The sequence below is a fragment of the Angelakisella massiliensis genome (assembly GCF_900104675.1).
Classification (GTDB): domain Bacteria; phylum Bacillota; class Clostridia; order Oscillospirales; family Ruminococcaceae; genus Angelakisella; species Angelakisella massiliensis.
Window position 1 is genome coordinate 922487 of the sequence record NZ_LT629945.1, and the last position, 55577, is coordinate 978063.

Consider the following 55577-nt stretch of genomic DNA (forward strand, 5'->3'; position numbering starts at 1 on the left):
GAAGCCACCTGCTTTTTGGCCTCCTCAGCCTCCTCCTTCTGACCCTTGGCCATCAGGCCGCCGATCTGCTTGCTGATGGTGTTGCGCTGGCTGCGGAGATACTCGCAGCGGGTGCGGACCTGGCGGCACTCCTCATCCAGCTCCACTACCTCATCCACCAGATGCAGCTTTTCATCCTGGAATTTCTTTTTGATGTTCTCCTTGACCAAATCAGGATTGGCGCGCAGGAATTTGATATCCAGCATTTTGTGTTCCTCCTTATAAACTCAGACGCCTTTCAGACAGACGGCGGACAAAAGAAAAAGCCCCCATCCCACAAACATGGGACGGAAGGTCTCCGCGGTGCCACCCAGATTGCCGGTTTCCCGGCCCCTTTTGAGCGCGATAGAGGGCGCTACCCTTCCGGCTCCTCGCCGGCGGCTCCAAAAGCGGAACAGACCGTCCTTCTCACCGGTTCGCACCATCCACCGGCTCTCTGGGGAGAAAAAATCGGCCATAACTTTCTTCACAGCCACTGTCTGCTTTATTTTCTGGCGTCAGTCAATCCGGAGCGGGACAGTTACGCCCATTCCGGCATTTTCTTTAGTATATACGATTCCCCGGCATTTTACAAGGGGCGGGGGAGATTTTTAGAAAACAGGTACGGAAGAATTACAGGTTCGGTACAGTCGGAACGGTTGCTTTTATCTCCCCACTCGATTCTCTGGGAAAACCGCTTCAAGTCGTTCCTCGGCTTCGGTGCAAGGGCAAAATGTCTTTTGGAATATGGAGGGAAAGTATTTGGACCCGGCACAGCCGGGGAGGCATACTTTTTGTGGTATCGTCAGTCTGTATCCCTCATGCCGGGCGGGCACTTCCTTTGTAATGAAACAAAGGAAGCAAAATTCACCAGCGTTCCGCTGGACCGTGCCGCGCAAAGGCGCTGCGGCTGCTTTTGCTTCCCCGCCCGGTACGCTCGGAAAATCGCTTCAAGTCGCCCCTCCGCTCCGTGAAGCGATTTTTGCCGCCCGACACACGGGGGCGGCATTCCCTCGCTCCGACCCACGGCGGGAAGTACAGATACCGCCGCCTTGCTAATACCGGAATTCCGCTGCCGCCTTCGCGGCGGAACCGGTATTCCGTTGCGCGGATAAGGTAGAATTCAAATCCGCCCCAGGTGGATGGGGCTTGAGACGAAAGTAAACAAACAGGACCGCTCTCCTGCAAACCGCCGGTTTTGTTCTTTTATAGGCGGCGGATAAACCGCCGCCAGCGGGTCTCCCCCAGCTTTTCAGAAAACTACAGGGTTTGTAAGCTGAAATGAGATGATAAGTCCCTTTTCCTGCAAACCGTCGCTTCCACTCTCTTTAGGGGCGGCGCAGCTAAGCTGCGCCGCCTTTGAGCCGCACATTTGCGGTACTATCCAAAATTTCCTCTTAAATTTTAATAGCCTTCGCCCGAAAAAAGTTGCTAGCGACCAGACGGCGTCAATAAGGCGCGCTTGTTACCCTAAAGGGCACAGGCAAAGCCATAGCCGAAGCAAGCGGGACCTTTTGGGGAAGAGGCGGGGCAAGGGAGCGGGTGAGGAATGCCCAATTCCTTAATTGGGCGTTCCGAGAGTAGCGGACTTTGCCCCGCCGAGAGCAGCGAGTGGATTGTCTGGCTTTACCCAGACAACCGGCGAGCGGGCGGCGTTATCTATGTTGGGATAGATACAGAAACCATCCCTCCAGCCCGTTCCCCTTAACACTAAAAGGTACCTGCCAAACAGTGGCAGGTACCTTCTTTGACTAACTAGATCGCTATAGCCTCAATAATGGGTTTCCAAAGGGACAAGTCCCTTTGGCCGCATCTCCTTAAACGTATCCCCGCATCCTCAGCCGCACTTGGAATAACCGCAGCTGCGGCAGGAGACACAACCTCCCTCATGCTCCATGGGGGCGCCGCATTCAGGGCAGAATTTCGCGTATTTCAGATCTGCGGCGGTATAGTTTTCCACGCCTTTGCCTCCGTTGGGACGGGGCGCGGAGACAGGGGCAGTCTCAGTGGGCTGCACCTTGGGAGAGTGGGCCAGGCCGGAGATTCCCTTTTCGGTGAGGGACTGGCCATTCTCCTGCATTTCCTTAATATAGTTGTCCACCTTCTTGACCACCTGGGCGATGGCGTCAGGGCAGGAGGTGCACTTCATACCCTGCTGACGGATGGTGGAGGGGCAGCGAATACCCTTGAGCTGATCCAGAATCTCCTTGGTGGAGATGCCGGAGCGGAGGGCGATGGACACCAGACGGGCGGTAGCTTCGCTCTGGGAGGGGCAGCCGCCGGCCTTACCGGTGGAGGTGAACACCTCGCAGATGCCGTTTTCATCATAGTTGACGGTGACATAGAGGTTACCGCAGCCGATCTTCATCCGCTCGGTGAGGCCATAGGTGATCTCCGGGCGGGGACGGGGAACGATCTCCAGGTTCAGGGTATCCGCCACCTGAGCAGCGGTCTCCTGAGCGGCATCCTTCTGGTCCTTGGTCTCCTTGTTGACGGAACCGATGTTGAGCACCTGGCCCTCCCGGCTGCCGTCACGATAGATGGTAACGCCCTTGCAGCCCTGATGGTAGGCCAGCATGTAAACCTCCCGCACATCCTCCACGGTGGCGTCATGGGTGAAGTTAACGGTCTTGGAAACAGCGTTGTCGGTGTGACGCTGGAAAGCGGCCTGGGTATTGATGTGATAGATGGGGCTGATGTCGTGGGAGCACACAAACACCTTCTTCATATCCTCGGGGATCTCGGGGATATGGGCCAGAGTGCCCTCGGCGGCGATGCGGCGCATCAGCTCCTGGCTGTAGAGGCCGCGGCGGCGCAGCTCCTCCTCCAGAATGGGATTTCCCTCCACCATCTCAGTGCCGTCCATAACGTTGCGGATATAGACATAGCCGAAGACAGGCTCCACGCCGGAGCTGCACCCGGCAATGATGGACAGGGTACCGGTGGGGGCGATGGTGGTAACAGTGGCGTTGCGCAGAGCGGGACCATCCTTATAAATGCTCTCGGCAAAGAGGGGGAAGGGCCCGCGGACCTTGGCCAGCTCCATGGATGCCTCACGGCCCACACGGGTGATGAAGGCCATCAGCTCCTCCGCCAGGGCCACCGCTTCGTCGCTGTTGTAGCCCAGGCCCATCCGCAGCAGCATATCGGCATAGCCCATCACGCCCAGACCAATCTTCCGGGTCTGGCGGGTGGTAAAGGCGATCTGCTCCAGAGGATATTTGTTGACATCGATGACGTTGTCCAGGAAGTGGACAGCATCCCGAATGGTCCGCTCCAGCTTACCATAGTCCAGCTCCCAGCCCTTTTTCCCCTGGCGCAGCATATTGTCCAGATTGATGGAGCCCAGGTTGCAGGATTCATAGGGCAGCAGGGGCTGCTCGCCGCAGGGATTGGTGCTCTCGATCTCTCCCTGGCTGGGAACCACATTGTCCCGGTTGAGGCGGTCCAGGAAGATGATGCCCGGCTCGCCGTTTCTCCAGGCGGCTTCCACAATCTTATTGAACACTTCGGTAGCGTCCAGCTGACCTACAGGCTGCTTGGTCTTGGGGTCGATGAGGTCATACTTCTCCCCCTTCTCCACAGCGGCCATAAACTCCTCGGTAACGCCTACGGAGATGTTGAAATTGGTGATGTCGGCGTTATCCTTTTTGCAGTCGATAAACTGGAGGATATCAGGATGGTCGATGCGCAGGATGCCCATGTTGGCGCCCCGGCGGGTACCGCCCTGCTTGACCGCCTCGGTAGCCATATTGAACACCCGCATAAAGCTGATGGGGCCGCTGGCTACGCCGCCGGTGGTGCGCACCATGCTGCCCTTCTGCCGCAGGCGGGAGAAGGAAAAGCCGGTGCCGCCGCCGGACTTGTGAATGAGAGCGGCCTGCTTGACCGCCTCAAAAATGGCGTCCATGGAATCATCCACCGGCAGCACAAAGCAGGCGGACAGCTGTCCCAGATCCCGCCCGGCATTCATCAGGGTGGGAGAGTTGGGAAGGAACTCCAGATTGGTCATCATTTCATAGAAACGGTTGGACACTTTTGCCACATCGGCGTCGGCATCATAAGCCAAATCCGCCGCGGCGATGGTATCCGCCACCCGGCGGAACATATCCTCCGGACGCTCTGTGGGCAAACCCTGATCGTCTTTTTTCAAATACCGCTTTTCCAGTACGGTGATGGCGTTCTTTCCCAGTTTCATTCTTTGCACCTCTGTTTATTTCTCTATTAACTGAACTTTGTACTTCTTCCGTCTTTCCCCGCCGTCATAGTCTTTATGACAACAGAAAAACCTGTCCCGCAAGACAGGTCACTAGATATAGTGTCTAAAATACGTTTTGCGACACGACATATTGTATCAGCTTTCATTGACCATTGCAAGACAGGTTGCTGCTTTTCTCTATTTTCATCGTTTCCAACCAAAAACAACGACCTGATATGGGCAGAACGCAGAAAACCGCCGGGCATCTCCCATCCATGAAAAGGAAAAGACCCGGCGGCTGTTTTTTTACTGCCGGTCAGGCGCAGAAAGGCTCCACTGCTTTGAGAAAAGCTTCCTGCTGGTCATCCGCCATGGTGGCCTCCAGCTTGATGGGCTGGTTGAGATCCAGGCTGAAAATGCCCATAATGCTCCGTCCATTGACGCAATAACGTCCGGAACGCAGATCCACCGGGAAATCAAAGGCGCACATCGCATTGACAAATTCCTTGACCGCTTCCACGGTGGGAAGCTGTATATTCTTTTCGATCATCATATTGCTGCTCCATTCTGCCGCTCCGCTCCGGCTGAAATCATTTTGACGTCACTTCCGGTCTGCGGGGAATCTGGCCGAAAGGGTCCGGGCGGAGCCGGTAAAGGGTTCGTCCGGGAACTACCATCTAAATATAGCAAGATTCGTTCCTTCCGTCAACAGACGGAACGCCATTTTTTCTCCCCGGAAAACGGGTATATTTTGGCGGGATGGGACAGGGCGTTGTCAAAAAGCCGGGTTTTGTTTATAATGAGGATTGGATTTGTGGTTCTCTGTCTTCATAAGAAAAACAGTGGTATTTCCATTGCCGGAACATTTTTGTTCCAGGTGGGTTTTCTCTGTTTGAAGGCGGGAATGGATCGGTAAAATGGGAGAGGGCGTTTCACTTTTTCAGTTCAAACCCAAAGCCATCCCCAAAAGGCAAAAAGATTCCAACAATACCGGGGCCGCCCCGGGAAAGGATGTTCTGTTATGGTAAGAGTTCGTTTTTTCACCCTTGGCTGCAAGGTCAATCAATATGAAACCCAGGCGCTGGCCTGCCGTTTCGCCGCCGAGGGCTTCCAGGTAGAGCAGGAGGGGGAGGACAGCGATGTGCTCATCATCAACTCCTGCACCGTTACCGCCGAAGGGGACCGGAAAAACCGGCAGCTGCTGCGGAGGCTTCGCCGGGAGCACCCCCAGGCGGTGATCGCCCTCACCGGCTGCTATCCCCAGGCATTTCCCCAGGAAATGGAGGCTCTCACTGAGGCGGATGTCATCACCGGCTCCCGGGACCGGGCCGGTCTGGTGGCGGCTGTGCGGCGGTTTCTGGGGGAAAGAAAACGCATCGTGGCCATTACCCCCCATGCTCCGGGAGAAACCTTTGAGGCAATGCATACCGATGATTTCGGCCGGCGCACCCGGGCCTTCGTGAAAATTGAGGACGGCTGCGAAAATTATTGCGCCTATTGCATTATCCCCACCGCCCGTGGGCCCATTCGTTCCAAGCCTCTGGAGGATCTGAAGGCGGAGCTGGAAGAACTGGCTGCCTCCGGTTATAAGGAAGTGGTGCTGGCGGGGATCAATCTTTCCAGCTATGGCCGGGATCTGGGGTGCCGCCTCATCGACGCCATCCAGCTGGCCTGCCGGGTACCCGGCCTGGAACGGATCCGCCTGGGTTCCCTGGAGCCGGACCTCATCACCCCGGAAGACTTCCGGCTGATGTCCCTGGAGCCCAAGCTCTGTCCTCAGTTTCACCTTTCCCTCCAAAGCGGCTGTGATACCGTTCTGGAGCGGATGGGCCGTCATTATAACACCGCCCAATACCTGGAGGTGTGCCGCACCATTCATCAGCGCTTCCCTCTGGCCGCCCTCACCACCGACCTGATGGTGGGCTTTCCCGGGGAGACTGATGAGGAGTTCCAGCAGTCCCTGGACTTTGCCGCCCAGGTGGGCTTCAGCAAAATCCATGCTTTTTCCTATTCTCCCCGCCCCGGCACCCGAGCCGCCGCTATGCCGGACCAGGTGCCCGGCCAGGTGAAAAAGGCCCGCTCCGCCGCCCTCATCGCTCAGGGGGATGCCTTGCGGAAAAAGTTTCTCCAGAATATGGTGGGGCTTACCCAGCCGGTACTCTTTGAGGACCGGGGCAAGGATGGCCTCCAGATCGGTTATACCCCCAATTATACTCCCGTCATTGTAGCGGAACCTGAGGACCTTCATGGCCAAATTCTTCCCGTCCTCCTCACAGGGCTGGAGGGAGACGGCTGCACCGGTGTCCTCACTCTCTGATCCCCACAGGACCAAAGGCTCTTTTTCCCAAAAATTGAGCCAGAGGATGATGAGGGAGACTTTTTGGGGATGAAAAAGAGTTCTCTTTCCTGGATAGGTGCTGAGGGAAAGCTGGCGCCAGAAGTTACGCCCAAAGGGACTCGTCCCTTTGGAAACCCGCTGTTGAGGCAATCACGATCAAGTTAGTCCGGAAAAGTGCCTGCCGCTGTTTTGATTGGTACTTTTTAGTGTTAGGGGGAACGGATGGAGGGATGGTTTCTGTTCCTGTCCCGGCAGGGGCAGCGCCGCCCGCTCGCCGGTTGTCCGGGTAAAGCCGGACAATCCACTCGCTGCTTTGGTGAGGAACTGGCCGCCCAAGGCGGCCAAAGGGGGCGGCGGATAAACCGCCGCCCCCCACTCGTCCATACCAGGCGGAAGTTGGTACTGGAAGATGCTCTGTTGATTTTTATTTGCTGAGAAAAACTGAATCTGAGCCTCAAACAAAATGGAAGCAGCGCCGGTTTGTTTGAAGCCCTGTGGTGTATTCATCGGGCACGATATTCCCCCAAACCGTGCCGGACTATCTCTGTACATAAAAGGCTTGCCTGATTCCTCTCCAGGACGCAGGCAAGCCTTTGTTTTGAAAAGAAGCTTTGCTTTCCGAAAAATTGGGGGACAGCCTTTTTTCTCAGCAGCGGCGCCCTTTTTACAGCTTCATCTGGCACCAGCGGCCTTTGGCAAAACGGATTCCCACCAGGCTGAAGCGGACAAACTGATCGATAAAGTAGCTGCACCAGGCTCCTACCAAACCGCCTCCGGCAGGATAGCAGAGAAGCCATGCGATCAGGGGCCGGAAAATGCCGATGCTGATCATGGCCACCATAGCGGTGTACCGGGTGTCGCCGCCGCCCCGCAGGCAGCTGGCGAAGATACATTGCGCCGCCTGGAACGGAGTGGTGACAGCAATGATCATCAGCACCTGGGTACCCAAGTGGACGATGACCTCCTCTGTGGAGAAGGCCATAATAATATAGCGGCCAAAGAAAATAAAGGTAGACGCCAGGATCGTGGAAATCACCAGCGAAATACGCTGGCAGGCTTTCCCATAAAGGATGGCCAGATCGGAGCGCTTGCGTCCCAGGGATTGTCCGGAAAGGGAAGCCGCTGCCACACCCAGGCCATCACAGAAGGAAAAGGCCAGGTTCAGCACACTCTGGCAGATGTTGTGGGTTGCCATCTCGGTCGTGCCAAGGGAGGCGATAATTTTAATATAGAGGAAGAATCCGATACGCATAAATACCTGCTCCACGCCGGCGCTGAGGCCCACGCTCACTACCGGAGCCACGGTGCGGCGGTCTATGCGCAGCAGATTATGCAGCTCGATGCGAAGGAAGTGCTCATGCCTGCCCCGGAGGGAATAGAAGGCCATCAGCAATCCCACCACATTGCCAAAAACTGTGGCGATGGCGGCGCCTGCCACCTCCAGCCGGGGAAAACCCAGATTTCCGCCGATAAGGAGATAGTTGAATACGATGTTCACCGCGTTGGCCGTCAAATTGATTTTCATGGAAATACGGGTATTGCCGCAGCCCCGCTGCGCGCCATTGATGCATAGGGTAATGGCCGAACAGGGAATACCGATCATCAGGATCTGAAAATATACGGTAGCGGCCTCGATCATATCTGCCTGCGCTCCCGCAAACAGCAGCAGCGGACGGGCGTACACCGCTCCCAGCACTGACAAAATCACCGAAAGGATCGCGCACAGGCTCAGGGATTGTCCCAACACCTTGTTGGCTCCTTCCCGGTCCTCCTGGCCCCGACGGCGGGCAACGACAGCTGTAACGCCCACATTGAGGGCCATAAAGGTGGCCAGAATGATCATTTTGGGCTGATTGGTGATACCCACCGCGGCAATGGCTGCCGCTCCCAAACTGCTGACCATCATGGTGTCCATCATAGAGACCATTGCCACCAGCACTGTATCGATCACCGCCGGAAGAGCGATTTCTCCAGCATCCCGGTACAGCTCTCTGGTGGACGGCAGTTCTCCCTGGCGCTGATCAGGACGGAGCATCTCATCCGCCGCATACAGCTTTCGTAATCCTGCGCCCATTGCGTTGTTCCTCTCTTTCCCCTTGGCAAATTGTTGCGCCCGCAACTATATAGGCCGGCGGGCCGTCCTTTTCATTATAGCATGGACAGGATTTTTTTACAGCTCTCTTACCTGTTTTTTTCACATTTTTTCATTTTGGATGGGTTTTATGTAATTTCAATATTTTTAAAAAAATATGTTGACATTTATTATGCTTTATGATATAGTATAGACACAGAAAAGAAAGGAACCAATTCAGAAAGGATCGTTTCCAATGTACTAAGCAGTTAAGATCCTGAATTTGCTTGGGGAGAGAAAGGAGTGAGTCCAATGGCTTCAGTTGTTTCACAGAAGAATACGGCTTCCCATTGCACTCATTTCGTAGTATCCGGCGGCAACTGATGAAACTTTCGGTTCCATCCATACAACAGAAATGCGTCCACTGCTATGAAATGCAATGTGAAGCCGGGGTCTTTCTATGAGGAAAGACGAGGTTTCGCTTTTTTTGTCTTGTTCGGCGGAAAAAGAGGAACACAGGTGCCATCTTAAAATAGGTTATCTTTAGGACCCAGATGACGGTAAAAATGGGTGTCATTTCTCGCAAGAGATAAAGACGCAGCCGGATTCAAAGTGGAAACTCTAAAGGCAGGATGGAACTTGTCTGATTCTGGTCGAAATCCCTGAAAAAGGCGGAAAAGGTTCGGAAAAGCAAAGAACCAAATCCTACACCACAGAAAAGATTTTTAGGTCTGGCAAATCCCATGGGTACTGCATCTGTTGGGAACATTCCCGGCGGGTAAACATCCGTTGGGAAAGAAATTTCGGTTTCCTGCAGGAGACTGAAATGAAACATTGCAGGCAGAGAGATCATTTCTATGAATGGCAAAGGAATTATGGGAAATGCGGCACCGCACCACAGATCTTTATACCGCACCTGGAAAAGGGCGGATGAAGAAAGCGCCCAGGGAAGAATATGGTTTGATTGAAGAAAGCGTAGATATATTCTATAAGAAATAGAAGCGAATAAGTTTTGCAATCAGTCAGCGTACCCAGTTCAGCCTGTGGATGCAGGCAGGAAAAGAACAACCACCCAAAACTTGAAAGCCGCTGCTCTTGTCCAGGCAGGAACAGAGGGTAACAAAAGAGAAGGGCGGCGGCTGATCTCCCCCAAAGGAACCAGCGATCTTTCCCGTCTGATACTGGAAAGCGTATAGGCCAGGGGGTATGAAGAAAGCCCCTTGAAAAAGGGAGCTTACTGATCTGTAAACCTGCCGGCGCAGGCAGGAAAAGCGTCTGATTTCTTCTGTAGGAGTTAGTTTTCATTTTAATTCCTGAGTGATCGGTGAATCAAGGTGTAAGACTTTTCCTCCATAAAGGCAGCTGATTCGGTGTAAAGAACAACTGGATCAAACGCAAAAGATTAAATCTGACCAGGGTAAACCGGCAGCTGTTTCTCCCACGGGAGAAAGAGAAGCGCAAAACAAAAAATTTCTTCAAAACAGCTTTAATCCAGTTTCAAACGATAAATAAACCTATTTCTCCCTCTCGGTGAAAACCGGGAGGGAGTTTTTCGCCCAAAATAGTTTTTCTGTACCCCAGGCTGAATGTCTGATTTCTGATCTGGGTATCTGTACACCAAAAGCTCTGTTTCAAATCAAAACACTTTTGTTTGAGGTAATGATATGGCTAAAAAATGGACCTGGGCTATTCTCTCCGCCATCTGGCTGGCAGCGGCAATTCTCAATTATTTTGACAGGCGTTCCGGAATGCTTGTTCTGTTCAACCTGGAAGCCGCCGCCATCTTTCTCCTTCTGACCATTTGTCAATGTATTTGTGACAAGCGGGGAGCCGCCGGAGAAAAAATCATGAAAAAAATATTGATGGCGGTTTTTGTGCTGCTTCTTCTAAGCGCTCTGCTCATCGTCCTCTTATGATTTGAGCCTTTTGTCTTTGCCTCAAACAGGGCTGGGCGGAGGTTTATGCGGAAGATACGGGGGATGCGCCCTTTTGAGGGTACAAACGCCCTCACGACGCCTCCGCTGCGCTACCAACCTTTTGGGGGCGGGGGTGATTTCTATTTTATAAGGGAAAAAGAGAACCCGCCTGTCGCTGTTTTCTGGGGGCTGAGATGGTGTCTCTTTCCTCAGTGGCAGCTGGGCAAAGGTTTGTACCCGGGATGCGGGAGTACGCCCAAAGGGACTCGTCCCTTTGGAATCCCATTGTTGGGGCAATAGCGATCGGGTTAGTCCGGCAAACTGCCTGCCACTGTTTTGGTTTGTACCTTTCAGTGTTAAGGGGAACGGGCTGAAAGGCTGGTTTGTGTATCTGTCCCAGCATAGATAACACCGCCCGCTCGCTTATTGCCCGGGTAAAGCCGGACAAAGACGCTCGCTGCCTGGGTGGGGGAAGGCCGCCTTAGGCGGCCAAAAGCGGCGGCAGATAAACTGCCGCCGCCTCAATTTTCCCAAACTTTATGGGGAACAGAAATTCCCCCTGGAGCTGTCTGTGTCCCTGAGTCCCTTTCTCTTGCTGCTTCCCTAAAAAAGGCACTGCTCTCGCAAAAAGGGCCCACAGGCAGGAGGGGCAATTCTCATCATTTATCACCCTTCTTTTCTGCGCCTGGTTTCTTCTCTATTTATCCAAAAGGATTGATTGCCTTTCGGGGAGTATTCGCTGCCTGTCCTCAGCAGATGGAACGCTCTCACCAGAGGCAGGACTTTTTTCCTTATCATATGCCAAAAGCCCCCGGTGGATCACTCCATCGGGGGGCTTTTTATCAGCAAAGCGTTACGCTTTCATGGTTTGGCTGCAAACTGTTCCTCAGATCAGCTCAATGATAGCCATCTCAGCGGCGTCGCCACGGCGGGGTCCGATCTTGATGATACGGGTGTAACCACCGCCCACTTCCTTATACTTGGGGGCCAGCTCATCGATGACCTTCTTGGCCACGGTCTCTTTGGTGATATAAGCATAAACCTGACGCTTGGCGTGCAGGTCGCCAGCCTTCGCAATGGTGATCATCTTCTCGGCCATAGCGCGAACTTCCTTGGCTCTGGTGACGGTGGTCTCGATCTTCCCATTTTCCATCAGGAAGGTCACCATCGCTCTGAGCATCGCTTTTCTATGGTCAGAGGTTCTGCCCAGCTTTCTGACTCCTGGCATTTATAATCACTCCTTTACCTGTAATTGTAGTTATTCCTCGTCGTCGTTGAGCTTGAAGCCCAGGGCTTCCAGCTTGCCGATTACCTCTTCCAACGACTTCTTTCCAAGATTGCGGACCTTCATCATCTCTTCGGGAGACTTGTTGATCAGGTCGCCCACAGAGTTGACGCCCGCCCGCTTCAGGCAATTAAAGGCACGAACAGAAAGGTCAAGCTCTTCAATGGTCATCTCAAGAACCTTATCCTTACCGGTATCCTCTTTTTTCTCCATGATTTCTGTAGAGCCCACTTCGTCGGACAGTTCCACAAAGTGGTTGAGTTGTCTATTGAGGATCTTGGCCGCAAGGCTGACCGCTTCTTTCGCGGAGATGGTACCGTCGGTCCAAACCTCCAGCGTCAGTTTGTCATAGTCCGTGATCTGTTCGACCCGGGTGTTTTCCACCGAGTAGTTCACCTTTAACACCGGGGTGTAAATACTGTCAACAAAGATCGTGCCCACGGGGGACTTGTCTCCGTCCAGCGCCTTGTTCCGGTCTGCGGAAACATAGCCCTGTCCCTTTTGCAGGGTCAGTTCCATATTCAGCTTGGCGCCCTCCGCCAGGGTTGCGATATGCATCCCGGGGTCCAGCACTTCCACCTCGGAGCTGCCGCTGATGGAGCCGGCGGTGACTTCGCACTCGCCCTCCGCGGAGATCTTGACCCGTACAGGCTCGTCGCAGTACAGCTTCGCCGTCAGCCCCTTGATGTTGAGGATCATCTCGGTGACGTCCTCTTTCACGCCGGGGATGGTGGAGAACTCATGCTGTACGCCGTCGATCTTTACAGACGAAACAGCCACACCAGGAAGCGAGGAGAGCAGCACCCGTCTCAGGCCGTTGCCCAAGGTGATGCCAAAGCCGCGATCCAGAGGCTCAGCCACGAACTTGCCATAGCTGCCGTCGGATTTCAGCTCTGTAGTCTCTATCCTTGGTTCAATGATCTTAACCATAAATATTAACCCTCCTTATGAAGACGAAAAGTCTTTGTACTTCCCTACCGATCTGTTGCCGGATCATCTGATTATTTGCTGTACAGCTCGACGATGAGATGCTCTTCAACATCCAGATCAATGTCTTCGCGGTTGGGCAGCTCCACAACCTTCAGGGTCATCTTGTTGGTATCCACATCCAGCCACTTGGGACGGGGACGGGAAGCGTTGGCTTCCACAACAGCCTTCAGCTTGTCGCTGTCAGTGCTCTTGCTGGTAACCTCGATCACATCGCCGGCCTTGACCAGGATAGAGGGGATGTTGGCCTTGTGACCATTGAGGGTGTAGTGACCATGACGGACCAGCTGTCTGGCTTCCTTTCTGGAAGCGGCAAAACCAGCGCGGTAAACCACGTTGTCCAGTCTGGACTCCAGGATGCGCAGCAGGTTTTCACCAGCCATACCGGGCTGTCTCTCAGCCATCTCAAAGTACTTGAGGAACTGGCCTTCCAGCACGCCGTAGTATCTTCTGGCGGACTGCTTGGCACGCAGCTGAACGCCGTACTCAGAAACTTTCTTTCTGGACTTGCCATGCTGACCGGGAACGGAAGCTCTCCGGGTCAGGGCACACATATCAGAGTAGCATCTGTCGCCCTTGAGGAACAGCTTCTTGCCCTCGCGGCGGCAAAGTCTGCATACTGCACCAGTATATCTAGCCATCGACGAATACCTCCTTTTCGATTATACACGCCGTCTCTTGGGCGGGCGGCAGCCGTTGTGGGGAATGGGGGTAACGTCCTTGATCATGTTGACCTCCAGACCAGCTGCCTGAAGGGCACGGATGGCGGCCTCACGACCGGCGCCAGGGCCCTTGACATAAACTTCCACGGTCTTCAGACCATGCTCCATCGCGGCCTTGGCAGCCACCTCAGCGGCAGTCTGAGCAGCGAAAGGAGTGGACTTTCTGGAACCTCTGAAGCCCAGTCCGCCGGCGCTGGCCCAGCTGAGAGCATTGCCCTGGGTGTCGGTGATGGTGACGATGGTGTTATTGAATGTGGACTGGATATGAGCGGCTCCGCGCTCGATGTTCTTGCGCTCACGGCGCTTGCGAATGACAGCTTTCTTTGCGGGTTGCTTTGCCATCTCAATCCCTCCTTACTTCTTCTTATTGGCGATGGTTCTCGCCGGACCTTTTCTGGTACGGGCGTTGGTCTTGGTCCGCTGTCCTCTGACAGGCAGGCCCTTTCTGTGACGGACGCCTCTGTAGCAGCCGATCTCCACCAGACGCTTGATGTCCAGGGAAACGTTTCTTCTCAGGTCGCCCTCAACGGTGAGGTTGTGGTCAATATAGTCACGGATCTTGCCCTCGTCCTCCTCGGTCAGATCCTTCACGCGGACGTCAGGGTTGACGCCGGTGGCGGCCAGGATGTTCTGGGCGGTCTTGCGGCCAATGCCGAAGATGTAGGTCAGACCGATCTCGATCCGCTTATCTCTGGGCAGGTCCACACCAGCAATACGAGCCATTAATTTGCACCTCCATGAAATAGGTTAGGTTCAGCCCTGACGCTGCTTATGCTTGGGATTGTCGCAAATGACCATGATGCGGCCCTTGCGCTTGATCACCTTGCACTTCTCGCACATAGGCTTAACGGAAGGTCTTACTTTCATTTGAAACTACCTCCTTTGGGGTTTGCCCTTTTCCTTACTTGGAACGCCAGGTGATGCGTCCCTTGGTGAGATCGTAGGGCGAGATCTCCACCGTTACCTTGTCGCCGGGAAGGATGCGGATATAGTTCATCCGCAGCTTGCCGGAAATATGTGCCAGCAGCACATGGCCGTTGGGCAGCTCCACCTGGAACTGCGCGTTAGGCAGCTTCTCCACAACGGTGCCTTCGATTTCAATTACATCCTGCTTTGACATCAGGGCGCTCTCCTTTCTGCCTTTTCGGTTGGCACTGGTTGACTTTCTGCATGATACTCCCGCAGCAGTGTGCGCAGTCTGCGGTCCGAGCTCACAGAGCTCAGGTCGATGACGGTATTGGTGGGACGCAGATGCAGGGGGTTTTTCGCCTTTGGGGCTTGCAGCTTCCGCCGCTTGCCGTCGGCGATGTACACCCTTGCCTGCTCAAGACCCACCACCACATAAAAACTTCCCTGGTCATGTCCCCGTGAGGACCAAACCACCTGTCCCAGCTTGAACATCCCGGGCCTCCTTCAGGGTCTGGTGAGGATCACCGGACCGTTGTCGGTAATGGCCACGGTATGCTCGAAATGGGCGGATGGAAGTCCGCTGTGGGTCACTACTGTCCAGCCGTCGGAGAGCTGTTTTACTCCGGCGCCTTTGAGATTGATCATGGGCTCGATAGCCAGGGTCATACCAGAGGAGAGGCGGCGGCCCTTGCCGGGCACGCCATAGTTGGGGACCTCGGGGTCCTGGTGCATTTCTGTACCGATCCCGTGGCCCACATACTCCTTAACCACGCCGTAGCCGAAGCTCTCGGCATAGCTCTGGATGGCAAAACCGATGTCCCCCAGCCGGTTGCCCGGCAGAGCCTGGGCGATGCCCAGCTCCAGACACTTTTGTGTCACTTCCAGCAGCTGCGCCACTTCAGGGGCGGGGGTACCCGCCGCTACCGTAAAGGCATTGTCGCCGTGGTAGCCCTGATAAATGGCGCCGGTGTCGATGCTGACGATGTCCCCTTCCTTGATCTTCCGATGCTTGGAGGGGATACCATGGATCACTTCTTCATTGATGGAAATACAGGCTGCCGCAGGAAATCCGCCGTAGCCCAGGAAGGAAGGCTTTGCTCCATGAGAGACGATAAAGTCGTGGATGACCTGGTTGATCTCCATGGTGGTTTTGCCCGGAGCAACCGCCTTCACCCCCGCCATCAGCGCCAGGTGGGAGATCCGCCCCGCTTCGCGCATCAGCGCCAGCTCCTTACTGGTTTTCAGCACAATCATTCTTCATCCTCCAGCACCCGAAGGGTTCGCTCAGTAATCGCTTCAATGTTCCCGGTGCCGTCCACTTCCAGCAGCTTGCCCTGACCTCTGTAGTATTCCACCACAGGATAGGTGCTCTGGTGATAGGTAGCCAGCCGGTCCCGGATGGTCTCAGGCTTGTCGTCGGCACGGATGATCAGCTTGCCGCCGCATTTCTCACACAGTTCTCCCGCGGAGGAAGGCTGGTGTTTGATGTGGTAGGTCTCGCCGCATTTCTCGCAGACCCGACGGCCGCCGAGACGCTCCAGAATCACCTGGTCGGGAACATTGATGTACAAAACTTTGTCGATGGTGACGCCCATGGCGTCCAGCGCCTGGGCCTGGGCCAGCGTCCGGGGGAAGCCGTCCAGAATAAAGCCCTTGGCGCAGTCCGCCTGGGAAAGGCGGTCTTTGACCACCTGGTTGATTATCTCATCAGGGACCAGCTTTCCCTGGGCAATCAGGCTTTTGACCTGCTCGCCCAAAGGAGAGCCGCTTTTGATGGCTTCACGCAGCACACTGCCGGTGGAGATCTCCGGGAGCTCAAAACGCTCGCTGATGATCTCACCCTGGGTGCCTTTGCCCGCTCCAGGAGCGCCCATTAGAACCAGATTCATCATGTCACCCTCCAAAAGTCCTGCTTTTACTCAAGGAAGCCTTTGTAGTGGCGCATCATCATCTGAGATTCCAGGCTCCGTACAGTATCCAGAGCCACGCCCACCAGAATGATGATGGAAGTACCACCCAAAGCGATGTTCATCTTGGCGACATTGCCCAGAATGATGGGCAGAATCGCGATGACAGCCAGCATCAGCGCCCCCACCAGAGTGATCTTGGAGATAACCTTGGTGATGAAGTCCGAAGTGGGCTTACCGGGACGGATACCGGGGATGGCGCCGTTGTTCTTGCGCAGATTGTTGGCCATCTCAATGGGATTATACTGGATCGCAATATAGAAATAGTTAAAGCCGATGATGAGGAAGAAATAAATCACCGCGTACAGCCAGGTGTTGTAGTTGAAAGCACCCAGAATCTGTCCAAGAGTGGTGGTGCCCATGGGGTCCACGAAGCTCTTGATAGTACCGGGGATGGCCAGGAAGGTGCTGGCGAAGATGATGGGCAGAACACCGGACATATTCACCTTGATGGGAATATAGGAGCTCTGACCGCCGTACATCTTGCGGCCTACCACTTTCTTGGCGTACTGGACGGTGATGCGCCGCTCAGCGTTGTTCATCAGAACGATGAAGCCGATGAGCAGTACAAAGAGCACCGCCACCAGGGGAACCAGCACATAGTACTGGGGACCCTGTGCAAAATACTGGGTCAGCTCGTAGACAGCACCGGGGCCGCGGGAAACGATACCCACAAACAGGATCAGAGAGATACCGTTGCCGATACCCTTCTCATCGATCCGCTCGCCCAGCCACACTACCACCATGGCGCCGGCAGTAAAGGCGGCGATGATGGCCAGCGCGGTCAGCACACCTGCGAAGCCTTCCGTATAGGTGACAGCATAATAGCCGTTACGGAACAGGGTGTAGAAGGCGAAGGCCTGAAGGACCGCCAGGGCCACGGTGGTGTACCGGGTGATCTTCTTCAGCTTCTTCTGCCCGTCCTCACCGTTCTTCGCCATCCGCTCCAGGGCCGGGATGGCCACAGTCAGCAGCTGGATGACGATGGACGCGGTAATGTAGGGAGAAATGGACAGTGCCAGCAGGGTGGCGTTACTGAGAGCGCCGCCGGTGAGCACATCCAGATAGCCCAGCAGGTTACCGCCGGAGCTGATCATGGCCTTCAGTGCGGTGGGATCAAGGAAGGGAACCGGAATAGCGGAACCCAGTCTCACGATAAAAAGGATGAACATGGTGTAGATCAGCTTTTTACGGAGGTCCTCGATTTTCCAGGCATTTCTCAGCGTCTGGATCATTTATACCACCTCAGCCTTTCCGCCGGCTGCTTCGATCTTGCTCTTGGCGCCTGCGGAAAAAGCCGCAACGTTGACGGTGAGTTTCTTGGTCAGTTCGCCTCTGCCCAGAACCTTGACGCCGTCCAGAGTCTTCTTCAGCAGACCAGCTTCTACGATTGCCTTGGCGTCTACCACGGCGCCATCCTCAAAGCGGTTGAGATCCTCTACGTTGATGGTAGCATACTTGGTCCCAAAAATGTTGACGAAACCTCTCTTGGGGATACGTCTCTGAAGGGGCATCTGGCCGCCTTCAAAACCGGGGCGCACACCGCCGCCGGAACGGGCGTTCTGACCCTTGTGGCCCTTGCCCGCGGTCTTGCCGTTACCGGAGCCAGCGCCGCGGCCCACCCGGTAAGCCTTCTTGGTGGAGCCGGGGGCGGGGGAAAGCTCATGCAATTTCATTGTACCTGCACCTCCTTGCTCAAGCGTTTGTGACTTCCACGAGGTGGGAGATCTTGGCGATCTTGCCCTTGGTAGCCTCATTGTCGGGCTGAACGGTCACCTGACCGATCTTCCGAAGACCCAGAGAATAAGCAGTAGCGATCTGGGGAGCTTTTCTGCCGGCCAAACCCTTGACCAGCTTGATTTTCAGCGTTCCGTTTGCCATTTCAAGCTACCTCCTTATTCAAAAATTTCCTTGGCAGACTTGCCGCGGACAGCAGCAACCTGCTCAGCGTCCCGCAGGGAGGCCAGGCCGTTGATAGTGGCGGTGACCACGTTGCAGGGGTTATTGGAGCGCAGGCACTTGGTACGGATATCCCGGATACCGGCCATCTCCATCACCGCACGGACAGCGCCGCCGGCGATAACGCCGGTACCCTGGGGGGCGGGCTTCATGAGCACTTCGCCGGCGCCGAATTTGCCGATGACCTCATGAGGAATGGTGGTGCCCTTCAGGGAGATGCGGATAACGTTCTTCTTCGCATCCTCGATGCCTTTGCGGATAGCGTCCGGCACCTCGGAGGCTTTACCAAGACCAAAGCCGACCAGGCCGTTGCCGTCGCCCACGACGACCAGCGCGGCAAACTTGAAGATACGGCCGCCCTTGACGGTCTTGGATACACGGTTGATTGCAACTACTCTCTCGTTGAGATTCAGTGCAGAAGCGTCGATTCTAGCCAAAAGTGTCCCTCCTCCTATTAGAATTTGAGTCCGCCTTCACGGGCGCCCTCAGCCAGTTCTTTGACACGGCCATGATAGATAAAGCCGCCGCGGTCGAAGACAACCTCTTCGATACCCTTGGCCTTTGCTTTCTCTGCGACAGCCAGGCCGACCTTCTTGGCCGCCTCTTTGTTGCCGCCATTGCCCTCAAAGTCCTTATCCATGGAGGAAGCAGCTGCCAGAGTGACGCCTGCGACGTCATCGATCAGCTGGGCATAGATGTGTTTGGCGGAGCGGAATACGGAGAGCCGCGGACGCTGCGCGGTGCCGGAGATCTTGCCTCTGACTCTGGCGCGTCTCTTGAGTCTGTTCTGCTTTGCGCTAGGCTTGCTTACCATTCTTTACTCCTCCTTCCTTACTTCTTGCCCTTACCGGCTTTGCCTTCCTTGCGGATGATGGTCTCGCCGACATACTTGATGCCCTTGCCCTTATAGGGTTCGGGAGGACGCTTCTCGCGGATCTCAGCCGCGAACTGTCCAACAACTTCCTTATCAGGGCCTTTGACAATGATCTTGTTGGGAGCGGGAACATCAATGGTGATCCCGGGGATCTCCGGAACGATGACCTGATGGGAATAACCCAGGTTCATGACCAGGTTAGTGCCCTGCTTGGCGGCACGATAGCCGACGCCGTTGACTTCCAGCTCCTTGGAGAAGCCGTGAGCAACGCCCTCCACCATGTTGTGAACCAGAGTTCTGGTCAAACCATGGAGGCTCTTGCAGATCTTCTCATCATTGGGACGGGTAACGTGGATGACGTTGCCCTCCATAGCGATGCCCATCCGGCTGTCAAAAGTCCTGGTGAGAGTGCCCACCGGGCCCTTGGCGGTGACGGTGGTGCCGTCGATCTTCACCTCTACGCCGGCGGGAATGTCGATGTGTTTGTTACCGATTCTGCTCATCTTATTTCCCCCCTTACCAGATGAACGCCAGCACTTCGCCGCCGACGTTTTCCTTGCGGGCCTGCTTGTCGGTGATGACGCCCTTGGAGGTGGAAAGGATGGCGATACCCAGACCTTTGAGCACCTTGGGCATATCCTCACAGCTGGTGTAGATCCGCAGGCCGGGCTTGGAAACTCTCCGCAGCCCCTGAATCACCTGGGTCTTGCCAGGACCGTATTTGAGCGTCATGTGGATAACGCCCTGCTTTCCGTCGTCCACGACGGTGAAACCTTTAATATAACCCTCGTCAAGAAGAATCTGAGCAATAGCAGTCTTCATCTTTGACGCAGGAATATCTACCGTGTCATGTTTGGCCGAATTCGCGTTCCGGATGCGGGTGAGCATATCGGCGATGGTATCGGTGATATACATAGGTCAACCTCCTTTGCTATTACTTGTTACCAGCTTGCTTTCTTGACGCCGGGGATCTGACCCTTGTAAGCCAGCTCCCGGAAGCAGATACGGCAGATGCCGTATTTGCGCAGATAAGCATGGGGACGGCCGCAGATCTTGCATCTGTTGTACTCTCTGGTAGAGAACTTAGCAGGACGCTGCTGCTTAATTTTCATGGAAACCTTTGCCATAACCCTTCTCTACCTCCTTACTTTGCAAACGGCGCGCCCAGGAGAGTGATCAGCTCCTTGGCCTCTTCGTCGGTCTTGGCGGTGGTGACAAAGGTGATGTCCATGCCGCGGACCTTGTCGATCTTATCATACTCGATCTCCGGGAAGATCAGCTGCTCCCGGATACCCATGTTGTAGTTGCCTCTGCCGTCAAAGCCGTTGGGGTTGATGCCCCGGAAGTCTCTGACGCGGGGGAGAGCAAAGTTAAAGAAGCGATCGATGAACTCATACATACGGTCGCCGCGCAGGGTCACCTTGGCGCCAATGACCATGCCCTCACGGAGCTTGAAGTTGGCGACGGACTTCCGGGCCTTGGTAGCCACGGGCTTCTGTCCGGTGATCTTGCTCAGGTCGCCCATGATGGCGTCCAGAACCTTGGGATTCTCTTTCAGTTCGCTGCAGCCGATGTTCAGCACAACCTTCTCGAGCTTGGGGATCTGCATGACGCTCTTGTAACCGAACTTGCTCATCAGAGCAGGGGCGATTTCGTTTTTATAGGTCTCTTTCAAACGAGCCATGTCTTCTCCTCCTTCTCTTAGTATTCTGCGCCGCACAGCTTGCAAACGCGAGCCTTGCTGCCGTCCTCTTTGATCTTGCGACCGAGACGGGTGGGCTTGCCGCACTTGGGGCAAACAGCCATCACCTTGCAGGCGTACAGAGCGCCTTCGGCCTTGACGATGCCGCCGGCATCGCCCTGTCTGCGGGGCTTGACATGCTTGGTGACCATGTTCAGGCCCTCAACGATGACCTTCTGCTCCTTGGGGCTGACTTCCAGGACCTTGCCCTTCTTGCCCTTGTCCTTACCGGACAGAACGACGACTGTGTCGCCCTTTTTAACGTGAAGATTATTCATCTTGATGCGACACCTCCAATTACAGAACCTCAGGGGCGAGAGAGAGGATCTTCATATAATCCTTTTCACGAAGCTCTCTGGCCACTGGCCCAAAGATACGGGTACCCTTGGGGTTTTTGTCTTCCTTAATGATAACGGCTGCGTTCTCGTCGAAGCGGATGTAAGTACCATCCTCACGACGGAGGCCCTTGGCCGAACGCACGATAACTGCCTTTACAACGTCGCCCTTCTTCACGACGCCGCCGGGAGCGGCCTTCTTGACGGAAGCCACCACCACGTCGCCGATGTTGGCGTATCTCTTACGGGAGCCTCCCAGCACGCGAATGCACATCAGTTCCTTGGCACCGGTGTTGTCGGCCACTTTGAGATAGGTCTGCATCTGAATCACAGAGCGTTCCTCCTTTCGGTGAGACTTATATTTAAGTCATACTCAAAATCTTCGTAACGAACGGGTTTTGGTAACGGGAGAGAGGCTTATTTCGCCTTCTCGATGATCTGGCAAACTCTCCATCTCTTGTCCTTGGACAGAGGGCGGGTCTCCATGATCATCACGGTGTCGCCGATACCGCAAGCGTTCTCCTCGTCGTGTGCCTTGAACTTGACAGTGCGCTTGACGATCTTCTTATAAAGGGGGTGTCTGACATTGTCGGCGATGGCGACGACGACGGTCTTGTCCATCTTGTCGCTGACGACCTTGCCTACCCGGGTCTTTCTCAGGTTTCTCTCTTCGCTCACAGCTTCGTCCTCCCTTCTTACTGAGCCTTCAGCTCTTTCTCTCTGATAACGGTCTTGAGACGGGCGATGTCCTTCTTGACAAGGTTCAGTCTCAGGGGGTTATCCAGCTGGTTGACGGCGTGCTGGAAGCGAAGGTTGAAAAGCTCAGCCTTGAGGTCGGCCAGCTTCTGATTCAGCTCGGCGGTGGAAAGATCTCTGATCTCGGTGGCTTTCATTACGCTTCACTCCCTTCGGTCTCTTTCTTGACAAACTTGCACTTGATGGGCAGCTTGTGAGCGGCCAGACGCATGGCCTCACGAGCGACGGACTCTTCGATGCCGCCGATCTCGAACATCACTCTGCCGGGCTTAACGACAGCAACCCAGTACTCGGGGGAACCTTTACCGGAACCCATGCGGGTCTCAGCGGGCTTCTCGGTGATGGGCTTGTCGGGGAAAATCTTGATCCAAACCTGACCGCCACGCTTGATATAACGGGTCATGGCGATACGGGCGGCCTCGATCTGATTGGAGGTGACCCAGGCGGGCTCCAGAGCCTGGAGGCCGAAATCACCGTAGGTGACGGTATTGCCTCTGGTGGCCTTACCGGTCAGACGTCCTCTGTGGACGCGGCGGTATTTAACTCTCTTTGGCAGAAGCATTACTTATTGCCTCCTTCCTGGCGGGGTTTGCGCTCAGCGAGGACCTCGCCGGCATAGATCCACACCTTGACGCCGATGCGGCCATAGGTGGTGGCAGCCTCCGCGAAGCCGTAGTCGATGTCGGCGCGGATGGTCTGCAGCGGGATGGTGCCCTCGTGATACTGCTCGGTACGGGCGATCTCAGCGCCGCCCAGACGGCCGGACACCTGAGTCTTGATACCCTTGGCGCCGAACTTCATGGCGCGGCCGATGGCCTGCTTCATAGCGCGGCGGAAGGAAGCCCGGTTCTCCAGCTGAGCAGCGATGCTCTCGGCAACCAGCTGGGCGTTCTTATCAGGCTGACGAACCTCAACAACGTTGACGGAGACAGCCATCTTCTGCTCCTTGCCCTTGTTGATCATCTTCTCGCAGGCCAGACGCAGCTTCTCGATCTCGGTGCCGCCCTTGCCGATGACCACGCCGGGACGGGCGCAGTGAATGTGAATGCGGACTCTGGCGGCATCACGCTCGATCTCGATCTTGGGGATGCCGGCATCATACAGGGTTTTCTTCAGGAACTTCCGCAGCTTGTAGTCCTCGACCAAGATATCGCCGAAAGCGTTATCGCGAGCAAACCAGCGGGAATCCCAATCCTTGATTACACCCACACGAAGGCCGTGGGGATTTACTTTTTGGCCCATAGTTTACCTCCTCTTTCAGCTTACTCTTTGTCCCGAACCACCATAGTGACATGGGAGGTTCTCTTCAGAACGTGGAACGCTCTGCCCCGCGCTCTGGGACGGATTCTCTTGAGTGTGGGGCCGGGGCAGACAAAACACTCTGCTACGTACATGCTGTTGCGATCCATATTCTTGGCGGGATCGTTGACGCCGTTTGCAATGGCGCTGCGGAGCAGCTTCTCCAGCGGCTCGCAGGCAGCCTTGGGGGTATATTTCAGAATCGCCAGCGCTTCCTCCACAGGCTTGTTGCGGATCTGATCCAGAACGATCTGCACCTTACGGGGAGAAATGCGGGCGTGTCTCAGGTAAGCCCTTGCTTCCATTGTGTTTTTCCTCCTTTCGGCCCTTATTTGGTCTTCTTGTTGCCCGCGTGGCCCTTAAAGGTCCGTGTGGGGGCAAACTCACCCAGCTTGTGGCCAACCATATCCTCGGTCACATAGACCGGAACGTGCTTGCGGCCGTCGTGGACGGCGAAGGTGTGTCCCACAAAGTCCGGGAAAATGGTGGAAGCTCTGCTCCAGGTCTTGAGCACCCGCTTCTCGCCGGTTTTATTCATCTCTTCGACTCTTTCCAGCAGCTTCGGCTGTACGAAAGGTCCCTTTTTAACGCTTCTGCCCATGAACTCGTTCCTCCTTTCAGCCAGCCTTATTTGGCGTTACGGCGCTTTACAATGAACTTGTCGGAGCTCTTGTGCTTCGCTCTGGTCTTATAACCAAGAGCGGGCTTGCCCCAGGGGGTCACAGGGCCGGGACGGCCGATGGGGGACTTGCCCTCACCACCGCCGTGAGGATGGTCGCAGGGGTTCATGACAGAACCGCGGACGGTGGGACGAATGCCCATGTGACGGGTACGGCCGGCTTTACCGATGTGAACGTTCTCATGGTCGATGTTGCCAACCTGGCCGATGGTGGCCATGCACTGCTGGGGAACATTCCGCAGCTCGCCGGAGGGCAGACGGATCAGGGCCATGCCATTCTCCTTAGCCATCAGCTGAGCCTGGATGCCGGCGGCGCGAGCCAGCTGAGCACCCTTGCCGGGATACATCTCCACGTTGTGGATGAAGGTACCGACGGGAATGTTGGCCAGAGGAAGGGCGTTGCCGGTCTTGATGTCAGCGCCGGCGCCGGAGACGATGACGTCTCCCACCTTCAGGCCGTGGGGAGCAACGATATATCTCTTCTCGCCGTCCTCGTACTGAACGAGAGCGATGTGAGCGGAACGGTTGGGATCGTACTCCAGAGTCAGGACGTTGGCCTTCATGTCAGCCTTGTCTCTCTTGAAGTCGATGATGCGGTATTTCTGCCGGTTGCCGCCGCCGTGATGGCGAACGGTGATCTTGCCCGTGTTGTTGCGGCCGGAATGCTTCTTGAGGGGCTCAAGGAGGCTCTTCTCAGGGGCAACCTTGGACAGACCGGAGTAGTCGGTGACGGTCATGGTACGCCGGCCGGCTGTCGTGGGCTTATATTTTTTGATAGCCATTTCTTTCACTCCTTGTCATCATTAGCGGAGCTGGAGCAGCTCCATACTTCGGGGAGGTTTTCCCCGCGGGGGACAGTACCCCCGCTCGTTCCCACCGGGAACTTACTGCATGGAATCGAAGAACTCGATGGTCTTGCTGTCAGCGGTCAGGGTGATGACAGCCTTCTTGTAATCGGGGGTGTAGCCGGAATACCGGCCCATCCGCTTGAGGGTACCCTTGCAGTTGAGGGTGTTGACGCCGGCCACCTTGACGCCGGGGAACACAGTCTCCACAGCCTTGGCGATCTCGATCTTGTTGGCGTTCTTGGCGACTTTGAAAGTGTACTTTCTCTGGGCCAGGCCCTCCATGCTGTTCTCTGTGATGACGGGAGCCAGGATGATATCATGAGCGGTCTTCATCATTTGTACACCTCCTCCAGCTTATCCACAGCCTCGGCGGAGATGATGAACTTGCCGGTGTTGAGAATGTCATAAGCATTCAGAGCACCCACCACAGCAGTCTTCACGCCGGGGATGTTGTTGGCGCTGCCGATGAGCTTGGCATCGGGAGCGGCGGTCACGATCATGGCCTTCTTGCCGGCGCCCAGGGCGCTGAGCATAGCCACGACGGTCTTGGTCTTGTAGTCCTCAACGGCGATGTTGTCCACAACCACCAGCTCGTTCTCCAGAACCTTGGAGGACAGAGCGGACTTCAGAGCCAGCACCTTGACCTTCTTGTTGAGGGTGTAGTTGTAGCTGCGGGGCTTGGGGCCCAGAGCGACGCCGCCGTGGGTCCACTGGGGAGCCCGGATGGAGCCCTGTCTGGCGTGGCCGGTACCCTTCTGTCTCCAGGGCTTTCTGCCGCCGCCCCGGACCTCAGTACGGGTCAGGGTGGACTGGGTGCCCTGGCGCTGGTTGGCCAGATAGTTCTTCACCACAGCGTGAAGAGCATACTTGTTGGGCTCTATAGCGAAGATGGCATCAGAAAGGTCTCTTTCCCCAACGCTTTTACCGGTCATATCATAAATAGTAACCTTTGGCATTGTTTCTTCCTCCTTCCTTACGCCTTCTTCACGGTGTCGGTGATGTAAACGATTCCGCCCTTGGGGCCGGGAACCGCGCCGCGCACCGCGATCAAATTGTTCTCAGCATCGATCTTGACAACGTCCAGGTTCTGGACGGTGACCCGCTCCACACCCATGTGACCGGGCAGGCGCTTGCCCTTCTGCACTCTGGAGGGATCGCTGACGGGGCCGTTGGAGCCGGCGTGTCTGTGGACAGGGCCGGTACCGTGGGTTTCCTTCAGGCGGTGGTTGCCCCAGCGCTTGATGGTGCCGGCGTAACCTTTACCTTTAGAGGTGCCGCAGACGTCGATCTTGTCGCCGGCGGCGAAGACGTCAGCCTTGATGAGATCGCCGACGTTCAGTCCGGAGATGTCCTCCAGGCGGAACTCTCTGAGAGTTTTCTTCAGAGCTACGTCAGCCTTGGCGAAGTGACCCTTGACAGCCTTGTTGGCCCGCTTGTCGCTCAGTGCGCCGAAACCGATCTGCACGGCTTCATAACCGTCGTTTTCGGTGGTCTTCTTCTGCACCACGACGCAGGGACCCGCTTCAATGACTGTGACGGGGATGACCTTGCCGCTTTCATCGAACAACTGGGTCATGCCGATCTTTTTGCCGATGATACACTTTTGCATTTTTTGTTCCTCCTACATTCGGTTATTGGTTGGCTTTCGCCAACATGACCTTGCCGCAAATGGGATCAGAGCTTGATCTCGATCTCAACGCCGGCAGGGAGTTCCAGACCTTTGAGAGCTTCCACAGTTTTGTTGGACGGTCTGAGGATGTCGATGAGTCTCTTGTGGGTTCTCATCTCAAACTGCTCACGGCTGTCCTTATACTTGTGGACGGCCCGCAGGATGGTGACGACCTCTTTCTCAGTGGGGAGCGGGATGGGGCCGGATACCCGAGCGCCGGTTCTCCGAGCGGTCTCCACGATCTTCTCCGCTGATGCGTCCACCAGCTGGTGGTCATAACTTCTGAGTCTGATTCTGATTTTCTCCTTGACTGCCACTTTGCATCGCCTCCTTGAAATGTTTGGTTCCCTAGGCGACGGTTTTTCCACTGTTTATGCCGCAAACCCCGCCGGGTGTTTCGCGCTGTGACATAGAAAAAACCGGAAAACCGAGCCTTAACGAAAGGCATGGTTTATCCGGGACCTGTCTGCTCAGTCGCAGACTTCTACGCACAGGCCCACCCCTGAGGGCGCAGCAGCCTGTCAGTATTTAAGCCGCCCGGTTTAAAATCGGACATACTCCGCGAAAATTACCTACCTGATGGCAGCAACCTCTCGCATCATCGCATATCTGTGTGCAGTCACGCTCTAGTATAATACCATACAGGTATGGTCATTGCAAGGGGTTTGAAAAAATTTTTTTGAAAAAAATGTAGGTTTCAAGCGCCTTTTCTCGTTGTTTTTTACAAGAGGCTTCCAGAGATTTCTTTTGGGGGACTTGACAGCTTTGGGCCTTGTACTGTATTATTTGAGCTAGTACACATGATGTATTAATTCAATCATACAGTTAGAGATTTTTTAGAGGTTGTGGGCGTATTTTAAAGCCGTGGGGCAGGGGACGGGGAAATTTTTCTTTTCATATGAAAATGGGGCGCCGAATTGCGTGCCCGGCACAGCCGGGAAAATTTACTTTTGACGGTACCGCCAGTCTGTAGCCCTCATGCCGGGCGGGCACTTCCTTTGTAATGAAACAAAGGAAGCAAAATTCACCAGCGTTCCGCTTCGCCGACACAAAGTCCGCTATGCTCCAGCCCCCTGGGCGGGGGCTATCCGCCCGCTCCCTTGTGCCGGCTCCTCCGGGAAAAGTCACGCTTGCTCCGGCTACTCGGTTGTAAACGCCCTCCCGACGCCTCCGCTGCGCTACCAACTTTTCCCGGGCGTTGGTTATTTCCGTTTTATAAGGAAAAAAGAACGGCTGCTTTTGCTTCCCCGCCCGATACGCTCGGAAAAATGGCCCAAGGGGTCTGCTTCACCCCATGGTCCATTTTTTGCCGCCTGACACACGGGGGCGGCATTCCCTCGCTCCTACCCACGGCAGGAAGTACAGATACCGCCGCCTTGCTAATACCGGAATTCCGCTGCCGCCCTCGCAGACGCAAAGTCCGCTATGCTCCGGTCCCCTGTACGGGGACCATCCGCCCGCTCCCTTGCGTCTGCTTCTCCGGAAAAAGTCACGCTTGCTCCGGCTGCTCGGTTGTAAACGCCCTCCCGACGCCTCCGCTGCGCTAGCAACTTTTTCCGGGCGACGGTAATTTTTATTCGATGCGGAACCGGTATTCCGTTGCGCGGATAAGGTAAAATTCAAATCCGCCACGGGCGGATGGGGCTTGAGACAAAAGTGCGCGGACAGGACCTCTCCTCTGCAAACCGTCGGTTTCGCTCTCTTTAGGGGCGGCGCAGCTTAGCTGCGCCGCCATCAGACCGCACATTTGCGACACTACCTAAATTCCCTTTTTAATTTTAATTTCCCCCGCCCGAAAAAAGTTGCTAGCGCAGCGGAGGCGTCAGGAGGGCGCTTGTTACCCTAAAGGGCACAAGCAACCGAGCAGCCGAAGCAAGCGGGACTTTTTTCGGAGGAGCCGCCGCAAGGGAGTGGGTGAGGAATGCCCAATTCCTTAATTGGGCGTTCCGAGGGTAGCGGACTTTGCGGCGGCGAGCGGGCGGCTTTACCTCTGTCGGGATAGGAACAGAAAACATCCCTCCGCCCGTTCCCCTTAACACTAAAAGATACAAATCAAAACAGTGGCAGGCTGTTTGTGGGACTAACTAGATCGCTACAGCCTCAACTATGGGTTTCCAAAGGGACAAGTCCCTTTGGGCGTATCCCCCGTATCCCTTCATATTTTCACACCTGACACCAAAGGAGGTTCTTCCATGCAACGCCAAAGATACATTTATATTATGCTTTCCATGACCGGCACCAAATTTTCCCGATTCCTGCAGTTGTGCACCGGCAAGGAATACACCCATGTTTCCATTGCTATGGACCGTCAGCTGGGAGAGCTGTACAGCTTTGGACGGCGGAGCATGAACCTGCCCTTTATTGCCGGGCTGGTGCGGGAGAATCCAAAAGGGGGCGTCTTCGCCAAGTACCACACCCGCTGCCTCATTTATGAGGTGCCCGTTTCGGAGGAGGAATACCATGCCATCCGGGGACTGCTGCGAAACTTTTTCCGGGACTATGAGCGCTACCATTATAATTTTGTGGGACTGCCCTTCATCGCCCTGGGGATCCCCACAGAATGCCGGTACCACTTTGTCTGCTCTCAGTTTGTGGCTTATCTTTTGGACAAGTCCGGCGCTGTACAGTGGGATAAGGATTTCTCTCTGGTGCAGCCTGCCGACTTTACCCGACTGGAAAACAAACGGCAGATTTACCAGGGTTTTCTTTCCGATTATGCCCTCTCTGCCTGATTTTTATTCTCCCGCATATTTTTGCCCACATAAAACGGGAACCATTCCTCCAACTGTCTTTCTGACGGCCAGGGGAACGGCTCCCGCTTTTTGTTCTGAAAAATTGGTTTTAAGGGGAAACCACAGTCTGAGGGATTCCGGCATTTCCCCTTTTGCTTAAAGAAAAATCTTTTACTATGGGAAAGTTTGTGCCAGGGCTTTCGCCTTGTATTGACGAGGGGGGCGGCGGTTTATCGCCGCCCCCTTTGACCACCTTGGGCGGCCAGCTCACCCCAGAGGGCAGCGAACGGCTTTGTCCGGCTTTATCCAGGCGAATAGCGAGCGGGCGGTTTCGGTTCCGCCGTGACAGAAGCAGGGACTATCCCTCCAGCCCGTTCCCCTTAACACTGAAAGGTACCGGCCAAAACAGCGGCAGGCTCCTTTCCTTTTTTCCTTATAAATGAAAATCACTCCGCCCCCAAAAGGTTGGTAGCGCAGCGGAGGCGTCGGGAGGGCGTTTACCAACCGAGCAGCCGGAGCAAGCGGGACCTTTTGGGGAGAAGGAGCGGTGACGGAGCGGCCGAGGAATATCCAATTCTCAATTGGGTGTTCCGAGTGTAGCGCAGTCCACCGCGACGCGGGTTTCCAAAGGGACGAATCCCTTTGGGCGTACCCCCTCCCCGTAACTCCCCGTAGCCCTAGCAAAAGCTTCCACCCTGTATTGGGCCAGGTCCATCTTTCCCGTGGTCCTGATAGGTATGTACCTCACCAACCGCTGACATGGCCCCGCTGCATCGCCCCATAGAGACGCATGGTGATGCCCGGATGGGTTTTCTCCATCTCCAGCAGCCACTCTTTGGTCCACTGGCGGTTGGTTTTCTCATCCACCGGGCAGACGCTTTTGACCACCGGCAGATTATTGGTGCGGACCGCATGAAGTACATCCCGCTCCCGGGCGTAGATGAGGGGACGGATCACATGGAGATCCTTGCGGCTCATATAGGTCACCGGGGAAAAACAGCCGATCCGTCCTTCATTAAAGAGATTCATTACAAAGGTCTCCACCGCGTCATCCCCATGATGGCCCAGCGCCACCTTACTGCATCCCAGCTCCTTGGCCACATCGTGGAGGGCGCCCCGGCGCATCCGGGCGCAGAGGCTGCAAGGGTTCTCCTCCTGGCGCACCTGGAACACCACATGGCCGATATCGGTGCGGCGCACCTGATATTCCGCTTCATACTCCTCCGCCAATCGGACAATGGGGCTGTAATCGGTATTGACTCCTTCAAAGCCGGGGTCCAGCGTCACCCCGATCACCTGATAGTCGATGCCGATAAACTGCCGCAGGCGGCACAGTCCGGCAAAAAGCACCACCGAATCCTTTCCGCCGGAGATTCCCACCAGCACCCTGTCCCCGTCGGAGATCATCTGATAATCGGTGATGGCCTTACGCATCATTCCCAAGATCTGCTGCATGAACTATTTCCTTTCCTCCCCGCTTTCCAGGGGCTTCACATAGGCTTCCACCAGATGGATCAGCCGCCGGTCCATATTCACTTCCAGCGCTACTCCGTCGGGGGTATATTCCCGGCTGTACACCTTGCCGTCCCGGGTGATCCTCGCTTCCAGCTCCCCGGCGCTGTAGGGCAGCAGCAGCCGCACCCGCAGATGGGTCCGGGGCAGCGCGTCCGCCACAGCTTTTAACAGCTGTTCCAGGCCACGGCCCTCCCGTGCGGAAATGGCCACCGCCTTCATCCCCGCCAGATCCGGAGGCGTGGGGAGAAGGTCGCATTTATTCAGTACCGTAATGACAGGGGTGTGCTCCGCTCCCAGCTCCCGCAGGAGGGACCGGGTGACGGAGAGCTGTTCCTCCATCTCACTGCTGGTGGCGTCGCAGACATTCAGCACCAAATCGGCGGACGCCGCTTCCTCCAGGGTGGACTTAAATGCCTCCACCAGATGATGGGGCAGCCGCCGCACCAGTCCTACCGTATCCACCAGCATCACCCTGCGGCCGTCCGGCAGCTCCAGTGCCCGGGAGGTGGGGTCCAGGGTGGCAAAAAGCTTATCCTCCGCCAGCACTCCCGCCTGGGTAAGGGTATTGAGGAGGGTGGATTTGCCTACATTGGTATAGCCAACAATGGCTACTGTGATAACATTGTCCTTTTTCCGCCGCTGGCGCAGCCGCTCCCGCCGCTGGGTCAGTTCCTTTAACTGAGCTTCCAGGGCCGTGATCTGACGGCGGATATGACGGCGGTCCACTTCCAGCTGGGCTTCACCGCCGCCTCTTCGGGCGCCGCCGCCGCCACCGCCACCGCCGCCCTGACGGGACAATTGCACACCCCGGCCTGCCAGACGGGGCAGCTGATACCGCAGCTGAGCCAGACGGACCTGGAGCTTGCCTTCACTGGTGACAGCCCGCCGGGCAAAGATATTGAGGATGAGCATGGTGCGGTCGATCACCGGACAGTCGCAGATATCCTCAATGTTCCGCAGCTGGGCGGGGGACAGCTCATGGTCAAAAATGATCACATCTGCTTCCAAGGCCCGTACCTGCTCTGCCAGCTCCCGCAGACGTCCCAGCCCCATGCAGGTGCCCGGCTCCAGCTCTCCCCGGACCTGGGTGGCGATACCCACCACATCCAGCTCCGCTGAATCCGCCAGTTCCCGCAGTTCCTCCATGGAAATGGCCATATCATATTCGCCGGTATCCACACCGGCCAGTACCGCCCTCTCCCGACGGCCTTCCTCTTGGGTATTGAAGGTCATGCCTGTTTTGATGCCTCCCTTTTATTTTCACCGGGAACTCCTTGCCCCGGTCCTGTCTCTATTATTTCCCGCTTTTTGCTTCCATTTCTCCGGCGGAATCGCTTTGCTCCTGTCAGTGGCGCAGCGCCTTCTTCATCTCCACCACAAAGTCATAGGGCACCTCCAGGTTCCCATAGCCGGTCATCAGCTCCAGCCCGGGTTTGAAAGCACCGTGAAAATCACTGCCTCCGGAAGAGAGGCATCCCCGCTGCCGGGCGATCTCCTCAGCGGTATTCCGCCAGTGGTCATCAAACTCACTGTACCGGGTCTCCAGGCCGTCCGCTCCCAGATCCAGGGTGTCCAGACAGAGGCGGACGCAGGCATCGGGGTCCTTGGAGATCTGATGGAGGTGGGCCACAAAAGCAAGGCCTCCCGCCTGGTGGATGGCGTCAATGCACTCCTCCGGCGGCACCACCTGCCGGGCCACATAGCCGGGCTTGCCCTTGGACATATAGTTCTGGAACACTTCCTTCATATTGCTGCCGTAGCCCGCCCGGATGAGTACATCCGCCACATGGGCCCGGGTGAGGGAAGTACCCTGAAAATCCCGGAAGGTCTCTTCTGAAACAGGGAAGCCCGCCTCTTCCAACTGCCGGAGCATCTGCCGGTTCCGCCGATCCCGCATCTGCTGCATCTTCTGGCAAACCCTTTGAAGGGCCTGGCTGTGGGGGTCCACAAACAACCCTACAATATGAAGATTCCGCCCCTCCAGCTGGGAGGAGAACTCCAGTCCGGGAATCACTTCCAGCCCAATTTTCCGGCCATGAGCCAAGGCCCGCTCCACCCCGTCCACGGTGTCGTGATCGGTAACGGCCAGAGCCGAAAGACCCTTTTGGGCTCCCAGCTCCACCAGCTGTTCGGGGGTGAGGGAACCATCGGAAAAACAGGTATGGGCATGCAGATCCGCAAATTTCATCAGGTGCTCCTTTTCTGCCTCTGGGCCATTATTGAGCGCTACCCATCGGCAACACCGATTTTACCATACATTCGGGTAAAATTCCATGGGATGCCGCTGTTGACGGGGACGCTTTTTCTGCTTTATACTGAAAAGGACAGGTGGAAAGAATATCACTGCCAATAAAGAGGGTATCCGCTGCCGGAAGAATGATTCAGGCGCAGAATAATATACCATCTTTTTGCGCAGCTCCCCTGAGCATGACTGAAGAGAACCGGAATACCGGCAAACACAAACTGACCGCAACCGCCCCATGGCGGAAGGTCCATGGCGAAAAAGGAGGAACCATGGCAATACTGATGGAAAAATCCCCTGACCAGTCCCGGGCTGAGCAGGTACACATTATTATGAAGAGCGACATCAACGGCGCGGGACGTCTCTTCGGCGGACGGCTGATGGAGTGGATCGACGTGGTGGCAGGAGTAGTAGCCAGACGCCACTGCAACCACAATGTCACCACTGCCTGTATCGACAACCTGGTGTTCAAAGCCGCCGCCTACTGCGGCAATGTGGTGGTGCTGAAGGGCCAGGTCACCTTTGTGGGCAGCACCTCCATGGAGGTTCGGGTAGATACCTTCGCCGAAGCTCTGGACGGCACCCAGGAGATGATCAACCGGGCTTATCTGGTGATGGTTGCCCTGGATGAAAATGACAAGCCTACCGCAGTCCCCCCGCTGCGGCTGGATACACCGGAACAGCGGGAGGAATGGGCCGCAGGGCAGCGCCGGAATGATCTGCGTCGGGAACGGCGCAGACTGGACTATTGACGACGGCGGAGGACAGCTTTTTGAGGGATGAGACGAGAAAAATTTTTTCTCCTTTCCGTGAGGAAAAGCCTTTAGGTCAGTTGAAGACGAAGTTCTGAGCTGAAATGAGCCTTCCATGGATCTATTCCCTCAACAAAAGGACAGCAAAAATATGGTTTCCAACCGGGCGGCGGCAGATAAACTGCCGCCGCATGAGCATACCGAAAAAGCGCGGCACACTTCCACGGGAGATTAGGTATCTTTTAGATCTGAATTTGATCTCTGATGAAACTAGATTCGATACCCCTTTAATTTCCTGTATCTGCTTCCATTGGCTTTTCCAAAGAGGTGGGGGGCGGCGGTTTATCCGCCGCCCCCTTTGGCCGCCTTGGGCGGCCAGCTCCACACCAAAGCAGCGAGTGGATTGTCCGGCTTTACCCGGACAACCGGCGAGCGGGCGGTATCATCTATGCCGGGACAGGATCAGAAACCATCCCTCCAGCCCGTTCCCCCTAACACTAAAAAGTACCAACCAAAACAGCGGCAGGCACTTTCCCGGACTAACCCTCTCGCTGCTGCCCCAACAACGGGTTTCCAAAGGGACGAGTCCCTTTGGGCGCATCCCTTAGCACAAACTTTCGGCTATCTCCCATTCAAGCGAGAATCAACATCCTGTCATCAGCAAAAAGAAGGGGACCTTTTCCCAAGAGAAAAGGTCCCCTTCTTTTCATTTCTGATCCTGTACTGTTATAACAGCGGATTTTTACCGGTAGAGAAGCACCCGGATAACGCCATCGATGGCGCGGATGCGGTCCGCCAGGGCGTCTCCCACCTGTCCGGCCACATCGATCATGGTATAGGCCATTTCGCCCCGGCTCTTGTTGGTGAGGTTTTCAATATTGATGCCCTCTGCCGAAAGGACCTGGGAGATACCGGAGATCATGGCGGGGATATTCTGGTGGAGCACACCGATCCGGGTTCCGGCACTGCGGGGCATGGAGACATCGGGGAAGTTGACCGAATGGGTAATGTTGCCGTTTTCCAGGTAATCCATCAGCTCTTTGGCGGCCATGGAAGCGCAATTGTCCTCGGATTCCGGGGTGGACGCTCCCAGGTGGGGGATGGCCAGAATACCGGGATGGCCCAGCAGCTTTTCATTGGGGAAGTCAGTGACATAACAGGTAACCTGGCGGCTTTCCAGGGCAGCCAGCATATCCTCATTGTTTACCAGCTCTCCCCGGGCAAAGTTGAGCACACGGACACCGGGGCGCATCATGGCAAAGGCGTCGGCATCCAGCATCTCCTTGGTGCTGGCATTGAGCGGCAGGTGGAGGGTGAGGAAGTCGCTGCCGCTGTAGACCTCTTTGAGGGTGGCGGCATGATGGACAGCGCTGGACAGGCCCCAGGCGGCATCCACCGACAGATAGGGATCGTAGCCGTAGACCTCCATTCCCAGCTGGACGGCGGCATTGGCCACCATTACGCCGATGGCCCCCAGGCCGATGACGCCCAAACGCTTACCCAGCAGCTCGGGGCCGGTATAGGCGCTCTTGCCTTTTTCCACCAGCTTGGGCACCTGATCCCCCTGGTCAGCGATGGTCTGGACCCAGGTCATAGCAGGGTAAACCTTCCGGGCGGAAAGGAGCAGCCCCAGAATGGTCAGCTCTTTGACGGCGTTGGCGTTGGCGCCGGGAGTATTGAAAACCACAATACCTTCTTTGCTGCACCGGTCCAGAGGAATGTTGTTCACTCCCGCTCCAGCCCGGGCAATCGCCTTGAGGTTGGCGGGAAATTCCATATCGTGAAGGGCAGCGGAACGGACCATGATGCCGTCCGGATCGGCGATCTCATCACCGCAGAGATATTTTGTTTTATCAAAAGCGTCCATACCCACAGGGCTGATCTTGTTGAGGGTCTTGATTCCATACATCTTTCATCCACTCCTGTCTGAACCGGGCCAATAAAACACGGCCTTTGCCGCTTTATCAAAGCGTGCAGAGCCGATGCCCGATGAAAAAAATCATTTCTTTGCACCGCAGCCGGCGGAAAGAAGCCCTCTCCGCCGGCTGCCGGTTTGCTGTTTTCAAGGTTGTCAGGTAAAAGCGCCCGCTTTCCGGCCTTATGGGCAGGAAGGGGCAGCAGGGGAAAGGCATCTGTCATCGCCTGACCCAAAAGGAACTTGTTCAGCCGTTTTTCGCTTCAAATTCCTTCATAAAGGCCACCAGCGCTTCCACACCCTCCCTGGGCATGGCGTTATAGATGGAGGCTCTCATACCGCCAACGGAACGGTGACCCTTCAGGTTCAACAGTCCCGCGGCTGCGGCTTCAGCCACAAACTTCTTATCCAGCTCCGGGTCCCCTGTAACAAAGGTGACATTCATCAGAGAACGGCAATCGGGACGGACGCTGTTTTTGAACAGCTTGGAATGATCCAGAAAATCATAGAGGATGGCGGCCTTTTCCTTGTTTTTCTCATAAATGGCATCCACACCGCCCAAGCCCTTGAGCCACTGGAGCACCAGGCCCACCATATAGATGGAATAGCAGGGGGGCGTATTGTACATGGAGCCGTTATCCGCCATCACCTTGTAATCCAGCATGGTGGGAGTGTCGGGCCGGGCCTTGCCCAGCAGATCCTCCCGGACGATGACGATGGTCACACCAGCAGGGCCCAGGTTCTTCTGAGCGCCGGCGAACAGCAGACCAAACTTGGTCACATCCAGAGGCGCGCTGAGGATGCAGGAAGAAATATCCGCCACCAGAGGCACATTTCCCGTCTCAGGGGGAGCCTGAAACACGGTGCCATAGATGGTGTTGTTATAACAGATGTAGAAATAATCCGCCTGGGGGTCCACCTTTTCAGGGTCAGGCTGGGGAATATAGGAGTAGGTGTCCGCCTCACTGGAGGCCACCACATTTACCTTGCCGTATTTGGCTGCTTCCTTGGCGGCTTTCTTGGCAAACTGACCGGTAACCATATAGTCCGCTTTGCCGGAACCATTCATCAGGTTCATTGGCACCGCCGCGAATTGGGTGGAAGCACCCCCCTGCAGGAACAGCACCTTGTAGTTGTCAGGAATGCCCATCAGCTCACGGAGGTCCGCTTCGCACCGGGCGATAATGGCTTCATAGTCCTTTGAACGATGGCTCATCTCCATCACCGACTGTCCGGATGAACCGTATTCCACCAACTCTCTGGCCGCTTGTTCCAGCACCGCAAGGGGCAGCTGGGAAGGACCGGGGGAAAAATTATACGCTCTTGCCATACTTCGTACCTCCTGTTTCATCAGATTTTGAAATGACAGCCCGCCTGAAAACCGTTGACGCGTGAAAAAAGCGTTTTTGCGGCTTTATCAGAGTAAAGCTGTAAATTCCATTATAAGTCATGACGAATTTTTGTCAATAAATAAAACAACCAAACTTTCCCTGTGGAAAGAAAGCGATTTTCTAACATGCGGTCAAATGTACGTCATTAAAAGACAATTTTCAGGGGATTTTGTCCTTCTCTCAGCAATTTTCCCTTAAAAAGCCTGAAGCACCAAATCAAAGGCCAGATGCAGTCCCGCTTCCAGGCTGTCTATTCTCAGCCATTCCTCCCGGGTATGGGCGCCGCCCCCAATATAGCAGCCGGTACAGGCGCTGGGAATGCCCATGGAAAGGGGAATATTGCAGTCGGTGGAGCCGCTTTTCAGCCGCAGCTCCTGATCGCTCCAGCGGCGGGTGGCGGCACAGATCTGCTCCACCAGAGCCTGCTGGGCGGCGGGGTCCACAGGGCCCATGGTGGGACGCTCACCCACCAGCTGCACCTCCACAGTCACGCCCTTGGTCTGCCAGGCGGCGATGAGCGCCTGGAAATGCCGCTCCATGATCTCCAGATCCTCCCGGCAGTCGGAACGAAATTCATAAAGCATCTCCGCCTGCTGGGCAATGGTGTTCACCGAGGTTCCTCCCTTGATGACCCCCACGTTGAAGGTGGTCCGGCCTCCCTGGGGCACCTTGACCGCATAAAGAGCGTCAATGAGGGACGCCATGACGGCGATGGCGTTGCGGTTGCCGAAATCCCCATAGGAATGGCCTCCCTCGGTGCGGATCTCCACTCGGTACCGACGGGAACCCACCGCCCGGTTGATAATGCCGCCGGTGCCTCCGTCAAAGGAAATCACCTGCCGGGTGCGCTTACCGTAATCGGCCATCAGTTGCCGGGAACCTTTGAGATTTCCCAAGCCCTCCTCTCCGGAGTTGGCCACAAACAGTACGCCGCCCTCCCGGGGCACAAGACCCCGCTGCAGCACAAATTTGGCAGCCATCAGCAGGGCTGTCAGATTGGCGGTATCATCCCCCACGCCAGGAGCCCGGAGGATATTTCCATCCCGGACAACCGGCAGGAGATCGGTGTCCGGAAAAACCACATCAGTATGGGCCATAAAGATGCTGACAGGGCCTTCTTTCCAGTTGCCTACGGGGCAGATGACGTTGAGCGCCGGGTCCACCAGCACCTCTGAGGCTCCCTGCTGACGGAGCCAGCTGCGGCAGAATTCCACCCGCTTTTCTTCCTGATTGGAAGGGGCGGGAATAGCCGCCAGGGTGGTGAGCAATTCCAGAGCCTCTCCGCTGTGATCCTGGATATATTGGGAAATTTCCTGATTCAGTTCCATGATGGATCTCCTTTCTTTTATTGGATAGCGTGTCAAACCAATTGAATCCAGTGTTATCTTTTCAACCGTCAGGCATGGCAAACAAAATTTTATGGAGGCAGGAAAATGCTGTCTGGGGAACCTGTCATCCATGGGGAATTTCTTTTTTTAGTTTCCAAAATCCCATTGGGGGAATGTGGGGGCGGCGGTTTACCCGCCGCCCCCTTTGGCCGCCTTGGGCGGCCAGCTTCCCCAGCAAAAAAGCGAGCGGCTTTGTCCGGCTTTACCCGGACGAATAGCGAGCGGGCGATTCTGCCTCTGCCAGGACAGGGGCAGAATCCATCCCTCCATCCGTTCCCCTTAACACTAAAAGGTACAGACCAAAACTGTGGCAGGCTACTTTCCTTTTTTCCTTATAAAATGAAAATCACTCCCACCCCCAAAAGGTTGGTAGCGCAGCGGAGGCGTCGTGAGGGCGCTTGCTGCCCCAAAGGGCACAGGCAACCGAGCAGCCGAAGCAAGCGTGACCTTTTGGGGAGAAGGAGCGGTGACGGAGCGGCCAAGGAATGCCCAATTCTTAATTGGGTGTTCCGAGAGCAGCGCAGTCCACCGCGACGCGGGTTTCCAAAGGGACGAGTCCCTTTGGGCGCATCCCCCGTGACACCAGCTTCCGCCCAGCAGCCATCCAGGACAGAGAGCAAAGCCCCGCAGAAAGCAGCCGACAGCCTTGTACGTTCCCATTATAATGCCGCTGGAGCTCTTTTCGCAAGGACGGAAATTTTCCACAGCGAAAGGCTCCTTGTGTGGAAAACCATTCTGGATTATGCTACAATAGGATAAAAAGGGCCGCCATGGGAGGGGACCCGATGAATGGGGGCAATACCCCGGAACATCACACCACAAAGGAGCGTGCAAGGAAATGGACTATCAAAAACTCCAAAACGGCAGCGATATCCGGGGCGTGGCCCTGGAGGGGATTGCCGGCGAACCAGTGAACCTGACCCCAGTCCAGGCGAAGGAAATCGCCCGGGCTTTTGTTCTGTGGCTGAGCAAAAAAACCGGACGTCCGGCGCAGGAGCTGCGGATTGCCGTGGGACGGGATTCCCGCCTGAGCGGACCTGCTCTGGAGGAGGGGGTGCTGGAAGGGCTGACCGCACAGGGGGCTTGCGCCTTCCGCTGCGCCATGGCCTCCACTCCCGCCATGTTCATGTCCACTGTACTGCCGGGGTTTACCTTTGACGGTTCAGTGATGATTACTGCCAGCCATCTGCCCTGGAACCGCAACGGCCTGAAATTCTTCACCGCTGACGGCGGGCTGGAAAAGGGGGATATCACTCAGCTGCTTACTCTTTGCCAGGAGGGGCTGCCCGCCGGGGAAAAGACCGGTACCATCACCTCCTGTGATTTGATGCCCGCTTATGCCGCCCATCTGCGGGAAGTGATCCGTAAAGGCATCAACGATCCTGACCATCCCGACAAGCCTCTCACCGGCTTCAAGATCGCCGTGGATGCGGGAAATGGAGCAGGCGGTTTCTTCCCCCGGATGGTGCTGGAGCCTTTGGGTGCTGACACCTCCGCCAGCGTCTATCTGGAACCGGACGGTCATTTTCCCAACCACATCCCCAACCCGGAAAACAAGGAAGCTATGGATTCCATCCGTCGGGCGGTGCTGGAAGGCGGCTGTGATCTGGGCATCATTTTTGACACCGATGTGGACCGCGCGGGAGCGGTGGACCGGGATGGGGAAGAGCTGTCCCGGAACCGTCTGATTGGCCTGATGGCGGCTATTGTGGCGGAAGACGCTCCCGGTTCGGTGATCGTCACCGATTCCGTTACCTCGGCGGAACTGAAAACCTTCATTGAAGAGGACCTGGGCTGTGTCCATCATCGGTTCAAGCGGGGATACAAAAATGTTATCAATGAGGCCATCCGCCTCAATAAGGAGGGAAAGGTGAGCCTGCTGGCCATGGAAACCTCCGGCCATGGCGCACTGAAGGAAAATTATTTCCTGGACGACGGCGCTTATCTCTCGGCTAAAATCATCATCAAGGCTGCCCGCCTCCGTCGGGAAGGCCGCACAGTAGGCCAGCTGCTGGAAAAGCTGGGAGAGCCCCTGGAGGCCAAAGAATTCCGGATGAAAATCTCTCTGCCGGATTTCAAGGCTTACGGCGCTCAGGTGCTGGCCGATCTGGAACAATACGCCAAAGGCCGGGAGGACTGGGTACCTGCTCCTGACAATCATGAAGGCTTCCGGGCCTCCATTCCCGCCTCCAAAGGATGGTTCCTGCTGCGGATGTCCCTCCACGATCCCCTCATGCCCCTGAATATTGAAAGTAATCTCCCTGGCGGTGTGGATGCTATCGTAGAGCAGCTTAAAGAGTTTCTCCAGAACTACCCTGGCCTGGACCTGTCGGTGCTGGAGAAAAAAGGCTGACTGACGCGGAGGGGAAGGTGGCTACGGGGGATGCGGCCAAAGGGACTCGTCCCTTTGGAATCCCATTGCCCCGGCAATCACGATCTGGTTAGTCAAAGAGAGTGCCTACCGCTGTTTTAGCCTGTACTTTTTAGTGTTAAGGGGAACGGGCGGAGGGAGAGTTTCTGCTCCTGTGTTGGTATAGGCAGTGCCACCCGCTCGCCGGTTGTCCGGGTAAAGCCGGACAATCCACTCGCTGCTCTGGGCGGGGGATAATTTCCATTTAATAAGGAAAAAAGATTGTGGCCGCCTTGGGCGGCCACAGGGGGCGGCGGATAAACCGTCGCCCCCCCAGTCTGTCAAAAATCTTTTCAAACCACAGACAAAGTCAGGGCCCCCGGCTAAGCCGGGGGCTTGGGGTAGCCTTGGAAGGGCACCATGTCGGCAAAACCTCTCAAGAGGCACTGAACGATCTGCCACTTGAATCATTTGCCTTGCAGCCCGTAAACGGGCACTTACACACTAATTCAACCCTTATGTATAAGAAAAGCATTCTTATTCTTTTCTCGCTGCGTTCAATGCTTGAATCTAAAGCTTTTTTACTCTCCCCAGCTGAGCCGGGGGATGTCGTTTCGCTAAAGCACATCAATTCAAACTCATACCAACCAGGATATGTACCTGGTTGGTATACCACGACCTGCGCCCACCAAGGCGTGAAACCAAAAATATGGCCGTTGGCTTCGTCAGAATCTTGACGGCGCATCCAGGCGAATCAGGTCCCCCTGGAAGTGTGTCAAACCTTTTCTGTTAGTATGCTTTAGCGAAAAGAGAACCCCCGGCTAAGCCGGGGAGAGTAAAAGAAATTATATAGTGAAAAAACCTTCTGGTAGAATAGAGTTGCGGTCGGCCAACTGCAACAATAAAGAACCAGGAGGTCTTTTCTATGAAAGAAAAAGATATAGAAAGTTTGCAGCACACAAGATGGAGATGCCAATATCATGTGGTATTTGCGCCAAAGTACCGGCGAATGGCAATATATGGTCAGATCAGGAAAGATATCGGACAAATACTGCGAAAGCTGTGTGAGCAAAAGGGAGTGGAAATTATAGAAGCACAAGCGTGCCCAGATCATATCCATATGCTTCTGAGTATTCCACCGAAGTATAGTGTATCACAAATTATGGGATATCTCAAAGGAAAAAGCAGTTTAATGATCTTTGACAGACATGCGAATCTGAAGTATAAGTATGGGGACAGACATTTCTGGGCAAGAGGATATTATGTAGATACAGTGGGGCGAAATAAAAAGCAAATACAGGAATACATCAAACAACAGTTAGAGACAGACCAGATAGCGGATCAAATGAGTTTAAAGGAGTTCATAGACCCGTTTACGGGTAGCAAGAATACCAAGGCGTAAAGGAACGCCCCTTCAGGGGCCCGCCATGAGTCAGCAATGCAGTTGGCCGACCCATTCGTGGCCCCTTTAGGGGCGTTGTCCGTATCATGCCCTTCTAGGGCTATCCCAAGCCCCCGGCTTAGCCGGGGGTCCTGACTGTTATGACAGGCTCAGCCTGTTACAGCTCAATCTTGCCGTACAGATGGGCCTCATTGGTGGCCTTCACTTCCTCCTCAGGCCGCTCCACCTTCTTGGGGGCGGGAGCGGGAGCCGGAGCAGGCTTGGGGGTCACGATCTTCTCGGTACCATCGGGACGAATCGGTACTCCTCTGGGCAGATCTGCAAAGAGCTCAGCATCATTGACCGGCTGGGCAGGCTGGGCTTTCTCTCCCTTGGGAGCAGAACCTCTGCCGCCCCGATCCCCCTCGGGACGAGGCCGTCTGTCTCTGCGGGATTCACCAGAGCGTTCACCACGATCTCCGCGGCCGCCCCGGCCTTTGCCGCCCCGCTGCTCTCCGCCCTTACCGCCTTTTTGGGGAGGCTCGATTGCGGAAATCACCACCCGACGGTTGGGATCCACACCAATAGAGGCGGAGGTTGCGCCTTTCACCTGAGAAACAGCTCCGTGGATCACCCGGCGCTCATAGGGATTCATGGGCTCCAGCGTGGTGCTCTTGCCAGTACGCACAGCGGTATTGGCAAGCTTTTTAGCCAGGGCGATGAGGGTCTTTTCCCGCTTCTCCCGGTAATTGCCGCTGTCGATGTTCACACGGATATAATCTCCTTCGCCCCGGTTTGCCACCAGGCTCACCAGGTACTGGAGGGAATCCAGGGTCTCGCCCCGGCGTCCGATAATGACGCCCAGGCCGGTTCCAGACAGCCGCAGGCAGACAGAATCCTCATAGTAACGGGGGGTTACCTGGATATCCTCAAAGCCCATGGCTTTCATGATCTCGGTGACATAGTCGGCTGCCCGCTGAATTTTTACCCGCACTTCCTCAGTGGGCTCCACTTCCACCGGTTCCGCCTTGGGAGCCGGAGCGGCAGCGGCAGTCTCGCTGTTTTCTTCCTGGGGAGCCTTCCGCTCCGGGGCAGGCTTCCGCTCGCCCTTGGGCTTGCGCTCGCCCTTGGGCTTGCGCTCACCCTGAGGCTTCTGGTTCTTGGCAGGCCGCTCACCACGAGGCTCACGGGTCTTTTCGGTGGTCTTTTCCTGAGGCTTCTCAGCAGTCTTTTCCCCCTCAGGGCGAGGCTGCTTGGGAGCCTTGGGCTGCTGCTGAGACTGCTGGGGCTGACCTTTAGGAGCAGGACGCTCCTGTGGACGCTGCTCTTTTTGGGGCTCTGCTTTGGGAGCGGGAGCCGGTTTGGGGTCGGGCAGCTCAATATAAACCCGGACCTTGGCGGGATGGGTCTTGAGGCCGAAAAAGCTCTTTTTAGGGAGACTGATGATCTCAAACTGAGCGTCCTCCCGCTGGATGTTCAGCTGGGCGCAGCCGTTGTCAATAGCGGCATTGACGTCCTTCCCTGTAGCGGTAACTTCTCTGATCACAGTTTGGCACCTCCTGCGTGTCGGAGGACATATTTATCCTTTCAGGTCCTCGTCGGAAACCTCGATGTCCTCATAATCGCCGTATTTTTCGGCGTTGCGTTTTCTGGCCGCAGCCAGCTTCTGGCGATTGATCTCCTTCTGGGTAAGAGCCTTTTCGCTCTTTTCCTCGCCCCGCTCCTTGGCCAGCTTTTTGGCCTCGATGCGTTCCTTCCGTTCCTGTTCCTCTCTGGCTTCCCGTTCCGCCTTCATCTTCTCGGCGATCTCTCTGGGATTCCAGAACTTATTGAGCACGACAGCCTGAACAGAAGCCACCAGGTTGGAGATGATCCAGTACAGACCCACGCCTACCGGTACCAGGGTGGTAAACCAGACAGACATCAGGGGCATCATATACATCATCATCTTGGTGGAACCGCCGGCACTCTGGCTGGCAGGGGAGTTTCTCATGGTGATCCAGGACATGAGGAAAGCGGTGGCGCCGGAAAGCAGAGGCACCAGCACCAACAGATTCAGGCCGAATCCGGGAGTGACCGTCATATCCAGACCAAAGCAAACCATGTTCAGGGAATTGACCTTTTCGATGACATCGGCTCCCACCTCAGCAAACAGCTCGGGGCTGGACTGGATGGCCTTGAGCATATCGATCTGGGGGGCGTAGCTGCCCAGAGAGATGGCATTGGCGGTGCAGATATTCTGAATCTGGGTCAGAACTTCCGCGGAAAGATGGGTAATGTGGGTCAGAGGACGATAAATAACGTCGATCAAACCAAACAGAATGGGGAACTGAATGAGCATGGGCAGACAGCCGGACATCATGCTGTAGTTCTCCCGCTGATAAAGGGCCTGAACCTCTTCATTGAGCTTCTGAGGATTGTTCTTGTATTTATTCTGCAGCTCCTGAATCTGAGGCTGGATGATCTGGAGCTTGATGGTACCCTTCTGCTGTTTGATGGACAAAGGCAGCAGCAGCAATTTGGTTGCGACGGTGAACAGCACCAGCGCCAAGGCATAGTTGTGGACCAGCTGATACATAGCCCACATGATGTAGCCCAGCGGGTAACCGAAGATTTCCATGATAAGTCTCATTGCTTTTCTTCCTCCATAGCAGTGTCGCGGAGATGTGCCGCCTGCTCTCTGGCGGCGGCGAAGGGCCGGAGGGAAAAATGCTCCGGCACGGGATCATAGCCGCCCTTGAACAGGGGATTGCAGCGCAGCAGGCGGCACAGGGCCATCAGCCCGCCCCGAAGGGGACCGAAGCGGCGGATGGCGGTGATGGCGTAACGGGAACAGTTGGGGATAAAGCGGCAGCAGGGGGGCTTGAGAGGGGAGATGTACCGCTGGTAAAAGCGGATGGGGGCAATGGCCAGGCGGCTGAGGAAGCTGTCCCGGGGCTCCGGGGAAGAGGGGCTCATCGTCCCGCCTCCCGGGCGCCGGTAAGCCGCTGGAGGTGAAGGGCCATCACCCGGCGTACCTGCTGCATTTTACAGGTGGTGGTCCGCCCTCGGGCCACAAAGATCAGGTCGTATCCCCCGGGCACCGTGGGAGCAAGCTCCCGCCAGGCGGCCCGGATGACCCGCTTGGCCCGGTTGCGCTGGACGGCCCCGCCCACCTTTTTGCTGGCGGTGATGCCCACCCGGGTGCAGGGCCTGCGGCTTTTCAGGGCGTAGGTGACCAGCAGGGGGTCCACCTGGCTTTTTCCCCGCTTGTACAGACGCACGAAGTCTCTGTTTTCACGAATGATCAGGGGATCTTTCATCGGGTCCTTCCATTTCTTCCGGCCCCCGGCCCATCTGGACGCCGGAGCAGCCTGAAAAACCGGAGTTTTCCTTTCTCCCCGCCCCGGAGCGGCCCAAAGGCTTCCGGAGCCTGGCGGGGAGCCCTGTTCCGGCTTTTTCCTCCCGGAAAGGCGGCGGGGAGGGGCATTTTTCAAACGAGTCGTAAAAAGAAAGCCCACATCACAGTGTGGGCGCAGGCAGGGCCGGGGCCGGCAGCCAAAGCTGCCGCTGCCCGACGCCGGAACAGAACCGGCGGGACAGCCAGACTCCGGACCAAAACATGTTCAGGAAAACGTACCGCCCGGGGGCGCCTGGGCAGCCTGCCCCCCGGCGGAAATTCCCGTCACCGGAGCACGCTCTCAGACGGTGAGCGCGGCGCGGCCTCTGGCTCTGCGGCGGGCCAGCACTTTACGGCCATTGGCGGTGGACATTCTCTTGCGGAAGCCGTGGACCTTGCTTCTCTGTCTCTTCTTGGGCTGATAAGTTCTGAGCATTCTTGATTCCCTCCTTTTCTGAGGCGTTCCTTTTTTGGAAAGGGTCTGGGACCCCCTCCTGGTCAACACGCCGGAAACACGCTGTCGGCCTGTCCGCTCCAGGCGTCCAGACCAACCCTTTTCCGCCTTTTTTCCCAAAGAGGCACGGCGGAAATAACGCCCCGGCGCGATAAAAGCGCTGCCGAAGCCTGTACAACAGGTTTCCATGGCAGGGTGAAACCTTGCAATATAGGATTATACCCTGATTTTACGCGCCCTGTCAAGGGTTTTGGGGGACAAAGGGGAAGAATTCTTCCCCGGAAATGGAAAATCACGGCAGGAGTTTTCCACTGTCTGTTGAAAACCGTGTGGAAAACCTCGTTTTTCTCCGTTTTTTATACATTATAAAATAGGGTGGTTGGGAATTGTTGAGAACTTGTAAACTTTCCACTTTTATGCTATACTGAAGTATCTGATTTTTTGCACCGCGCAGGTGCGTTTTTTGAGGAGTGACCGCTTTTATGGATTCCTTCCGGGAAGTTTTCGACCTGGCTTGCCAATACTGTCAGAAAGAGCTGTCCGAGGTGGCCTACAACCTGTGGATCAAGGACATCGAGCCGGTCCGTCTTGAAGGCTCGGTGGCCTATCTTTTTGTCCGCAGCGCCTTCAAAAAGTCCATTGTAGAGGAAAAATACCTGGGACTTCTGAAAAAGTCCTTTGAACAGGCCCTGGGCTTTGAGGTGGACGTTTCCCTCAGCTGCGAGGAAAGCGCCGCCCCCCCTTCCGCTCCGGCTCAGACTCAGGGGACCGCTCCGTCCCAGAGCCCGCCCCTGTCCGCCGCCGCTCCGGCTGATCCCGCTCCCGCCGTCCATGAGCCGGAGGACCAGCTGGGCAGCACCGATGAAACCTTCGACACCTTCATTGTGGGCCCCTCCAACAAGTTCGCCCACGCCGCCAGCTGCGCCGTGGCCAACAATCCCGCCAAAGCCTACAACCCCCTGTTCATCTACGGCGGCTCCGGCCTGGGCAAAACCCATCTGCTCAGCGCTATCTGCAACGAGATCCGCAAAACCCATCCGGAATTCAACATCGTTTATGTCAAGGGCGAGGACTTCACCAACGAGCTGATCCGGGCCATCGGCGGCAAGCAGACCCAGCAGTTCCACGACAAGTACCGGGTGGCCGACCTGCTGGCGGTGGACGATATCCAGTTCATCGGCGGCAAGGAGAGCACCCAGGAGGAATTCTTCCATACCTTCAACGCCCTCTATCAGGCGGGCAAACAGATCATCCTCACCTCCGACCGGCCTCCCAAGGAGATCAAAACCCTGGAGGACCGGCTGCGCACCCGCTTCGAGTGGGGCCTGCTGGCGGATATCCAGCCTCCGGATTTTGAGACCCGGGTGGCCATCATCCAGCGGAAGGCGGAGATGATGAATATCGAGATTCCCGACGACGTGGCGGAATATATCGCCAACCGCCTGAAAAACAACATCCGCCAGCTGGAGGGCGCCGTCAAGAAGCTGAAGGCCTACAAACAGCTGGCCGGTTCCAATCCTTCCATCCTCATCGCCCAGAGCGCCATCAAGGATATCCTCAGCGACCACCAGCCCATCCCCATGACGGTGGAACGGATCATCACCGAGGTTGCACGGACCTACGGCGTCACCGCCGAGGATATCCGCAGCGTCAAACGGGCCAGCGCCATCTCTACCGCCCGCCAGGTGTCCATGTATATCGTCCGGGAGATCACCCAGATGAGTATGGCCACCATCGGCGAGGAATTCGGCAACCGGGACCACAGCACCGTCGTCTATGCCATCCAGCAGGTCCAGAAGAATATGGAAAAGGACCAGCACTTCAAGGAGACCGTGGACGACATCATCAAAAACATCCGGACGCTGTAAGGCGGAGATTGCGTCGGGGATATGAAAGAGCATCAAAAAGGGTACGGGAGTTACGGCCAAAGGGTCACAACCCTTTGGAATCCCATTGTTGAGGCAATCACGATCTAGTTAGTCAGAGTGAGTGCCTGCCGCAGTTTTGGTTGGTACCTTTCAGTGTTAGGGGAACGGGCTGGAGGGCAGGTTTCTGCTCCTGTCCCAGCAGAGCCGAAACCGCCCGCTCGCCGGTTGTCCGGGTAAAGCCGGACAATCCACTCGCTGCTCTCGCCGCCGCAAAGTCTGCTACCCTCGGAATGCCCAATTCTTAATTGGGCATTCCTCACCCGCTCCCTTGCGGCGGCTCCTCCGAAAAAAGTCCCGCTCCCGTCCGGCGAAAGGCTTATAAATACGCCTTTTTAGCGCCGTCTGGTCGCTACCAACTTTTTTCGGGCGAAGGCTATTAAAATTCAAGAGGAAATTTAGATAGCACCGCAAATGTGCGGCTCCAAGGCGGCGCAGCTAAGCTGCGCCGCCCCCAAAGAGAGTGAAAACGATGATTGGCAGAAAAGAGGTCCTGTCTGTTCACTTTTGTCCCAAGCCCCATCCGCCTCGGGCGGATTTGAATTTTACCTTAGCAGTCGTTTTTTTCCTTATAAGATGGAAATCACCAACGCCCGGAAAAAGTTGCTAGCGCAGCGGAGGCGTCGGGAGGGCGTTTATCAACCGAGCAGCCGAAGCAAGCGTGACTTTTTCCGGAGGAGGCGGGGCAAGGAAATGGAGTGGATGGTCCCCGTCCAGGGGACCGAAACGGAATGGACTTTGTCCCGCCGAGCATGAGGGCTACAGACTGGCGATACCACAAAAAGTAAATCCCCCGGCTGTGCCGGGCCCAGAGAATTTCCCCCATATTCCAAAACCTTTCATTTCACAGTAATCGCCTCACCCCCCATCAAAATCTCTTTTCACCGCCTTTTTCACCATCTCTTTCCACTTGTGCCCTGGGATTATATCCCCTTTTCACCGGCAGTGGAAAGCTTTTTCCACCGGCCGCCGAATGTTTCCACCGCTTAATGTGGATTGTGGAGGGAGAATCGTTGAAAGCAGGGCGTTTTCCGCCGATTTCACCACATTCCCTTCACCGTATTCCACCAGCAGTTGAAACTTCCGCTTGCTTTTCACTTTTGCACTTTTTCCCCACCATTCTTCCAGATGTGGAAAATTCTGATTTTTCAGCCCGCAAGCGGACTTGTCCCGTCCTTCACATTTCCACCGGCTCTACTATTACTACTATTTTATATTTATTCTTTCTATACAGAAAAGAAACCCGGCAGGAAAAAGAATCAGGATTTTCCACCGGCAAAACAGTCTTTATACTGTCTGTATAATTGCAGGATATCCTTCATTTTCCCCTTTTTAAGGGGCCCATCCCGTTCAAAAGGAGCGTATGCCAACATGAAATTTATTTGCAGCACCTCGTTACTCAATCAGGCCATCATGAACGTCTCTCTGGCGGTGGCCCCAAAATCCAGCCTGGCGGCGTTGGAGGGGATTCTGGTTACCGCCAAGGGCCAGACCGTTCGCTTGGTGGGCTATAATCTGGAGCTGGGGATCACCACCACGCTGGAAGCCCAGGTCCGGGAGGAAGGGGAAGTGGTCATCCCCGCCAAGCTTTTTTCCGACATTGTCCGGCGTACCGACAGCCCGGAGATCACCATTTCCTGCGATCCCCGGTTCCTGGTGGAGATCACCGGCGGCGTTTCCCGGTTTACCATCCTGGGCATGTCCTCCCTGGAGTTCCCGGAGCTGCCCTCGGTGGGGGATGGAGATGGGGTCAGCCTGCCTCAGAACAAGCTGCGCTCCATGATCGACCAGACCTTGTTCGCCGTTTCCACCTCCGACGCCAAACCGGTTCACACCGGCGCGCTGTTCCTGATGGAGGACGGTGAGGTGACAGTAGTGGCGGTGGACGGTTTCCGTCTGGCCCTCCGGCGGGAAAAGGCGGCTTCCAACCAGCCCATGCGCTTTATTGTCCCGGGACGGACCCTCAGCGAGCTGTTAAAACTGTTGGGGGACAGCGATGATTCGGTGGGGATGCAGGTCAGCCGCAAGCATATTCTCTTTACCATCGGGGACTGCTGCGTCATTTCCCGTCTGCTGGAAGGGGACTTTTTGGATTACAACGCCGCCATCCCCAAGGAGAGCGCCACGGTGGTGAAGGTCAATACCCGGGCCCTCATCAATTCCATTGAAAGGACCTCTCTGCTCATCTCCGACCGTCTGAAAAGTCCTCTGCGGGTATCCTTCGGGGAAAATGTCATTCAGATGTCCTGCTCCACCACCATCGGCAAGGCCTATGACGAGTGCCCCTGTGAAACTGCGGGACCGGGCGTGGAGATGGGGTTTAATAACCGCTATCTCATGGACGCCCTGAAGAACAGCGGCTCCGATCAGGTGCTGCTCCAGCTGGGAGGTCCCCTGTCCCCCATGAAGGTGGTTCCTCCCGATGGGGACAGTTTCCTGTTCCTGGTGCTGCCCATGCGGCTGAAAACCGAATGATCGCCTGAAGGAGGCGGAAAAGGGACTGATATGAAAACAGAAGTCATCACCATTCATACGGAAATGATCAAGCTGGACAGCTTTCTCAAGTTCGCCGGAGCTGCCGAGACCGGAGGCCACGCCAAAGAGCTGGTGGCGGCCGGTGAAGTGCTGGTCAACGGAGAGGTTTGTCTGATGCGGGGCAAAAAGCTTTATCCCGGGGATCGGGTGACCCTGGGGGAGACGGTATACGAGGTAGGGTCCGTTGCGGGTTGAACGGCTGATTCTGGAGGATTTCCGCAACTTCACCCGGGCGGAGTTTCTTCCGGCCCCTGGGGTCAACGTCATCTACGGCAACAACGCCCAGGGGAAAACCAATCTCATGGAGGCCCTGTATCTTCTCACCGGCCAGCGGAGCTTCCGTCCCAGCCGGGAAAGCGACCTGGTGCGGTTCGGACAGAGCCAGGGGATCATTGAGGCGGACTTTTTCGCCGGGGGCCGCAGCCAGAATGTGCGGATGGTCCTGGGAGGGGGACGAAAGACTGTCTCCCTCAACGAGCTGCCGGTCCAGCCCTCGGAGCTGACGGGGCGGTATTTCGCGGTGGTCTTTTCCCCCACCGAGCTTTCCCTGGTCAAGGAGGGTCCCGCCCAGCGGCGGTCCTTTCTGGACAGCGCCATCAGCCAGGTGATGCCCCGGTATCTCAAGACCCTGGCGGCCATGAACCGGGCTCTCTCCCAGCGGAACACGGTGCTGGGGGACATGAGCCGTTTCGCCGGACTGGAGGGGATGCTGGAGGTCTGGGACCGGAGCTTCGCCAAAATGGCCTATTCGGTCATCCATGCCCGCAGGCGGTATATCCGCCGTCTTTCCCCCAAGGCCGGGGAGGTGTACAAGGGCATTTCCGGCGGCCGGGAGGAGCTGACGGTGGCCTACCAGTGTACCATTCCCGGAAACTGGGACGCCATGACCCAGCAGGAGGGGGAACAGGCGGTGCTGGAGGCTCTGGCGGCCAACCGGGGGGAGGACCTGCGGTTAGGTTTTACCGGGGTGGGCCCCCACCGGGACGACATGGATCTGCGGATCGACGGCATTTCCGCCCGGTCCTTCGGCTCCCAGGGGCAGCAGCGCAGCTGCGCGCTGGCGCTGAAGCTGGCGGAATGCGGCGTCATTGAGGAGATTGCCGGGGAGCGGCCCATTGTGCTGCTGGACGATGTCCTCAGCGAACTGGACAAAAAACGCCGGGACTATTTTCTTTCGGACATCCACGGGGGACAGGTGTTCCTCACCTGCTGTGACAGCGGCAGCATCCGGGGAGTGACCCGGGGAATGACCATCCGGGTGGACCGGGGACAGCTTCGGTCCAGGCGGGTGACGGAAGGCCGCGCCAGCCGGAAAACAGACAAGGAGGAAGCACAGGATGTACCTGCATCTGGGACAGGACACGGTGGTACGCACCAGTGAGATCATCGGTATCTTTGATATGGATAACGCCACCGTAGGCAAATCCACCCGGCAGTTTCTGGCCCAGGCGGAGAAGCGGGGACAGGTGGTCAACGTCACCGGGGAGCTGCCCAAGACCTTTGTGGTCTGCCGGGACAAACGGGGAGAGGTTCGGGTGTATATCAGTCAGATTTCCTCCGCCACCCTGCGCAAGAGGACCGGCTTTATCGATCAGATCGCCAATATCTGAGGAAAAAAACGACGGAAAAAAACCATCCCCCGGCCCGGGCGGCTGTGGGATTTGGATGAAATAGACGATAGAGGATGGCGTCCATCCGCCGTCCGCCGGCTCGGTGAGCCGGGATTTCTGATTTGGAGAGGGAGAATATCAGGTGCAAAACAATCAGACAAACCAACAGTACGATGGGTCTCAGATCCAGGTGCTGGAAGGACTGGAAGCGGTCCGCAAGCGGCCGGGCATGTATATCGGCTCCACCAGCTCCAGGGGTCTCCATCATCTGGTCTATGAGATCGTGGACAACGCCATCGACGAGGCGTTGGCGGGCTACTGCGACCATATTGAGACCTATATCCTGCCGGGGAATGTCATCCGGGTGGTGGACAACGGCCGTGGTATCCCTGTGGGCATCCAGCCCAAGCTGAAGATCCCCGCTGTGACGGTGGTCTTCACCGTCCTCCATGCCGGCGGCAAGTTCGGCGGCGGCGGTTATAAGGTATCCGGCGGCCTCCATGGCGTGGGCGCGTCGGTGGTCAACGCCCTGTCGGAATGGCTGGAGGTGGAGGTCCGGGACGGCACCCACGTTTATCACCAGCGGTATGAGCGGGGCAAGATCGTCACCGACCTGGAGATCATCGGCGACTGCACCGAGACCGGCACCACCGTCACCTTCAAGCCGGACGGGGAGATCTTCGAGGACTTGGTCTATGATTACGAGACCCTCCACACCCGTCTGCGGGAGGAAGCCTTCCTCAATGCCGGGGTGCGGATGTCCATCTACGACCAGCGGGAGCCGGACGGTCCTCAGGATTCCATGTGCTATGAAGGCGGTATTGCTTCCTTTGTGGAGTATATCCACAAGCGCCGGTCCCTGGAAGTGCTCCATCCTGATGTGATCTTCATCAGCGGCGACAACGGCGATTCCACCGCCGAGGTGGCCATGCAGTATAACGACAGCTATAATGAGCTGATTCTGTCCTTCGCCAACAACGTCAACACCGGCGAAGGCGGTACTCATGAGGACGGTTTCAAGCAGGCCCTCACCCGGGTGATGAACGACTATGCCCGGAAAAATGGTTTGCTCAAGGACAGCGACAAGAATCTCACCGGCGAGGATGTCCGGGAAGGTCTGACCGCGGTCATTTCGGTTCGGCTGCGGGACGCTCAGTTTGAGGGCCAGACCAAGGGCAAGCTGGGCAACAGCGAGATCAAGACCCTGGTCAGCGGCATTGTCACTGCAAAGCTGTCCACCTATTTTGAGGAAAATCCGGCGGTGGCCCGGGCCATTATCGACAAGTCCCTCACCGCCAGCAGAGCCCGTGAGGCCGCCCGGAAGGCCCGGGAGCTGACCAGGCGGAAATCCGCGCTGGAGACCATGTCTCTCCCCGGCAAGCTGGCTGACTGCTCCGAGCGGGACAATGTGCGCACCGAGCTGTATATCGTTGAGGGTGATTCCGCCGGCGGCTCCGCCAAGGACGGACGGGACCGGCGGTTCCAGGCCATTCTTCCCCTGTGGGGCAAGATGCTCAACGTGGAAAAGGCCCGCATCGACAAGGTGTTCGGCAACGAGAAGCTGATGCCTGTTATCACCGCTCTGGGCTGCGGCATCGGGGATGAGCTGGACCCCACCAAGATCCGCTATAATAAAGTGGTCATTATGGCTGATGCCGATGTGGACGGCTCTCATATCCGCACCCTGCTGCTCACCTTCTTTTTCCGGTATATGCGTCCCCTCATCGAGCTGGGACATATCTATATCGCCCAGCCGCCCCTGTTCAAGCTCCAGAAGGGCAAACAGGTGCGCTATGCCTATTCCGACGCTGAGCGGGACAAATATATCGCTGAACTGAACCCCGACGGCACCGGTAAGGTGGATATCCAGCGGTATAAGGGCCTTGGTGAAATGGACCCCCACCAGCTGTGGGAGACCACCCTGGACCCGGAGCGCCGGGTGATGCTCCAGGTGACCATGGAGGACGCCGTCAAAGCCGACGAGACCTTCACCATCCTCATGGGCGACAAGGTCCAGCCCCGAAAGGAGTTCATCGAGCAGAACGCTCAGTATGTCACCAACCTGGATATTTGATGTTCTGAGATTGTGACGGGGGATACGAGGGGAAACGGGGGATGCGCCCAAAGGGACTCTCGGCGGGGCAAAGTCCGCTACTCTCGGAACGCCCAATTAAGGAATTGGGCATTCCTCACCCGCTCCCTTGCCCCGCCTCTTCCCCAAAAGGTCCCGCTTGCTTCGGCTGCTCGGTTGCAAGCGCCCTCCCGACGCCTCCGCTGCGCTACCAACCTTTTGGGGGCGGGGGTGATTAAAATTAAAAAGGAAATTTTGGTCCGAACCGCAAATGTGCGGCTTAAAGGCGGCGCAGCTAAGCTGCGCCGCCCCCAAAGAGAGCGGAAGCGACGGTTTGCAAAACAAAGAGCCTTTTATTGCACCTTGCTTACAAACCCTGTAGTTTTCTGAAAAGCTGAGGGAAACCCGCTAGCGGCGGTTTATCCGCCGCCCACAAAAGAGGGAAAGCGATGGTTTGCAGAAGAAAAGTCCTGTTCACTCACTCAGGCCACAAGCCCCATCCGCCTGGGGCGGATTTAGGTTCTACCTTATCCGCGCAACGGAATACCGGTTCCGCCGCGAAGGCGGCAGCGGAATTCCGGTATTAGCAAGGCGGCAGTATCTGTACTTGCTGCCGTGGGTCGGAGCAAGGGAATGCCGCCCCCGTGTGTCAGGCGGCAAAAAATGGACCACGGGGCGGAGCAGGCCCCTTGGGCCATTTTTCCGAGCGCACCGGGCGGGGAAGCAAAAACAGCCGTTCTTTTTTCCTTATAAAATGGAAATAACCAACGCCCGAAAAAAGTTGCTAGCGCAGCGGAGGCGTCGGGAGGGCGCTTGTTACCCTAAAGGGTACAGGCAACCGAGCAGCCGGAGCAAGCGTGACTTTTTTCGGAGGAGCAGACGCAAGGGAGCGGACGGATGGTCCCCGCACAGGGGACCGAAGCATAGCGGACTTTGCGGCTGCGAAGCGGTACGCTGGTGAATTTTGCTTCCTTTGTTTCATTACAAAGGAAGTGCCCGCCCGGCATGAGGGCTGCAAACCAGCAATACCGCAAAAAGTATACCTCCCCGGCTGTGCCGGGCCCTCAATCTTTCGTGCATATCTTTTTTCCTTATCAAACGCAAATAAACCCCGCCCGAAAAAGTTGGCAGCAACCAGACGATGCCTAAAAGGTGCATTTATAAGCCTTTCACCAGACGGGGGCAGGACTTTTTTGGAGCAGTCGCCGCAAGGAAGCATAACGGACTTTGCGGCGGCGAGAGAAAGGAATGGATCAAAACATGAGTGAAGAATTCAATCAGAATCCTCAGGTGGAGGGAGAAAATACAGGCGGCGGCCGTCTTATTCAGGTGGATATTGACCGGGAGATGCGTAAAAGCTTCCTGG

The 55577-nt window shown here is 56.2% G+C and carries 63 protein-coding genes (2 of these 63 running past the window's edge); 14 read left to right on the forward strand and 49 right to left on the reverse strand.

Annotated features, from left to right (window positions below; translation table 11 throughout):
* The 4 genes from serS to BQ5383_RS09665 form a co-directional block, all read right to left on the reverse strand.
* Window positions 1-245, reverse strand: the start of a protein-coding gene (gene serS, locus BQ5383_RS09650; RefSeq protein ID WP_071431502.1) for a serine--tRNA ligase. The gene continues 1039 nt to the left of window position 1, outside the view; the window shows 245 of its 1284 coding nt (coding positions 1-245); its start codon is at window positions 243-245; its stop codon lies off the left edge, out of view.
* 21 nt (window positions 246-266) lie between these two features.
* Window positions 267-509: a hypothetical protein gene (locus BQ5383_RS09655; protein ID WP_071431504.1), complete on the reverse strand. Its 243-nt coding sequence runs from the start codon at window positions 507-509 to the stop codon at window positions 267-269.
* A gap of 1346 nt (window positions 510-1855) precedes the next feature.
* On the reverse strand, window positions 1856-4216 hold the full coding sequence (locus tag BQ5383_RS09660; RefSeq protein ID WP_071431506.1) for a vitamin B12-dependent ribonucleotide reductase: 2361 nt from the start codon (window positions 4214-4216) through the stop codon (window positions 1856-1858).
* A 316-nt stretch (window positions 4217-4532) separates the two neighbouring features.
* Window positions 4533-4769 (reverse strand): HPr family phosphocarrier protein, encoded by a 237-nt coding sequence (locus BQ5383_RS09665; protein WP_420835665.1) that lies wholly within the window; start codon window positions 4767-4769, stop codon window positions 4533-4535.
* A 468-nt stretch (window positions 4770-5237) separates the two neighbouring features.
* On the opposite strand from BQ5383_RS09665, the gene mtaB reads away from it, so the two are divergent.
* The gene (gene mtaB, locus BQ5383_RS09670; RefSeq protein WP_071431508.1) at window positions 5238-6533 is read left to right on the forward strand and encodes a tRNA (N(6)-L-threonylcarbamoyladenosine(37)-C(2))-methylthiotransferase MtaB; all 1296 of its coding nucleotides are present in this window, start codon (window positions 5238-5240) and stop codon (window positions 6531-6533) included.
* A 177-nt stretch (window positions 6534-6710) separates the two neighbouring features.
* Here mtaB and BQ5383_RS09675 read toward each other — a convergent pair whose 3' ends face one another.
* Both BQ5383_RS09675 and BQ5383_RS09680 read right to left on the reverse strand, forming a co-directional pair.
* Entirely contained in the window at window positions 6711-7061 is a 351-nt protein-coding gene (locus BQ5383_RS09675; RefSeq protein WP_071431510.1) for a hypothetical protein, read from the reverse strand.
* 157 nt (window positions 7062-7218) lie between these two features.
* Window positions 7219-8628, reverse strand: coding sequence for an MATE family efflux transporter (locus BQ5383_RS09680; protein WP_071431512.1), 1410 nt, complete (start codon window positions 8626-8628; stop codon window positions 7219-7221).
* 1661 nt (window positions 8629-10289) lie between these two features.
* On the opposite strand from BQ5383_RS09680, the gene BQ5383_RS09685 reads away from it, so the two are divergent.
* Window positions 10290-10541 (forward strand): hypothetical protein, encoded by a 252-nt coding sequence (locus BQ5383_RS09685; RefSeq protein WP_071431514.1) that lies wholly within the window; start codon window positions 10290-10292, stop codon window positions 10539-10541.
* 886 nt (window positions 10542-11427) lie between these two features.
* On the opposite strand, the gene rplQ is transcribed toward BQ5383_RS09685, so the two are convergent.
* The 32 genes from rplQ to rpsJ form a co-directional block, all read right to left on the reverse strand.
* Entirely contained in the window at window positions 11428-11769 is a 342-nt protein-coding gene (gene rplQ, locus BQ5383_RS09695; protein WP_071431518.1) for a 50S ribosomal protein L17, read from the reverse strand.
* Window positions 11770-11799: 30 nt separating this feature from the next.
* Window positions 11800-12756: a DNA-directed RNA polymerase subunit alpha gene (locus tag BQ5383_RS09700; RefSeq protein WP_071431520.1), complete on the reverse strand. Its 957-nt coding sequence runs from the start codon at window positions 12754-12756 to the stop codon at window positions 11800-11802.
* 71 nt (window positions 12757-12827) lie between these two features.
* On the reverse strand, window positions 12828-13454 hold the full coding sequence (rpsD, locus tag BQ5383_RS09705; protein WP_071431522.1) for a 30S ribosomal protein S4: 627 nt from the start codon (window positions 13452-13454) through the stop codon (window positions 12828-12830).
* 21 nt (window positions 13455-13475) lie between these two features.
* The gene (rpsK, locus tag BQ5383_RS09710) at window positions 13476-13877 is read right to left on the reverse strand and encodes a 30S ribosomal protein S11 (protein WP_071431524.1); all 402 of its coding nucleotides are present in this window, start codon (window positions 13875-13877) and stop codon (window positions 13476-13478) included.
* 12 nt (window positions 13878-13889) lie between these two features.
* Window positions 13890-14258 carry a 30S ribosomal protein S13 gene (rpsM, locus tag BQ5383_RS09715; RefSeq protein WP_071431526.1) on the reverse strand — a complete coding sequence of 123 codons (369 nt, stop codon included), beginning with the start codon at window positions 14256-14258 and terminating at the stop codon, window positions 13890-13892.
* A 30-nt stretch (window positions 14259-14288) separates the two neighbouring features.
* Complete coding sequence (rpmJ, locus tag BQ5383_RS09720; RefSeq protein ID WP_071431528.1) at window positions 14289-14402, reverse strand: 50S ribosomal protein L36; 114 nt, start codon at window positions 14400-14402, stop codon at window positions 14289-14291.
* Between the two features lie 34 nt (window positions 14403-14436).
* Window positions 14437-14655, reverse strand: coding sequence for a translation initiation factor IF-1 (gene infA, locus BQ5383_RS09725; protein WP_071431530.1), 219 nt, complete (start codon window positions 14653-14655; stop codon window positions 14437-14439).
* Window positions 14655-14936: a KOW domain-containing RNA-binding protein gene (locus BQ5383_RS09730; RefSeq protein ID WP_071431532.1), complete on the reverse strand. Its 282-nt coding sequence runs from the start codon at window positions 14934-14936 to the stop codon at window positions 14655-14657. Before BQ5383_RS09730 ends, infA begins: the two co-directional genes overlap by 1 nt.
* A 12-nt stretch (window positions 14937-14948) precedes the next feature.
* Window positions 14949-15698 carry a type I methionyl aminopeptidase gene (gene map / locus BQ5383_RS09735; protein WP_071431534.1) on the reverse strand — a complete coding sequence of 250 codons (750 nt, stop codon included), beginning with the start codon at window positions 15696-15698 and terminating at the stop codon, window positions 14949-14951.
* Window positions 15695-16333 (reverse strand): adenylate kinase, encoded by a 639-nt coding sequence (locus BQ5383_RS09740; RefSeq protein WP_071431536.1) that lies wholly within the window; start codon window positions 16331-16333, stop codon window positions 15695-15697. The genes map and BQ5383_RS09740 overlap by 4 nt, the downstream gene beginning before the upstream one ends.
* A gap of 26 nt (window positions 16334-16359) precedes the next feature.
* Window positions 16360-17646: a preprotein translocase subunit SecY gene (gene secY, locus BQ5383_RS09745; RefSeq protein ID WP_071431538.1), complete on the reverse strand. Its 1287-nt coding sequence runs from the start codon at window positions 17644-17646 to the stop codon at window positions 16360-16362.
* Window positions 17647-18087: a 50S ribosomal protein L15 gene (rplO, locus tag BQ5383_RS09750; RefSeq protein WP_071431540.1), complete on the reverse strand. Its 441-nt coding sequence runs from the start codon at window positions 18085-18087 to the stop codon at window positions 17647-17649.
* Between the two features lie 19 nt (window positions 18088-18106).
* Complete coding sequence (gene rpmD, locus BQ5383_RS09755; RefSeq protein ID WP_071431542.1) at window positions 18107-18292, reverse strand: 50S ribosomal protein L30; 186 nt, start codon at window positions 18290-18292, stop codon at window positions 18107-18109.
* Window positions 18293-18306: 14 nt separating this feature from the next.
* Window positions 18307-18807, reverse strand: coding sequence for a 30S ribosomal protein S5 (gene rpsE / locus BQ5383_RS09760; RefSeq protein ID WP_071431544.1), 501 nt, complete (start codon window positions 18805-18807; stop codon window positions 18307-18309).
* Between the two features lie 17 nt (window positions 18808-18824).
* Window positions 18825-19184: a 50S ribosomal protein L18 gene (gene rplR, locus BQ5383_RS09765; RefSeq protein ID WP_071431546.1), complete on the reverse strand. Its 360-nt coding sequence runs from the start codon at window positions 19182-19184 to the stop codon at window positions 18825-18827.
* Between the two features lie 17 nt (window positions 19185-19201).
* On the reverse strand, window positions 19202-19747 hold the full coding sequence (gene rplF, locus BQ5383_RS09770; RefSeq protein WP_071431548.1) for a 50S ribosomal protein L6: 546 nt from the start codon (window positions 19745-19747) through the stop codon (window positions 19202-19204).
* Between the two features lie 13 nt (window positions 19748-19760).
* Entirely contained in the window at window positions 19761-20159 is a 399-nt protein-coding gene (gene rpsH / locus BQ5383_RS09775; RefSeq protein WP_071431550.1) for a 30S ribosomal protein S8, read from the reverse strand.
* A 26-nt stretch (window positions 20160-20185) separates the two neighbouring features.
* Entirely contained in the window at window positions 20186-20371 is a 186-nt protein-coding gene (locus tag BQ5383_RS09780; RefSeq protein ID WP_071431552.1) for a type Z 30S ribosomal protein S14, read from the reverse strand.
* A gap of 17 nt (window positions 20372-20388) precedes the next feature.
* Entirely contained in the window at window positions 20389-20928 is a 540-nt protein-coding gene (gene rplE / locus BQ5383_RS09785; protein WP_071431554.1) for a 50S ribosomal protein L5, read from the reverse strand.
* Between the two features lie 17 nt (window positions 20929-20945).
* Complete coding sequence (gene rplX / locus BQ5383_RS09790) at window positions 20946-21263, reverse strand: 50S ribosomal protein L24 (protein WP_071431556.1); 318 nt, start codon at window positions 21261-21263, stop codon at window positions 20946-20948.
* A gap of 19 nt (window positions 21264-21282) precedes the next feature.
* Window positions 21283-21651 (reverse strand): 50S ribosomal protein L14, encoded by a 369-nt coding sequence (gene rplN, locus BQ5383_RS09795; protein WP_071431558.1) that lies wholly within the window; start codon window positions 21649-21651, stop codon window positions 21283-21285.
* An 86-nt stretch (window positions 21652-21737) separates the two neighbouring features.
* Window positions 21738-21998, reverse strand: coding sequence for a 30S ribosomal protein S17 (gene rpsQ / locus BQ5383_RS09800; protein WP_076944474.1), 261 nt, complete (start codon window positions 21996-21998; stop codon window positions 21738-21740).
* A 17-nt stretch (window positions 21999-22015) separates the two neighbouring features.
* A complete protein-coding gene (rpmC, locus tag BQ5383_RS09805; RefSeq protein WP_071431560.1) occupies window positions 22016-22213 on the reverse strand; it encodes a 50S ribosomal protein L29 in 198 nt (65 codons plus the stop codon).
* Entirely contained in the window at window positions 22213-22638 is a 426-nt protein-coding gene (gene rplP / locus BQ5383_RS09810; RefSeq protein ID WP_071431562.1) for a 50S ribosomal protein L16, read from the reverse strand. The genes rpmC and rplP overlap by 1 nt, the downstream gene beginning before the upstream one ends.
* Window positions 22638-23318, reverse strand: a complete 681-nt coding sequence (gene rpsC, locus BQ5383_RS09815) for a 30S ribosomal protein S3 (protein ID WP_071431564.1) — start codon at window positions 23316-23318, stop codon at window positions 22638-22640. The genes rplP and rpsC overlap by 1 nt, the downstream gene beginning before the upstream one ends.
* Window positions 23319-23338: 20 nt before the next feature.
* Window positions 23339-23680, reverse strand: coding sequence for a 50S ribosomal protein L22 (gene rplV, locus BQ5383_RS09820; RefSeq protein ID WP_071431566.1), 342 nt, complete (start codon window positions 23678-23680; stop codon window positions 23339-23341).
* Window positions 23681-23703: 23 nt separating this feature from the next.
* Complete coding sequence (gene rpsS / locus BQ5383_RS09825; RefSeq protein WP_071431567.1) at window positions 23704-23976, reverse strand: 30S ribosomal protein S19; 273 nt, start codon at window positions 23974-23976, stop codon at window positions 23704-23706.
* Window positions 23977-24002: 26 nt separating this feature from the next.
* Window positions 24003-24836 carry a 50S ribosomal protein L2 gene (rplB, locus tag BQ5383_RS09830; RefSeq protein ID WP_071431569.1) on the reverse strand — a complete coding sequence of 278 codons (834 nt, stop codon included), beginning with the start codon at window positions 24834-24836 and terminating at the stop codon, window positions 24003-24005.
* Window positions 24837-24938: 102 nt separating this feature from the next.
* Window positions 24939-25235, reverse strand: coding sequence for a 50S ribosomal protein L23 (gene rplW / locus BQ5383_RS09835; protein ID WP_071435005.1), 297 nt, complete (start codon window positions 25233-25235; stop codon window positions 24939-24941).
* Window positions 25235-25858, reverse strand: coding sequence for a 50S ribosomal protein L4 (gene rplD / locus BQ5383_RS09840; RefSeq protein WP_071431572.1), 624 nt, complete (start codon window positions 25856-25858; stop codon window positions 25235-25237). Before rplD ends, rplW begins: the two co-directional genes overlap by 1 nt.
* A 17-nt stretch (window positions 25859-25875) precedes the next feature.
* The gene (rplC, locus tag BQ5383_RS09845; RefSeq protein ID WP_071431574.1) at window positions 25876-26511 is read right to left on the reverse strand and encodes a 50S ribosomal protein L3; all 636 of its coding nucleotides are present in this window, start codon (window positions 26509-26511) and stop codon (window positions 25876-25878) included.
* Window positions 26512-26576: 65 nt separating this feature from the next.
* Window positions 26577-26888, reverse strand: coding sequence for a 30S ribosomal protein S10 (gene rpsJ / locus BQ5383_RS09850; RefSeq protein ID WP_071431576.1), 312 nt, complete (start codon window positions 26886-26888; stop codon window positions 26577-26579).
* A 1875-nt stretch (window positions 26889-28763) separates the two neighbouring features.
* Between rpsJ and BQ5383_RS09855 the strand changes: the two genes are divergently transcribed.
* Window positions 28764-29303, forward strand: coding sequence for a hypothetical protein (locus tag BQ5383_RS09855; RefSeq protein WP_071431578.1), 540 nt, complete (start codon window positions 28764-28766; stop codon window positions 29301-29303).
* Between the two features lie 744 nt (window positions 29304-30047).
* Here the strand turns inward: BQ5383_RS09855 and BQ5383_RS09860 are convergent.
* From BQ5383_RS09860 to BQ5383_RS09870, 3 genes are all read right to left on the reverse strand, one after another.
* Window positions 30048-30758 carry a tRNA 2-thiocytidine biosynthesis TtcA family protein gene (locus BQ5383_RS09860; protein WP_071431580.1) on the reverse strand — a complete coding sequence of 237 codons (711 nt, stop codon included), beginning with the start codon at window positions 30756-30758 and terminating at the stop codon, window positions 30048-30050.
* 3 nt (window positions 30759-30761) lie between these two features.
* A complete protein-coding gene (gene hflX / locus BQ5383_RS09865) occupies window positions 30762-32051 on the reverse strand; it encodes a GTPase HflX (RefSeq protein ID WP_071431582.1) in 1290 nt (429 codons plus the stop codon).
* A 112-nt stretch (window positions 32052-32163) separates the two neighbouring features.
* Window positions 32164-33006, reverse strand: a complete 843-nt coding sequence (locus BQ5383_RS09870; protein WP_071431584.1) for a PHP domain-containing protein — start codon at window positions 33004-33006, stop codon at window positions 32164-32166.
* Between the two features lie 326 nt (window positions 33007-33332).
* Between BQ5383_RS09870 and BQ5383_RS09875 the strand changes: the two genes are divergently transcribed.
* Complete coding sequence (locus BQ5383_RS09875; RefSeq protein WP_071435007.1) at window positions 33333-33812, forward strand: acyl-CoA thioesterase; 480 nt, start codon at window positions 33333-33335, stop codon at window positions 33810-33812.
* A 742-nt stretch (window positions 33813-34554) separates the two neighbouring features.
* Here BQ5383_RS09875 and BQ5383_RS09880 read toward each other — a convergent pair.
* From BQ5383_RS09880 to BQ5383_RS09890, 3 genes are all read right to left on the reverse strand, one after another.
* Complete coding sequence (locus BQ5383_RS09880; RefSeq protein ID WP_071431586.1) at window positions 34555-35721, reverse strand: phosphoglycerate dehydrogenase; 1167 nt, start codon at window positions 35719-35721, stop codon at window positions 34555-34557.
* A 253-nt stretch (window positions 35722-35974) separates the two neighbouring features.
* Window positions 35975-37057 (reverse strand): 3-phosphoserine/phosphohydroxythreonine transaminase, encoded by a 1083-nt coding sequence (serC, locus tag BQ5383_RS09885; RefSeq protein WP_071431588.1) that lies wholly within the window; start codon window positions 37055-37057, stop codon window positions 35975-35977.
* Window positions 37058-37312: 255 nt separating this feature from the next.
* Window positions 37313-38446: a M20/M25/M40 family metallo-hydrolase gene (locus tag BQ5383_RS09890; RefSeq protein ID WP_071431590.1), complete on the reverse strand. Its 1134-nt coding sequence runs from the start codon at window positions 38444-38446 to the stop codon at window positions 37313-37315.
* 898 nt (window positions 38447-39344) lie between these two features.
* Here BQ5383_RS09890 and BQ5383_RS09900 point away from each other — a divergent pair.
* The gene (locus tag BQ5383_RS09900; RefSeq protein ID WP_071431594.1) at window positions 39345-40859 is read left to right on the forward strand and encodes a phosphohexomutase domain-containing protein; all 1515 of its coding nucleotides are present in this window, start codon (window positions 39345-39347) and stop codon (window positions 40857-40859) included.
* 922 nt (window positions 40860-41781) lie between these two features.
* The gene (tnpA, locus tag BQ5383_RS09905) at window positions 41782-42258 is read left to right on the forward strand and encodes an IS200/IS605 family transposase (protein ID WP_071431596.1); all 477 of its coding nucleotides are present in this window, start codon (window positions 41782-41784) and stop codon (window positions 42256-42258) included.
* A 157-nt stretch (window positions 42259-42415) separates the two neighbouring features.
* Here the strand turns inward: tnpA and jag are convergent, their stop codons facing one another.
* The 5 genes from jag to rpmH all read right to left on the reverse strand — a co-directional run bounded on the left by jag (window position 42416) and on the right by rpmH (window position 46052).
* Window positions 42416-43783: an RNA-binding cell elongation regulator Jag/EloR gene (jag, locus tag BQ5383_RS09910; RefSeq protein WP_071431598.1), complete on the reverse strand. Its 1368-nt coding sequence runs from the start codon at window positions 43781-43783 to the stop codon at window positions 42416-42418.
* 33 nt (window positions 43784-43816) lie between these two features.
* Window positions 43817-44869 (reverse strand): YidC/Oxa1 family membrane protein insertase, encoded by a 1053-nt coding sequence (locus BQ5383_RS09915; RefSeq protein WP_071431600.1) that lies wholly within the window; start codon window positions 44867-44869, stop codon window positions 43817-43819.
* On the reverse strand, window positions 44866-45195 hold the full coding sequence (gene yidD, locus BQ5383_RS09920) for a membrane protein insertion efficiency factor YidD (protein ID WP_071431602.1): 330 nt from the start codon (window positions 45193-45195) through the stop codon (window positions 44866-44868). The genes BQ5383_RS09915 and yidD overlap by 4 nt, the downstream gene beginning before the upstream one ends.
* Window positions 45192-45539, reverse strand: a complete 348-nt coding sequence (gene rnpA, locus BQ5383_RS09925; RefSeq protein WP_071431604.1) for a ribonuclease P protein component — start codon at window positions 45537-45539, stop codon at window positions 45192-45194. The genes yidD and rnpA overlap by 4 nt, the downstream gene beginning before the upstream one ends.
* 378 nt (window positions 45540-45917) lie before the next feature.
* A complete protein-coding gene (gene rpmH / locus BQ5383_RS09930) occupies window positions 45918-46052 on the reverse strand; it encodes a 50S ribosomal protein L34 (protein WP_071431606.1) in 135 nt (44 codons plus the stop codon).
* Between the two features lie 500 nt (window positions 46053-46552).
* Here rpmH and dnaA point away from each other — a divergent pair, with 500 nt between their 5' ends.
* From dnaA to gyrA, 8 genes are all read left to right on the forward strand, one after another.
* Window positions 46553-47938 carry a chromosomal replication initiator protein DnaA gene (gene dnaA / locus BQ5383_RS09935; protein ID WP_071431608.1) on the forward strand — a complete coding sequence of 462 codons (1386 nt, stop codon included), beginning with the start codon at window positions 46553-46555 and terminating at the stop codon, window positions 47936-47938.
* A gap of 1070 nt (window positions 47939-49008) precedes the next feature.
* The gene (locus BQ5383_RS20745; RefSeq protein ID WP_139193398.1) at window positions 49009-49299 is read left to right on the forward strand and encodes a hypothetical protein; all 291 of its coding nucleotides are present in this window, start codon (window positions 49009-49011) and stop codon (window positions 49297-49299) included.
* Window positions 49300-49366: 67 nt separating this feature from the next.
* Window positions 49367-50470, forward strand: a complete 1104-nt coding sequence (dnaN, locus tag BQ5383_RS09945; protein ID WP_071431612.1) for a DNA polymerase III subunit beta — start codon at window positions 49367-49369, stop codon at window positions 50468-50470.
* A gap of 30 nt (window positions 50471-50500) precedes the next feature.
* Complete coding sequence (locus BQ5383_RS09950; protein WP_071431614.1) at window positions 50501-50725, forward strand: RNA-binding S4 domain-containing protein; 225 nt, start codon at window positions 50501-50503, stop codon at window positions 50723-50725.
* Window positions 50715-51911: a DNA replication/repair protein RecF gene (gene recF, locus BQ5383_RS09955; RefSeq protein ID WP_071431616.1), complete on the forward strand. Its 1197-nt coding sequence runs from the start codon at window positions 50715-50717 to the stop codon at window positions 51909-51911. The genes BQ5383_RS09950 and recF overlap by 11 nt, the downstream gene beginning before the upstream one ends.
* Window positions 51868-52140, forward strand: a complete 273-nt coding sequence (gene remB, locus BQ5383_RS09960; RefSeq protein ID WP_071431618.1) for an extracellular matrix regulator RemB — start codon at window positions 51868-51870, stop codon at window positions 52138-52140. The genes recF and remB overlap by 44 nt, the downstream gene beginning before the upstream one ends.
* A gap of 142 nt (window positions 52141-52282) precedes the next feature.
* A complete protein-coding gene (gyrB, locus tag BQ5383_RS09965) occupies window positions 52283-54214 on the forward strand; it encodes a DNA topoisomerase (ATP-hydrolyzing) subunit B (protein ID WP_071431620.1) in 1932 nt (643 codons plus the stop codon).
* 1257 nt (window positions 54215-55471) lie between these two features.
* A protein-coding gene (gene gyrA, locus BQ5383_RS09970) for a DNA gyrase subunit A (protein ID WP_071431622.1) crosses the window boundary here: on the forward strand, window positions 55472-55577 show its 5' end (the start). Its footprint extends 2468 nt past the window's final position; only the first 106 of its 2574 coding nucleotides appear in the window; its start codon is at window positions 55472-55474; the stop codon falls past the right edge of the window.

Bases quoted from the DNA above. Each gene is read 5' to 3' on its own strand.
- BQ5383_RS09660 (WP_071431506.1), bottom strand. From the start codon at position 4,216: ATGAAACTGGGAAAGAACGCCATCACCGTACTGGAAAAGCGGTATTTG.
- BQ5383_RS09665 (WP_420835665.1), bottom strand. From the start codon at position 4,769: ATGATGATCGAAAAGAATATACAGCTTCCCACCGTGGAAGCGGTCAAG.
- mtaB (WP_071431508.1), top strand. From the start codon at position 5,238: ATGGTAAGAGTTCGTTTTTTCACCCTTGGCTGCAAGGTCAATCAATAT.
- BQ5383_RS09675 (WP_071431510.1), bottom strand. From the start codon at position 7,061: ATGAATACACCACAGGGCTTCAAACAAACCGGCGCTGCTTCCATTTTG.
- BQ5383_RS09680 (WP_071431512.1), bottom strand. From the start codon at position 8,628: ATGGGCGCAGGATTACGAAAGCTGTATGCGGCGGATGAGATGCTCCGT.
- BQ5383_RS09685 (WP_071431514.1), top strand. From the start codon at position 10,290: ATGGCTAAAAAATGGACCTGGGCTATTCTCTCCGCCATCTGGCTGGCA.
- rplQ (WP_071431518.1), bottom strand. From the start codon at position 11,769: ATGCCAGGAGTCAGAAAGCTGGGCAGAACCTCTGACCATAGAAAAGCG.
- BQ5383_RS09700 (WP_071431520.1), bottom strand. From the start codon at position 12,756: ATGGTTAAGATCATTGAACCAAGGATAGAGACTACAGAGCTGAAATCC.
- rpsD (WP_071431522.1), bottom strand. From the start codon at position 13,454: ATGGCTAGATATACTGGTGCAGTATGCAGACTTTGCCGCCGCGAGGGC.
- rpsK (WP_071431524.1), bottom strand. From the start codon at position 13,877: ATGGCAAAGCAACCCGCAAAGAAAGCTGTCATTCGCAAGCGCCGTGAG.
- rpsM (WP_071431526.1), bottom strand. From the start codon at position 14,258: ATGGCTCGTATTGCTGGTGTGGACCTGCCCAGAGATAAGCGGATCGAG.
- rpmJ (WP_071431528.1), bottom strand. From the start codon at position 14,402: ATGAAAGTAAGACCTTCCGTTAAGCCTATGTGCGAGAAGTGCAAGGTG.
- infA (WP_071431530.1), bottom strand. From the start codon at position 14,655: ATGTCAAAGCAGGATGTAATTGAAATCGAAGGCACCGTTGTGGAGAAG.
- BQ5383_RS09730 (WP_071431532.1), bottom strand. From the start codon at position 14,936: ATGTTCAAGCTGGGACAGGTGGTTTGGTCCTCACGGGGACATGACCAG.
- map (WP_071431534.1), bottom strand. From the start codon at position 15,698: ATGATTGTGCTGAAAACCAGTAAGGAGCTGGCGCTGATGCGCGAAGCG.
- BQ5383_RS09740 (WP_071431536.1), bottom strand. From the start codon at position 16,333: ATGAATCTGGTTCTAATGGGCGCTCCTGGAGCGGGCAAAGGCACCCAG.
- secY (WP_071431538.1), bottom strand. From the start codon at position 17,646: ATGATCCAGACGCTGAGAAATGCCTGGAAAATCGAGGACCTCCGTAAA.
- rplO (WP_071431540.1), bottom strand. From the start codon at position 18,087: ATGAAATTGCATGAGCTTTCCCCCGCCCCCGGCTCCACCAAGAAGGCT.
- rpmD (WP_071431542.1), bottom strand. From the start codon at position 18,292: ATGGCAAACGGAACGCTGAAAATCAAGCTGGTCAAGGGTTTGGCCGGC.
- rplR (WP_071431546.1), bottom strand. From the start codon at position 19,184: ATGGTAAGCAAGCCTAGCGCAAAGCAGAACAGACTCAAGAGACGCGCC.
- rplF (WP_071431548.1), bottom strand. From the start codon at position 19,747: ATGAGCAGAATCGGTAACAAACACATCGACATTCCCGCCGGCGTAGAG.
- rpsH (WP_071431550.1), bottom strand. From the start codon at position 20,159: ATGTATATCACCGATACCATCGCCGATATGCTCACCCGCATCCGGAAC.
- BQ5383_RS09780 (WP_071431552.1), bottom strand. From the start codon at position 20,371: ATGGCAAAGGTTTCCATGAAAATTAAGCAGCAGCGTCCTGCTAAGTTC.
- rplE (WP_071431554.1), bottom strand. From the start codon at position 20,928: ATGGCTCGTTTGAAAGAGACCTATAAAAACGAAATCGCCCCTGCTCTG.
- rplX (WP_071431556.1), bottom strand. From the start codon at position 21,263: ATGAATAATCTTCACGTTAAAAAGGGCGACACAGTCGTCGTTCTGTCC.
- rpmC (WP_071431560.1), bottom strand. From the start codon at position 22,213: ATGAAAGCCACCGAGATCAGAGATCTTTCCACCGCCGAGCTGAATCAG.
- rplP (WP_071431562.1), bottom strand. From the start codon at position 22,638: ATGCTTCTGCCAAAGAGAGTTAAATACCGCCGCGTCCACAGAGGACGT.
- rpsC (WP_071431564.1), bottom strand. From the start codon at position 23,318: ATGGGCCAAAAAGTAAATCCCCACGGCCTTCGTGTGGGTGTAATCAAG.
- rplV (WP_071431566.1), bottom strand. From the start codon at position 23,680: ATGGAAGCAAGGGCTTACCTGAGACACGCCCGCATTTCTCCCCGTAAG.
- rpsS (WP_071431567.1), bottom strand. From the start codon at position 23,976: ATGGGCAGAAGCGTTAAAAAGGGACCTTTCGTACAGCCGAAGCTGCTG.
- rplB (WP_071431569.1), bottom strand. From the start codon at position 24,836: ATGGCTATCAAAAAATATAAGCCCACGACAGCCGGCCGGCGTACCATG.
- rplW (WP_071435005.1), bottom strand. From the start codon at position 25,235: ATGAAGACCGCTCATGATATCATCCTGGCTCCCGTCATCACAGAGAAC.
- rplD (WP_071431572.1), bottom strand. From the start codon at position 25,858: ATGCCAAAGGTTACTATTTATGATATGACCGGTAAAAGCGTTGGGGAA.
- rplC (WP_071431574.1), bottom strand. From the start codon at position 26,511: ATGCAAAAGTGTATCATCGGCAAAAAGATCGGCATGACCCAGTTGTTC.
- BQ5383_RS09855 (WP_071431578.1), top strand. From the start codon at position 28,764: ATGCAACGCCAAAGATACATTTATATTATGCTTTCCATGACCGGCACC.
- BQ5383_RS09860 (WP_071431580.1), bottom strand. From the start codon at position 30,758: ATGCAGCAGATCTTGGGAATGATGCGTAAGGCCATCACCGATTATCAG.
- hflX (WP_071431582.1), bottom strand. From the start codon at position 32,051: ATGACCTTCAATACCCAAGAGGAAGGCCGTCGGGAGAGGGCGGTACTG.
- BQ5383_RS09870 (WP_071431584.1), bottom strand. From the start codon at position 33,006: ATGAAATTTGCGGATCTGCATGCCCATACCTGTTTTTCCGATGGTTCC.
- BQ5383_RS09875 (WP_071435007.1), top strand. From the start codon at position 33,333: ATGGCAATACTGATGGAAAAATCCCCTGACCAGTCCCGGGCTGAGCAG.
- BQ5383_RS09880 (WP_071431586.1), bottom strand. From the start codon at position 35,721: ATGTATGGAATCAAGACCCTCAACAAGATCAGCCCTGTGGGTATGGAC.
- serC (WP_071431588.1), bottom strand. From the start codon at position 37,057: ATGGCAAGAGCGTATAATTTTTCCCCCGGTCCTTCCCAGCTGCCCCTT.
- BQ5383_RS09890 (WP_071431590.1), bottom strand. From the start codon at position 38,446: ATGGAACTGAATCAGGAAATTTCCCAATATATCCAGGATCACAGCGGA.
- BQ5383_RS09900 (WP_071431594.1), top strand. From the start codon at position 39,345: ATGGACTATCAAAAACTCCAAAACGGCAGCGATATCCGGGGCGTGGCC.
- tnpA (WP_071431596.1), top strand. From the start codon at position 41,782: ATGAAAGAAAAAGATATAGAAAGTTTGCAGCACACAAGATGGAGATGC.
- BQ5383_RS09915 (WP_071431600.1), bottom strand. From the start codon at position 44,869: ATGAGACTTATCATGGAAATCTTCGGTTACCCGCTGGGCTACATCATG.
- yidD (WP_071431602.1), bottom strand. From the start codon at position 45,195: ATGAGCCCCTCTTCCCCGGAGCCCCGGGACAGCTTCCTCAGCCGCCTG.
- rnpA (WP_071431604.1), bottom strand. From the start codon at position 45,539: ATGAAAGATCCCCTGATCATTCGTGAAAACAGAGACTTCGTGCGTCTG.
- rpmH (WP_071431606.1), bottom strand. From the start codon at position 46,052: ATGCTCAGAACTTATCAGCCCAAGAAGAGACAGAGAAGCAAGGTCCAC.
- dnaA (WP_071431608.1), top strand. From the start codon at position 46,553: ATGGATTCCTTCCGGGAAGTTTTCGACCTGGCTTGCCAATACTGTCAG.
- dnaN (WP_071431612.1), top strand. From the start codon at position 49,367: ATGAAATTTATTTGCAGCACCTCGTTACTCAATCAGGCCATCATGAAC.
- BQ5383_RS09950 (WP_071431614.1), top strand. From the start codon at position 50,501: ATGAAAACAGAAGTCATCACCATTCATACGGAAATGATCAAGCTGGAC.
- remB (WP_071431618.1), top strand. From the start codon at position 51,868: ATGTACCTGCATCTGGGACAGGACACGGTGGTACGCACCAGTGAGATC.